56 protein-coding genes and 1 tRNA gene (1 of these 57 only partly in view) are annotated in these 55,104 nt (G+C 65.0%); 31 read left to right on the top strand and 26 right to left on the bottom strand.

Annotated elements, in window-relative coordinates; genetic code table 11:
* Positions 1-524: the 5' portion of a ribonuclease PH gene (gene rph / locus A3M7_RS0109780; RefSeq protein WP_027543758.1), read on the bottom strand. 190 nt of this gene lie to the left of the window's left edge; the window shows 524 of its 714 coding nt (coding positions 1-524); it begins with the start codon at positions 522-524; its stop codon lies off the left edge, out of view.
* Positions 525-692: 168 nt separating this feature from the next.
* Here rph and hrcA point away from each other — a divergent pair, with 168 nt between their 5' ends.
* On the top strand, positions 693-1,781 hold the full coding sequence (gene hrcA, locus A3M7_RS0109775; RefSeq protein WP_027543757.1) for a heat-inducible transcriptional repressor HrcA: 1,089 nt from the start codon (positions 693-695) through the stop codon (positions 1,779-1,781).
* A gap of 96 nt (positions 1,782-1,877) precedes the next feature.
* Complete coding sequence (grpE, locus tag A3M7_RS0109770; protein ID WP_027543756.1) at positions 1,878-2,495, top strand: nucleotide exchange factor GrpE; 618 nt, start codon at positions 1,878-1,880, stop codon at positions 2,493-2,495.
* Between the two features lie 100 nt (positions 2,496-2,595).
* On the opposite strand, the gene pncA is transcribed toward grpE, so the two are convergent.
* Entirely contained in the window at positions 2,596-3,318 is a 723-nt protein-coding gene (pncA, locus tag A3M7_RS0109765; protein ID WP_027543755.1) for a bifunctional nicotinamidase/pyrazinamidase, read from the bottom strand.
* 190 nt (positions 3,319-3,508) lie between these two features.
* The gene (locus A3M7_RS0109760; protein ID WP_027543754.1) at positions 3,509-4,450 is read right to left on the bottom strand and encodes a hypothetical protein; all 942 of its coding nucleotides are present in this window, start codon (positions 4,448-4,450) and stop codon (positions 3,509-3,511) included.
* Positions 4,451-4,847: 397 nt separating this feature from the next.
* Here A3M7_RS0109760 and dnaK point away from each other — a divergent pair, with 397 nt between their 5' ends.
* From dnaK to A3M7_RS0109720, 8 genes are all read left to right on the top strand, one after another.
* Entirely contained in the window at positions 4,848-6,749 is a 1,902-nt protein-coding gene (gene dnaK / locus A3M7_RS0109755) for a molecular chaperone DnaK (RefSeq protein WP_011083506.1), read from the top strand.
* A gap of 245 nt (positions 6,750-6,994) precedes the next feature.
* Positions 6,995-8,128: a molecular chaperone DnaJ gene (gene dnaJ, locus A3M7_RS0109750; protein ID WP_027543753.1), complete on the top strand. Its 1,134-nt coding sequence runs from the start codon at positions 6,995-6,997 to the stop codon at positions 8,126-8,128.
* Between the two features lie 88 nt (positions 8,129-8,216).
* Positions 8,217-8,816, top strand: a complete 600-nt coding sequence (locus tag A3M7_RS0109745) for a class I SAM-dependent methyltransferase (RefSeq protein ID WP_007598495.1) — start codon at positions 8,217-8,219, stop codon at positions 8,814-8,816.
* A gap of 57 nt (positions 8,817-8,873) precedes the next feature.
* Positions 8,874-9,452 carry an NADPH-dependent FMN reductase gene (locus tag A3M7_RS0109740; protein WP_027543752.1) on the top strand — a complete coding sequence of 193 codons (579 nt, stop codon included), beginning with the start codon at positions 8,874-8,876 and terminating at the stop codon, positions 9,450-9,452.
* A gap of 6 nt (positions 9,453-9,458) precedes the next feature.
* Positions 9,459-10,172 carry an orotidine-5'-phosphate decarboxylase gene (pyrF, locus tag A3M7_RS0109735; RefSeq protein WP_027543751.1) on the top strand — a complete coding sequence of 238 codons (714 nt, stop codon included), beginning with the start codon at positions 9,459-9,461 and terminating at the stop codon, positions 10,170-10,172.
* 120 nt (positions 10,173-10,292) lie between these two features.
* Positions 10,293-10,604, top strand: a complete 312-nt coding sequence (locus A3M7_RS0109730; protein ID WP_027543750.1) for a DUF1330 domain-containing protein — start codon at positions 10,293-10,295, stop codon at positions 10,602-10,604.
* A gap of 344 nt (positions 10,605-10,948) precedes the next feature.
* On the top strand, positions 10,949-11,764 hold the full coding sequence (gene dapB, locus A3M7_RS0109725; RefSeq protein WP_027543749.1) for a 4-hydroxy-tetrahydrodipicolinate reductase: 816 nt from the start codon (positions 10,949-10,951) through the stop codon (positions 11,762-11,764).
* A 23-nt stretch (positions 11,765-11,787) separates the two neighbouring features.
* Positions 11,788-12,411 carry a 2,3-bisphosphoglycerate-dependent phosphoglycerate mutase gene (locus tag A3M7_RS0109720; RefSeq protein ID WP_027543748.1) on the top strand — a complete coding sequence of 208 codons (624 nt, stop codon included), beginning with the start codon at positions 11,788-11,790 and terminating at the stop codon, positions 12,409-12,411.
* Positions 12,412-12,654: 243 nt separating this feature from the next.
* On the opposite strand, the gene A3M7_RS0109715 is transcribed toward A3M7_RS0109720, so the two are convergent.
* Together A3M7_RS0109715 and A3M7_RS0109710 are read right to left on the bottom strand one after the other, a co-directional pair.
* Positions 12,655-13,551: a bifunctional helix-turn-helix domain-containing protein/methylated-DNA--[protein]-cysteine S-methyltransferase gene (locus A3M7_RS0109715; RefSeq protein ID WP_027543747.1), complete on the bottom strand. Its 897-nt coding sequence runs from the start codon at positions 13,549-13,551 to the stop codon at positions 12,655-12,657.
* Positions 13,552-13,606: 55 nt separating this feature from the next.
* Positions 13,607-14,140, bottom strand: coding sequence for a DUF2244 domain-containing protein (locus A3M7_RS0109710; protein WP_027543746.1), 534 nt, complete (start codon positions 14,138-14,140; stop codon positions 13,607-13,609).
* 22 nt (positions 14,141-14,162) lie between these two features.
* Here A3M7_RS0109710 and nth point away from each other — a divergent pair, with 22 nt between their 5' ends.
* Positions 14,163-14,915, top strand: coding sequence for an endonuclease III (gene nth, locus A3M7_RS0109705; protein WP_027543745.1), 753 nt, complete (start codon positions 14,163-14,165; stop codon positions 14,913-14,915).
* Positions 14,916-14,948: 33 nt separating this feature from the next.
* Here nth and A3M7_RS0109700 read toward each other — a convergent pair whose 3' ends face one another.
* Together A3M7_RS0109700 and A3M7_RS0109695 are read right to left on the bottom strand one after the other, a co-directional pair.
* Positions 14,949-15,689, bottom strand: coding sequence for a sulfate transporter family protein (locus A3M7_RS0109700; RefSeq protein WP_027543744.1), 741 nt, complete (start codon positions 15,687-15,689; stop codon positions 14,949-14,951).
* A 96-nt stretch (positions 15,690-15,785) separates the two neighbouring features.
* Positions 15,786-16,718: a LysR family transcriptional regulator gene (locus A3M7_RS0109695; RefSeq protein WP_027543743.1), complete on the bottom strand. Its 933-nt coding sequence runs from the start codon at positions 16,716-16,718 to the stop codon at positions 15,786-15,788.
* 106 nt (positions 16,719-16,824) lie between these two features.
* On the opposite strand from A3M7_RS0109695, the gene A3M7_RS0109690 reads away from it, so the two are divergent.
* Positions 16,825-18,000 carry a CoA transferase gene (locus tag A3M7_RS0109690; RefSeq protein ID WP_027543742.1) on the top strand — a complete coding sequence of 392 codons (1,176 nt, stop codon included), beginning with the start codon at positions 16,825-16,827 and terminating at the stop codon, positions 17,998-18,000.
* Complete coding sequence (locus tag A3M7_RS0109685) at positions 17,997-18,944, top strand: hydroxymethylglutaryl-CoA lyase (protein WP_027543741.1); 948 nt, start codon at positions 17,997-17,999, stop codon at positions 18,942-18,944. Before A3M7_RS0109690 ends, A3M7_RS0109685 begins: the two co-directional genes overlap by 4 nt.
* Before the next feature lie 197 nt (positions 18,945-19,141).
* Here the strand turns inward: A3M7_RS0109685 and nikR are convergent, their stop codons facing one another.
* Both nikR and A3M7_RS0109675 read right to left on the bottom strand, forming a co-directional pair.
* Positions 19,142-19,588 carry a nickel-responsive transcriptional regulator NikR gene (gene nikR, locus A3M7_RS0109680; protein ID WP_027543740.1) on the bottom strand — a complete coding sequence of 149 codons (447 nt, stop codon included), beginning with the start codon at positions 19,586-19,588 and terminating at the stop codon, positions 19,142-19,144.
* Positions 19,589-19,729: 141 nt separating this feature from the next.
* A complete protein-coding gene (locus A3M7_RS0109675; protein ID WP_027543739.1) occupies positions 19,730-22,195 on the bottom strand; it encodes a heavy metal translocating P-type ATPase in 2,466 nt (821 codons plus the stop codon).
* Between the two features lie 59 nt (positions 22,196-22,254).
* On the opposite strand from A3M7_RS0109675, the gene A3M7_RS0109670 reads away from it, so the two are divergent.
* Positions 22,255-22,530 (top strand): metal-sensitive transcriptional regulator, encoded by a 276-nt coding sequence (locus tag A3M7_RS0109670; protein ID WP_007598521.1) that lies wholly within the window; start codon positions 22,255-22,257, stop codon positions 22,528-22,530.
* Positions 22,531-22,715: 185 nt separating this feature from the next.
* Here the strand turns inward: A3M7_RS0109670 and A3M7_RS0109665 are convergent, their stop codons facing one another.
* Complete coding sequence (locus A3M7_RS0109665) at positions 22,716-23,693, bottom strand: YiiX/YebB-like N1pC/P60 family cysteine hydrolase (protein WP_027543738.1); 978 nt, start codon at positions 23,691-23,693, stop codon at positions 22,716-22,718.
* 193 nt (positions 23,694-23,886) lie between these two features.
* On the opposite strand from A3M7_RS0109665, the gene A3M7_RS0109660 reads away from it, so the two are divergent.
* Positions 23,887-25,275: an NAD(P)/FAD-dependent oxidoreductase gene (locus A3M7_RS0109660; RefSeq protein WP_027543737.1), complete on the top strand. Its 1,389-nt coding sequence runs from the start codon at positions 23,887-23,889 to the stop codon at positions 25,273-25,275.
* Between the two features lie 215 nt (positions 25,276-25,490).
* On the opposite strand, the gene A3M7_RS0109655 is transcribed toward A3M7_RS0109660, so the two are convergent.
* The 4 genes from A3M7_RS0109655 to pheS are packed head-to-tail and all read right to left on the bottom strand — an operon-like array spanning position 25,491 to position 30,210.
* On the bottom strand, positions 25,491-26,261 hold the full coding sequence (locus A3M7_RS0109655) for a sulfite exporter TauE/SafE family protein (protein WP_027543736.1): 771 nt from the start codon (positions 26,259-26,261) through the stop codon (positions 25,491-25,493).
* Positions 26,262-26,316: 55 nt separating this feature from the next.
* Complete coding sequence (gene pheT / locus A3M7_RS0109650; protein WP_027543735.1) at positions 26,317-28,725, bottom strand: phenylalanine--tRNA ligase subunit beta; 2,409 nt, start codon at positions 28,723-28,725, stop codon at positions 26,317-26,319.
* Positions 28,726-28,735: 10 nt separating this feature from the next.
* Positions 28,736-29,125 carry an ASCH domain-containing protein gene (locus A3M7_RS0109645; protein WP_027543734.1) on the bottom strand — a complete coding sequence of 130 codons (390 nt, stop codon included), beginning with the start codon at positions 29,123-29,125 and terminating at the stop codon, positions 28,736-28,738.
* A 2-nt stretch (positions 29,126-29,127) separates the two neighbouring features.
* Positions 29,128-30,210, bottom strand: a complete 1,083-nt coding sequence (gene pheS / locus A3M7_RS0109640) for a phenylalanine--tRNA ligase subunit alpha (RefSeq protein ID WP_027543733.1) — start codon at positions 30,208-30,210, stop codon at positions 29,128-29,130.
* Between the two features lie 152 nt (positions 30,211-30,362).
* On the opposite strand from pheS, the gene A3M7_RS0109635 reads away from it, so the two are divergent.
* Entirely contained in the window at positions 30,363-30,776 is a 414-nt protein-coding gene (locus A3M7_RS0109635; protein WP_027543732.1) for a hypothetical protein, read from the top strand.
* A gap of 32 nt (positions 30,777-30,808) precedes the next feature.
* Here A3M7_RS0109635 and rplT read toward each other — a convergent pair whose 3' ends face one another.
* Together rplT and rpmI are read right to left on the bottom strand one after the other, a co-directional pair.
* Positions 30,809-31,168, bottom strand: coding sequence for a 50S ribosomal protein L20 (gene rplT, locus A3M7_RS0109630; protein ID WP_011083533.1), 360 nt, complete (start codon positions 31,166-31,168; stop codon positions 30,809-30,811).
* An 80-nt stretch (positions 31,169-31,248) separates the two neighbouring features.
* A complete protein-coding gene (rpmI, locus tag A3M7_RS0109625; protein ID WP_008539890.1) occupies positions 31,249-31,449 on the bottom strand; it encodes a 50S ribosomal protein L35 in 201 nt (66 codons plus the stop codon).
* A gap of 274 nt (positions 31,450-31,723) precedes the next feature.
* Between rpmI and A3M7_RS0109620 the strand changes: the two genes are divergently transcribed.
* Positions 31,724-32,119, top strand: a complete 396-nt coding sequence (locus A3M7_RS0109620; RefSeq protein ID WP_027543731.1) for a hypothetical protein — start codon at positions 31,724-31,726, stop codon at positions 32,117-32,119.
* A gap of 62 nt (positions 32,120-32,181) precedes the next feature.
* On the opposite strand, the gene infC is transcribed toward A3M7_RS0109620, so the two are convergent.
* Positions 32,182-32,721: a translation initiation factor IF-3 gene (infC, locus tag A3M7_RS0109615; RefSeq protein ID WP_084301986.1), complete on the bottom strand. Its 540-nt coding sequence runs from the start codon at positions 32,719-32,721 to the stop codon at positions 32,182-32,184.
* Positions 32,722-32,970: 249 nt separating this feature from the next.
* Between infC and A3M7_RS0109610 the strand changes: the two genes are divergently transcribed.
* Together A3M7_RS0109610 and A3M7_RS0109605 are read left to right on the top strand one after the other, a co-directional pair.
* Entirely contained in the window at positions 32,971-33,795 is an 825-nt protein-coding gene (locus A3M7_RS0109610) for a carboxylesterase (RefSeq protein ID WP_027543729.1), read from the top strand.
* Between the two features lie 206 nt (positions 33,796-34,001).
* On the top strand, positions 34,002-34,454 hold the full coding sequence (locus A3M7_RS0109605; protein WP_049823312.1) for a nuclear transport factor 2 family protein: 453 nt from the start codon (positions 34,002-34,004) through the stop codon (positions 34,452-34,454).
* A 133-nt stretch (positions 34,455-34,587) separates the two neighbouring features.
* Here the strand turns inward: A3M7_RS0109605 and A3M7_RS0109600 are convergent, their stop codons facing one another.
* The 3 genes from A3M7_RS0109600 to A3M7_RS0109590 form a co-directional block, all read right to left on the bottom strand.
* Positions 34,588-35,385, bottom strand: coding sequence for an acyl-CoA thioesterase domain-containing protein (locus A3M7_RS0109600; RefSeq protein ID WP_027543727.1), 798 nt, complete (start codon positions 35,383-35,385; stop codon positions 34,588-34,590).
* A gap of 183 nt (positions 35,386-35,568) precedes the next feature.
* The gene (gene queG, locus A3M7_RS0109595; RefSeq protein WP_027543726.1) at positions 35,569-36,747 is read right to left on the bottom strand and encodes a tRNA epoxyqueuosine(34) reductase QueG; all 1,179 of its coding nucleotides are present in this window, start codon (positions 36,745-36,747) and stop codon (positions 35,569-35,571) included.
* A complete protein-coding gene (locus tag A3M7_RS0109590) occupies positions 36,696-37,388 on the bottom strand; it encodes a glutathione S-transferase family protein (protein WP_027543725.1) in 693 nt (230 codons plus the stop codon). Before A3M7_RS0109590 ends, queG begins: the two co-directional genes overlap by 52 nt.
* 170 nt (positions 37,389-37,558) lie before the next feature.
* Here A3M7_RS0109590 and A3M7_RS0109585 point away from each other — a divergent pair, with 170 nt between their 5' ends.
* Positions 37,559-38,365, top strand: a complete 807-nt coding sequence (locus A3M7_RS0109585) for an undecaprenyl-diphosphate phosphatase (protein WP_027543724.1) — start codon at positions 37,559-37,561, stop codon at positions 38,363-38,365.
* Positions 38,366-38,677: 312 nt separating this feature from the next.
* Here A3M7_RS0109585 and A3M7_RS0109580 read toward each other — a convergent pair whose 3' ends face one another.
* Positions 38,678-39,643, bottom strand: coding sequence for a complex I NDUFA9 subunit family protein (locus A3M7_RS0109580; protein ID WP_027543723.1), 966 nt, complete (start codon positions 39,641-39,643; stop codon positions 38,678-38,680).
* Positions 39,644-39,783: 140 nt separating this feature from the next.
* On the opposite strand from A3M7_RS0109580, the gene A3M7_RS0109575 reads away from it, so the two are divergent.
* Positions 39,784-39,870: transfer RNA gene (locus A3M7_RS0109575), tRNA-Leu, on the top strand.
* A 90-nt stretch (positions 39,871-39,960) separates the two neighbouring features.
* On the opposite strand, the gene A3M7_RS0109570 is transcribed toward A3M7_RS0109575, so the two are convergent.
* A complete protein-coding gene (locus A3M7_RS0109570; protein ID WP_027543722.1) occupies positions 39,961-41,232 on the bottom strand; it encodes an MFS transporter in 1,272 nt (423 codons plus the stop codon).
* 345 nt (positions 41,233-41,577) lie between these two features.
* Here A3M7_RS0109570 and A3M7_RS0109565 point away from each other — a divergent pair, with 345 nt between their 5' ends.
* The 7 genes from A3M7_RS0109565 (at position 41,578) to ptsN (ending at position 48,206) form a co-directional block, all read left to right on the top strand.
* Positions 41,578-42,192: a ribonuclease D gene (locus tag A3M7_RS0109565; RefSeq protein WP_027543721.1), complete on the top strand. Its 615-nt coding sequence runs from the start codon at positions 41,578-41,580 to the stop codon at positions 42,190-42,192.
* Positions 42,193-42,336: 144 nt separating this feature from the next.
* On the top strand, positions 42,337-43,071 hold the full coding sequence (gene lptC / locus A3M7_RS0109560) for an LPS export ABC transporter periplasmic protein LptC (RefSeq protein ID WP_027543720.1): 735 nt from the start codon (positions 42,337-42,339) through the stop codon (positions 43,069-43,071).
* A 5-nt stretch (positions 43,072-43,076) separates the two neighbouring features.
* Positions 43,077-43,814, top strand: coding sequence for an LptA/OstA family protein (locus A3M7_RS0109555; protein WP_049823318.1), 738 nt, complete (start codon positions 43,077-43,079; stop codon positions 43,812-43,814).
* Between the two features lie 213 nt (positions 43,815-44,027).
* The gene (gene lptB / locus A3M7_RS0109550; protein WP_027543718.1) at positions 44,028-45,050 is read left to right on the top strand and encodes an LPS export ABC transporter ATP-binding protein; all 1,023 of its coding nucleotides are present in this window, start codon (positions 44,028-44,030) and stop codon (positions 45,048-45,050) included.
* A gap of 91 nt (positions 45,051-45,141) precedes the next feature.
* Positions 45,142-46,755, top strand: a complete 1,614-nt coding sequence (gene rpoN / locus A3M7_RS0109545) for an RNA polymerase factor sigma-54 (RefSeq protein ID WP_027543717.1) — start codon at positions 45,142-45,144, stop codon at positions 46,753-46,755.
* Between the two features lie 156 nt (positions 46,756-46,911).
* On the top strand, positions 46,912-47,523 hold the full coding sequence (hpf, locus tag A3M7_RS0109540; RefSeq protein WP_027543716.1) for a ribosome hibernation-promoting factor, HPF/YfiA family: 612 nt from the start codon (positions 46,912-46,914) through the stop codon (positions 47,521-47,523).
* Positions 47,524-47,744: 221 nt separating this feature from the next.
* A complete protein-coding gene (gene ptsN / locus A3M7_RS0109535; RefSeq protein ID WP_011083550.1) occupies positions 47,745-48,206 on the top strand; it encodes a PTS IIA-like nitrogen regulatory protein PtsN in 462 nt (153 codons plus the stop codon).
* Between the two features lie 384 nt (positions 48,207-48,590).
* On the opposite strand, the gene A3M7_RS0109530 is transcribed toward ptsN, so the two are convergent.
* Positions 48,591-49,229, bottom strand: a complete 639-nt coding sequence (locus A3M7_RS0109530) for a TetR/AcrR family transcriptional regulator (RefSeq protein WP_049823311.1) — start codon at positions 49,227-49,229, stop codon at positions 48,591-48,593.
* A 279-nt stretch (positions 49,230-49,508) separates the two neighbouring features.
* Between A3M7_RS0109530 and A3M7_RS0109525 the strand changes: the two genes are divergently transcribed.
* From A3M7_RS0109525 to A3M7_RS0109515, 3 genes are read left to right on the top strand one after another with little or no spacing between them, the layout of a single operon-like run.
* Entirely contained in the window at positions 49,509-50,312 is an 804-nt protein-coding gene (locus A3M7_RS0109525) for an SDR family NAD(P)-dependent oxidoreductase (RefSeq protein ID WP_027543714.1), read from the top strand.
* Between the two features lie 36 nt (positions 50,313-50,348).
* Entirely contained in the window at positions 50,349-51,479 is a 1,131-nt protein-coding gene (locus A3M7_RS0109520; RefSeq protein ID WP_027543713.1) for a DUF5938 domain-containing protein, read from the top strand.
* Positions 51,480-51,535: 56 nt separating this feature from the next.
* Positions 51,536-53,074, top strand: a complete 1,539-nt coding sequence (locus A3M7_RS0109515) for a long-chain fatty acid--CoA ligase (RefSeq protein ID WP_027543712.1) — start codon at positions 51,536-51,538, stop codon at positions 53,072-53,074.
* Between the two features lie 223 nt (positions 53,075-53,297).
* Here the strand turns inward: A3M7_RS0109515 and A3M7_RS48405 are convergent, their stop codons facing one another.
* From A3M7_RS48405 to A3M7_RS43935, 3 genes are all read right to left on the bottom strand, one after another.
* Positions 53,298-53,471 (bottom strand): hypothetical protein, encoded by a 174-nt coding sequence (locus A3M7_RS48405; protein ID WP_156936851.1) that lies wholly within the window; start codon positions 53,469-53,471, stop codon positions 53,298-53,300.
* 308 nt (positions 53,472-53,779) lie between these two features.
* Positions 53,780-54,598, bottom strand: coding sequence for a hypothetical protein (locus A3M7_RS43940; RefSeq protein ID WP_049823310.1), 819 nt, complete (start codon positions 54,596-54,598; stop codon positions 53,780-53,782).
* Between the two features lie 325 nt (positions 54,599-54,923).
* On the bottom strand, positions 54,924-55,104 hold a 181-nt coding region (locus A3M7_RS43935), incomplete at its 5' end, for a transposase (RefSeq protein WP_371090135.1).

Genomic DNA, 55,104 nt, shown 5'->3' with positions numbered 1-55,104 from the left:
AGGTCGAGCACGGGGTTGCCGTTGTAGATGCCGCAGGAGATCGCGGCGACGTTGTCGCGCAGCACGTTGGCCTTGACCATGTTGCGCGCCTTCATCCAGTTGACGCAATCGGCGAGCGCGACCCAGGCGCCGGTGATCGAGGCCGTGCGCGTGCCGCCGTCGGCCTGGAGCACGTCGCAATCGACCGTGATCTGGCGCTCGCCGAGCGCTTCGAGATTGATGATGGTGCGAAGCGAGCGGCCGATCAGGCGCTGGATCTCGACGGTGCGGCCGCTCTGCTTTCCGGCGGAGGCCTCGCGGCGGGTGCGTTCCGAGGTCGCGCGCGGCAGCATGCCGTATTCGGCGGTGACCCAGCCGCGGCCCTGGCCCTTCAGCCACGGCGGCAGGCGGTCCTCCAGCGTGGCGGTGACCAGCACATGGGTGTCGCCGAATTTCACCAGGCAGGAGCCTTCCGCATATTTGACCACGCCGCGCTCCAGCGTCACGGGGCGCAATTCGTCGGGCGCACGGCGGCTTGGCCGCATGGGAAATCCTCCAAAACTCTCGGAAAAGGGCTATTCGCGGTGCTTGTAGGTGGGGTGAGGGTGGGCGGCAAGGCTTTTTCACCCCCGGTTTTCCACCCCGCAAACGCCACGCTTGTCAGAACCCTTCGGGATAGACAAATTATAAGCGTCTGAGAGGAGTTACCGTCCGTGGCCCATCACGATCCGATCCATCTGATCGCGCCGCGCGCAGGCCTCGCCCAGCTCAACGAGCGTTCCCGCGACATCTTTCGTCAGATTGTCGAAAGCTATCTCGCGACCGGCGAGCCGGTGGGCTCGCGGAACATCTCACGCCTGATCGCGATGCCGCTGTCGCCGGCCTCGGTCCGCAACGTCATGGCCGACCTGGAACAGCTCGGCCTGATCTATGCCCCTCATACGTCCGCCGGCCGTTTGCCGACGGAACTCGGCCTGCGCTTCTTCGTCGACGCCCTGATGCAGGTTGGCGACCTCAATGACGCCGAGCGGCAGTCGATCCAGAGCCAGCTCACGTCCGTCGGTCAGGCGCAGTCGGTCGAGGCGGCGCTGGACCAGGCGCTGACCCGGCTGTCGGGCCTGACCCGCGCCGCCGCCGTGGTGCTGACGCCGAAATCCAATGCGCGGCTGAAACACATCGAATTCGTCCGGCTGGAACCGGAAAAGGCGCTGGTGATCCTGGTCGGCGAGGATGGCCAGGTCGAAAACCGCGTGCTGACGCTGCCGCCCGGAGTTCCCTCTTCGGCGATCACCGAGGCCGGCAATTTCCTCAATGCGCGGATTCGCGGCCGGACCCTGGCCGAGGCGCGGCTCGAGCTCGAGACCGCGCTGGCGGAAGCCCGTGCCGAGCTCGATCAGCTGACCCAGAAGGTGATTTCCGCCGGTATCGCCAGCTGGTCCGGCGGCGAGAACGAGGACCGCCAGCTCATCGTCCGCGGCCACGCCAATTTGCTGGAAGACTTGCACGCGCTGGAGGATCTGGAGCGGGTGCGCCTCTTGTTCGACGATCTCGAGACCAAGCGCGGCGTGATCGACCTGCTCGGCCGGGCCGAGACCGCCGAGGGTGTGCGCATCTTTATCGGTTCGGAGAACAAACTGTTTTCCCTGTCGGGTTCCTCCACCATCATCTCGCCCTATCGGGATGCCGCCGGCCACATCGTCGGCGTTCTGGGCGTGATCGGGCCGACACGGCTGAATTATGCCCGCGTGATCCCGACCGTGGACTACGCCGCGCGCATCGTCAGCCGCCTTCTGGGGGGCTGACCGGCGTTTGAGCCGATCACGGGCGCTTGATTTTCGTGAGCTTAGGCACGATATCCGGGCCAACAATCCCTTGAGACGAGTTCGAGAAGAGAGCCGATGACCGATCGAGACCGGCAGCCCGACGACACGACCCCGCCAACCGGCGAGCCCGTGGTGTCAAAACCCTACATCATGCCCGACGATCCGGAGCCCGGCTCGGTCGAGCTGTTGCAGCAGGAAGCCGCCGAGGCGCGCGACCGCATGCTGCGGACGCTGGCCGAGATGGAAAATCTGCGCAAGCGCACCACCAAGGAAGTCGCCGACGCCCGCCTCTACGGCATTACCGGCTTCGCCCGCGACGTGCTCGACATCGCCGACAATCTCCAGCGTGCGCTCGACGCGGTTCCGGCCGAGGCCCGTGCCGCGGCCGATCCCGGCCTGACCTCGCTGATCGAGGGCGTCGAGCTCACCGAGCGCTCGCTGCTCAACGCGCTGGAAAAGCATGGCGTGAAGAAATTCGATCCGCAGGGCCAGAAGTTCGACCCGAACTTCCAGCAGGCGATGTACGAGGTGCCGGATGCGTCGGTGCCTGCGGGCACCGTCGTGCAGGTCATGCAGGCCGGCTACACCATCGGCGAGCGCGTGCTGCGTCCGGCTCTCGTCGGTGTCGCCAAGGGCGGCGCGAAGGCTGCGCCCGCGGCGAACAACAACGAGTCGAGCGGCGCGGCGAACTGAGTTTGGGCGTCATTCCGGGGCGGCTCGAAGAGCCGAACCCGGAATCTCGAGATTCCGGGTTCGATGCTTCGCATCGCCCCGGAATGACAGCGCGAAACGCTTACGCGCCGACCGCGATATCCGCAGACTGAATCCGCTTCACGCCGGCCTTGGCCATGTCGGCCCAGGCTTTTGCCAGCGAGCCCTGCGTGTCGATGCCGCGGCAGGCGTCTTCCACGACATAGACCTCAAAGCCCGCCTTGCGCGCGTCGAGCGCGGTCCAGGCGACGCAGAAATCCGTCGCAAGGCCGGCGACGAAGACGCGCTTGATCTTGCGGGCCTTCAAATAGCCGGCGAGGCCGGTCGACGTCTTGCCGTCGGCTTCGAGGAAGGCCGAATAGCTGTCGACGTCCTTGTGAAAACCCTTGCGGATGATGAGCTCGGCATGCGGGATCGCGAGGTCCTTCGACAGCGAGGCGCCGTCGGTGCCCTGCACGCAATGGTCGGGCCACAGCACCTGCTTGCCGTAGGGAAGGTCGACGGTCTCGAACGGCTTCTTGCCGGAGTGCACTGATGCAAACGAAATGTGGCCGGGCGTGTGCCAGTCCTGGGTCATCACCACGTTCGCAAACGCTTTCGCCATCTTGTTGATGACGGGAACGACCTGCTCGCCTTCCTTCACCGCGAGGCTGCCGCCGGGCAGGAAGCAGTTTTGCACGTCGATCACCAGCAGCGCGGAGGCATCGTCCGGTTTGATCGATGCGGCCGCAAAGAGCGCGGTTGGAGCAAGGGCTACGAGAGCGCTTGTCCCAAGCGCCGCGAGGATTTGTCGTCGATCAAGCATCGTTCGCCTCCCTCCAGGATGATCCAATGGAGGCAAGCCTAGTTCCGTTCGTATACGAACAGAAGCCCGAAAATGCAGCCGGCTCTGGTGAGCGCTTGGGCGTGTCGCCCCAATCTCACTGTCGTCCCGGCCCCCCGCGCGCAATTGCGCGCTAGGCCGGGACGACACCGAGGTTGTTGGACGAGCGTTCTTACCCCTTCGGCTGGATGCCGTCCCGCACGGCGCGGAAGCGGGTGAAGGCGGCGGACCACTGGTCGCGCGGGGCGCTGGCGATGATGCGCAGCGAGGCGCCGCCGCTGGAGAAGCGGATCCACTGCACCACGGTCACCGGGGTCTTGTCCTTGCCGCTGACGCCGTCGATCCGGGTCTCGAAACCCTGCTGGCCGTTGATGCGGATCGGTTCGGACATGGTGACGCGCGACTCGCGCACGCCGGGGATCTGAAGCGCCGCCTCCTGGGCGAAGCGGGCGCGGTCCTCGGCGGCTTGCGGGGTGGCGCCGATCAGGCCGAGGATCATGAACGGCTTCGATTCAAAGCCCGTGCTCTCGTCGCCGTCGGCCAGGATGATGCTGGAGCCCGGCGCCAGCGTGCGGATGCCCTTGAAGTCGGCGAGGTCGGTGATCTTGAACGGCATCAGCGCGATCTGCTCTTCGGCCGAGACCTGCTTGCGGGTGACGGCGCTCGCAAACATCTGCCGCACCGCCTCGTCGGTGTAGATCTTGGTCGCGTTCTCCGGGATCTGCACCGCGACATAGCCGGAGAAGCCGGCGCCCGGCACGATCATCGAATAGCGCTTCACCGCCGTCTCGCCGGCCTTGCCGCTCTCGGTGGTGAAATAGGCAAGGCCCGCGGGGGTCTCGATCTTGTCCTGCTTGACGCCGCCAGTGCCGGCCGGGTTGGAATTGAAGGCGCTCGCGACCTCGCCATAGGCGGCCGGCGGCAGCTCGGTGATCAGCACCTTGACGGTGCCGTCCTCGCTCTCGAAGCCCGGAAAGGTCTTGGCCGTGTTGAGGCCGATCAGCGGCACCATGCCGAGGCGCAAGCCGGGCGGGAAAACGGCGTCGGCGGCCACGGCCGGAAGCGCGGAGGCAATGAGGAGGGTGAGCGCGGCGAGGGGGCGGGTCAGCTTCATGGGCACTCTGATTGGTCCATATTGAGGCCGTTCGATGGTCGGCCACCGGGCCGCTTTGTCGCGCTCAGCAGCCTGGGTGCGGCGCTCCGGCCGGTCCGCCTTTTAGCGGGTTTGGCCTTGCCGCAACAGGGCGGGACCGATCACGGTGGCGGGGTGCCGGCCAAGGACCGGACCTGTTAATAATTCCTCACCCGCAAGGGCGATCCAGCCCGGATATGTTCTTCCAAAACCCAATGTTTTCACGGCCGAAACTTGCGTTCGGTCCTTGCGGGCCCCTCCCCCCCTCCTATATGAGCCTCAATCATCGCAATATCGCGGATGTTTGATCTTAGGGGGTTTCGGTTCGGGTGCCTTCTGGGCCCAGCCAGCCTGCCGCAAAAACAAGGATATCAGGACCATGGGAAAGGTCATTGGGATCGACCTCGGCACCACGAATTCGTGCGTCGCCGTAATGGATGGCAAGAACGCCAAAGTCATCGAGAATTCCGAAGGCATGCGCACGACGCCTTCGATCGTCGCCGTCACGGATGATGGCGAGCGCCTCGTCGGCCAGCCGGCCAAGCGCCAGGCCGTCACCAATCCCGAGCGCACCTTCTTCGCAGTGAAGCGCCTCATCGGCCGCCGCTACGACGACCCGATGGTCGAGAAGGACAAGAAGCTCGTTCCGTACAAGATCGTGAAGGCTTCCAACGGCGACGCCTGGGTCGAGGCCGACGGCCAGACCTACTCGCCCTCGCAGGTCTCGGCGTTCATCTTGCAGAAGATGAAGGAGACCGCGGAAGCCCATCTCGGCCAGAAGGTCGACCAGGCCGTCATCACCGTTCCCGCCTACTTCAACGACGCCCAGCGCCAGGCGACCAAGGACGCCGGCAAGATCGCGGGCCTTGAAGTGCTGCGCATCATCAACGAGCCGACCGCGGCCGCGCTCGCCTATGGTCTGGACAAGACCAAGACCGGCACGATCGCCGTGTACGATCTCGGCGGCGGCACGTTCGATATCTCTATTCTCGAAATCGGCGACGGCGTGTTCGAGGTGAAGTCGACCAACGGCGACACCTTCCTCGGCGGCGAAGACTTCGACATGCGCCTGGTCGGCTATCTCGCCGACGAGTTCCAGAAGGAGCAGGGCATCAACCTGCGCAACGACAAACTCGCGTTGCAGCGCCTGAAGGAAGCCGCTGAAAAGGCCAAGATCGAGCTGTCGTCGACGACGCAGACCGAGATCAACCTGCCCTTCATCACCGCGGACCAGACCGGCCCGAAGCATCTGACGATGAAGCTCACCCGCGCCAAGTTCGAGGCGCTGGTCGACGATCTCATCCAGAAGACCGTCGAGCCCTGCCGCAAGGCGCTGAAGGACGCCGGCGTCACCGCCGGTGAGATCGGCGAAGTCGTTCTGGTCGGCGGCATGTCGCGCATGCCGAAGGTCCAGGAAGTCGTGAAGCAGCTGTTCGGCAAGGAGCCGCACAAGGGCGTCAACCCGGACGAAGTCGTGGCGATCGGCGCCGCGATCCAGGCCGGCGTGCTCCAGGGCGACGTCAAGGACGTGCTGCTGCTCGACGTGACCCCGCTGTCGCTGGGCATCGAGACGCTGGGCGGCGTGTTCACCCGTATCATCGACCGCAACACCACGATCCCGACCAAGAAGAGCCAGGTGTTCTCGACCGCCGAGGACAACCAGAACGCGGTCACCATCCGCGTCTTCCAGGGCGAGCGTGAAATGGCGGCCGACAACAAGATGCTCGGCCAGTTCGACCTGATGGGCATTCCGCCGGCCCCGCGCGGCATGCCGCAGATCGAGGTGACCTTCGACATCGACGCCAACGGCATCGTCAACGTCTCGGCCAAGGACAAGGCCACCGGCAAGGAGCAGCAGATCCGCATCCAGGCCTCCGGCGGTCTGTCGGAAGCCGACATCGAGAAGATGGTCAAGGACGCCGAGGCCAATGCCGAAGCGGACAAGAAGCGCCGCGAGGCCGTGACCGCCAAGAACGAGGCGGACGGACTGGTGCATTCGACCGAGAAGGCGCTGGCCGAGCACGGTTCGAAGGTCGCCGAGACCGAGCGCCGCGCCATCGAGGATGCCGTCAGCGACCTCAAGGAAGCGCTGAAGGGCGACGATGCCGAGGCGATCAAGGCCAAGACCCAGACGCTGGCCCAGGCTTCGATGAAGCTCGGCGAGGCCATGTACAAGCAGCAGGCCGAGGCCGACGCCAAGAAGGACGCGGCCAAGGACGACGTCGTCGACGCGGAGTTCACCGAAGTCGACGACGACAAGAACAACAAGAAGTCCGCCTGAGCCCCAAGAGGGTGATGATGCGGACGGCTTGGACCCCACACACCTCTCCAGCCTCCCCCTTCGCGGGGGAGGCTTCCGTGTCGAGGTCGACGGGCGACGCTCCCGTTACGATCGATCAATTTCCAGCCGTTATTCTCAACACTGCCATGCTGCCCTCTGCCGCGAAGCGGAGGGGCGCCTATATCGTTGCGTGGCAACGTTGCTTCGCCCCGGTTTGAATCGCGATTGGATAGACCGAGTTGAACATGTCCACGTCCACCAAGCGCTGCTACTACGAGACCCTCGAAGTCGAACGTGACGCCGACGAATCCAAGTTGAAGTCGTCGTTCCGCAAGCTCGCGATGAAGTTCCACCCCGACCGCAATCCCGGGGACGACACCAGCGAGGTCAAGTTCAAGGAAATCAACGAGGCCTACGAGGTCCTGAAGGACAGGGACAAGCGCGCGGCCTATGACCGTTTCGGCCATGCGGCCTTCGAGCAGGGCGGTCCTGGCGGCGGTGCTGGTTTCGGCGCCGGCTTCGCCTCCTCCTTCTCCGATATTTTCGAGGACCTGTTCGGCATGGCCGGACAGCGCGGCCGCGGCGGCCGCGAGCGCGGCGCCGACCTGCGCTACAACATGGAAATCACGCTCGAGGAGGCCTTTGGCGGCAAGACCGCGCAGATCGAGATCCCGGTCTCGGTCACCTGCGAGGCCTGCTCGGGCATCGGCGCCAAGGCCGGCACCAAGCCGAAGACCTGTTCGACCTGCGGCGGCGCCGGCCGCATGCGGCAGTCGCAGGGCTTCTTCACGCTGGAACGGACCTGTCCGGGCTGCCAGGGCCGCGGCCAGATGATCGAGGACGCCTGCCCGTCCTGCTCGGGCCAGGGCCGTGTGACCCGCGAGCGGACGCTGTCAGTCAACATTCCCCAGGGCGTCGAGGACGGCACGCGGATCAGGCTCGCCGGCGAAGGCGAGGCCGGTGTCCGGGGCGGCCCGGCCGGCGACCTCTACATCTTCCTGTCGCTGGCCCAGCACCAGTTCTTCCAGCGCGACGGCGCCGATCTGCATTGCCGGGTACCGATTTCGATGGTGACGGCCGCCCTTGGCGGTGAATTCGAGGTGCCGACCATCGAGAAGGGCAAGGCCAAGGTGAAAGTGCCCGCCGGGACCCAGTCCAACCGTCGATTCCGCATTGCATCAAAAGGCATGCCGATACTGCGCTCGCGCCAGACCGGCGACATGTACGTTCAGGTCGTGGTCGAAACCCCGCAGAATCTCACCAAAAAGCAGCAGGAATTGTTGGCCGAGTTCGAAAAGCTCTCCTCCGGCAACACCCAGCCGGAATCCGAGGGCTTCTTCGCCAAGGTCAAGGATTTCTTCGGTAATCGGGCGAATTGACTCGTCTTGACCGTATCGCCTTCGGCCTATACGTCTTTATGACCATTTTCTGACACGCCGCGGTCACGCGGTCCCGTCCGGTCCAGACATGCCATTGCCATCGTCCGCGCGTGCGTTGAAGAAGCCCCGTCTCGATGACGAGGTGCGCTTTCTCAGATCGTGGATCGAAAAGCCCCTCCACATGGGCGCAGTGATGCCGTCGGGCAAGCTGCTGGCCCGGACCATGGCTCATTACGTCGACGTCAACTCGGATGCACCTGTGGTCGAGCTCGGCCCCGGTACTGGCGCCATCACCTCGGCCCTGGTCGAACGTGGCGTCGACCAGAAGCGTCTCGTCCTCGTCGAGTACAATCCCGGCTTCTGCGCGCTGCTGCGCGACCGTTATCCGCAGGCCAAGGTCGTGCAGGGCGATGCCTATCGCCTGCGCGACACGCTCTGGAACGTACTGAGCGCGCCGGCATCCGCGGTCGTCTCCGGACTGCCGCTCGTCACCAAGCCGATGCTGACGCGGCTGCGGCTCATTCGCGATGCTTTCACGGCGCTCGCGCCCGGCGCGCCCTTCGTCCAGTTCACCTATGCGGTGGTGCCGCCGATCCCGAAATCGCTGCCCGGCGTGTCCACAGAGGCCTCGGAACGGATCTGGATGAACCTTCCGCCGGCCCGCGTCTGGGTGTATCGCAAGGATTAATTCCGCCGGCATTCGTCTTTGCGCGGCGGGCTCGTTTCGCCGAACGCATTGGATCGGATGTCCGCACCCAAAATCCTGGTCATTCCCGGCTCGCTGCGCACCGGCTCGCACAATGCGAAGCTGGCCGCGGTCGCCGCCTATGAATTCGCCCAGGCCGGCGTCGACGTCACCCGCATCTCGCTCGCCGATTTTCCGCTGCCGATCTACGACGGCGATCTCCAGGCCAAATCAGGCGTGCCCAAGCACGCCATCAACCTCAAGCGCATGATCGGCGCGCATCATGGCGTGCTGATCGTTTCGCCCGAATACAATGCCTCGGTGCCGCCGCTGCTGAAGAACGCGATCGACTGGGTCAGCCGCGTGCACGAGCTGCACGAGGCGCGCGGCGAGGTGTTCCGCAACCGCCCCTTCGCGCTCGCCGGCGCCTCGCAGAGCCGGCTCGGCACGGCCCGCGCGCTGCAGGCGTTGCGGCTGATCCTGACTTCCTGCCACGCCAATGTGATTGCCAGCCAGCTCACGCTCGCCTTTGCCGGAGAGGCCTATGACGATATGGACAGGCTCAAGAACGAGGGCGATATCGCCGCGTTGAAGGAGCTGGTGGCGCAGTTGATCGACGTTTCCCAACGCATGATGTGAGGTGACATGACGCCAGCCGAGATCGCCCCGAAAGACCGCCTGATCGTTGCGCTCGATCTGCCGAGCGTTGATGCCGCGGAGGCGATGATCGCAAGGCTCGGCGACAGCGTCACGTTCTACAAGATCGGCTATCGCCTCGCTTATGCCGGCGGTCTGCCGCTCGTTGCCAGGCTCGCCGACAAGGGCAAGAAGGTCTTTCTCGACCTCAAGCTGCACGACATTGGCAACACCGTGGCGCAAGGCGTCGAGAGCATCACCAGGCTGGGCGCGACCTTCCTCACGGTGCACGCTTATCCGCAGACCATGAAGGGCGCCGTCGAAGGCCGCGGCAGCTCGAACCTGAAGATCCTCGCCGTCACTGTGCTGACCTCCTACAACGACGACGATCTGCACGCGGCAGGTTTCCGGCTCGGCGTCTCCGAGCTCGTCGAAGCGCGCGCGCAGCAGGCGCAGGTGCTTGGTATCGACGGGCTGGTGTCGTCGCCCGAGGAAGTGGGCGCCTTGCGCAAGATCGTCGGCCACCAGATGAGCCTCGTCACGCCCGGCATCCGGCCGGCGGGCTCGGCAAGTGGCGATCAGAAACGCATCATGACGCCGGGCCGTGCGATCACCGCGGGCGCCGATCATCTCGTCGTCGGGCGCCCGGTGGTGGAAGCCGCCGACCCCAAGGCGATCGCAGATGTCATCCAGGCCGAGATCGCACAGGCGCTGGGAGCATGATCCGGACCCGAAGGGCCGCGTTAGCGCAAAGTCCGCAGCGGTTTTCCATCGCGACAAACGCGAAACGCGTTTGCGCGGAGATCATGCTCAAATAGAGACGACAACACAGGGAGAAGAACAATGGCAAAAGGCTACTGGATCGGGCGCGTCGATGTGAACAGTGACGAGGACTACAAGCCTTATGTCGTCGCCAACGGTGCGATCTTCAAGAAATGGGGTGGCCGCTTCGTCGTCCGCGGCGGCAAGTTCACCACCGTCGAAGGCGCCAGCCGCACCCGCAACGTCGTGATCGAATTCCCGGACTACGAGACCGCGATCGCCTGCTACAACTCGCCGGAATACCAGGCCAACATCAAGGTGCGCCAGCCGCACTCGGTCGCCGACCTCATCATCATCGCGGGCTATGACGGCCCGCAGCCGTCGGACGGCTGAGGCACGATCTCGTCTTATCCTCCCTAGGAGGGGCAAGGGAATCGCATTGAAGCCCGTTGCTCTGCGGCCCATCCTTCGAGACGCCCGCCTTTGGCGGGCGCTCAGGATGAGGACGGAAGGCGCAGCAGCAATCTTCGACCGGCAAAGATGCCGCTTAGCCTCATCCTGAGGAGACCGCGGAGCGGTCGTCTCGAAGGACGAGGCGCGCGCTCAAGCCCTGCCAAAAGTCATATGCGATTACCCTGCCTTGGGGGAGGGTGGGAGCCGCCTCTTTGGCTGGTGGCTCCCCCTCGGTTGCCGGAACTGCATCCCCCCGCTACAACGGCCCCGAAGAGGATCACATCATGTCCGACATGCGCTTGATTGTTGCTGGAGCCGGCGGCCGGATGGGCCGGGCGCTGACGCGGGCGATTGCCGAGAGCAAGGGTGCTGTGCTGGCCGGCGCGCTGGAGGCGCCGGGCTCCGAGCTGCTCGGCAAGGATGCCGGCGTGCTCGCGGGCCTGCCGGCCAACGGCATCAAGATCTCGGCCGATCTCTGGGCGATGTCGAAGGAGGCCGACGGCATCCTCGATTTCACCGTGCCGGCCGCGACCATCGCCAACGTCGCGATCGCCGCCGAGCGCGGCATCGTGCATGTCATCGGCACCACCGGGCTTTCGAGTTCCGACAACGCCGTGATCAAGAGCGTCACCAATCGCGCGGTCGTGGTGCAATCAGGCAATATGAGCCTCGGCGTCAACCTGCTTGCCGCGGTGGTCAAGCGCGTCGCCAAGGCGCTCGATGAAACCTTCGACATCGAGATCGTCGAAACCCACCACCGCATGAAGATCGATGCGCCCTCGGGCACCGCGCTGATGCTGGGGCAGGCCGCGGCGGCCGGCCGCGGCATCTCGCTCGACGATCACGCGGCGCGCGGCCGCGACGGCATCACCGGCGCGCGCCGGCCCGGCGACATCGGCTTCGCCTCCTTGCGCGGCGGCACCGCGGCCGGCGACCACAGCGTCAGCTTCCTCGGCCCGTTCGAGCGCCTGACGCTGTCGCACCAGGCCGAGGACCGCATCCTGTTCGCGCACGGCGCGCTGAAGGCGGCGCTGTGGGCGCATGGCAAGAAGCCGGGGCACTACTCCATGGCCGACGTGCTCGGCCTCGCCGACATCTGAACGAAAATAACGGAAAGTCATCAATGAGCGAACGTCTTCTCGTGCTCGTCCGCCACGGCCAGAGCGAATGGAATCTGAAGAACCTGTTCACGGGGTGGAAGGATCCTGATCTCACCGAGCTCGGCGTCGCCGAGGCCAGGGAAGCCGGCCGCAAGCTGAAGGCGCAGGGACTCGTGTTCGACGTCGCCTACACCTCGGTGCTGACGCGCGCGCAGCACACGCTCGATCTCATCCTCGGCGAGCTCGGTCAGGAGGGGCTGCCCACGGAGAAGAACCTCGCGCTGAACGAGCGCGACTATGGCGATCTCTCCGGCCTCAACAAGGACGACGCCCGCAAGAAATGGGGCGAGGACCAGGTGCTGATCTGGCGCCGCTCCTACGACGTCCCGCCGCCCGGCGGCGAAAGCCTGAAGGACACGCTGGCGCGCGCGCTGCCCTATTACGTGCAGGAGATTTTGCCCAGCGTACTCAACGGCAAGCGCACGCTGGTCGCCGCCCACGGCAACTCGCTGCGCGCATTGATCATGGTGCTGGAAAAGCTGTCGCCCGAAGGCATCCTGAAGCGCGAGCTCGCGACAGGCGTGCCGATCATCTACCGGCTCAATGCGGATTCGACGGTGGCCTCGAAGCTGGATCTGGCGGGCTGAGAACGATCGCGTGAGGGGCGGCGAAGCCGCGCCAAATATTCAGTGTCGTCCCGGCCTAGTGCGCAATTGCGCACGGGGGGCCGGGACCCATAACCACAGGGAGTGGTTTGGCGAAGGCTTGTAGTTGTCGTGTCTTCGCGTGGGACTGACACCGTCTGCCGTCGATAAATCACGCGGTATGGGTCCCGGCCCCCGTGCGCAATTGCGCACTAGGCCGGGACGACATTGAGGGGGCGGCAAGACCTACTGCACCCCCAGCTTTCCCGCCTCCCAGCCCAGCATCGCCTGCTTGCGGGTGATGCCCCAGTGATAGCCGGTGAGCGTGCCGCTCTTGCCGAGCGCGCGGTGGCAGGGCACGACGAAGGAGACCGGGTTCTTGCCGACGGCCGCGCCGACGGCGCGCGAGGCCTTCGGGCTGTTGATGTTGCAGGCGATGTCGGAATAGGACACCGCGCGTCCCATCGGGATCTTCAGCAGCGTTTCCCAGACCCGCACCTCGAAATCGGTGCCGATCATCACCACGCGCAGCGGCTGGTCCGGCCGCCACAGCTTCGTGTCGAAGATGCGCTGGGCGAGCGGGGCGGTGCCTTCGTGATCCTCGACGTAAGTTGCATTCCGCCAGCGCCGCATCATATCGGCAAGCGCTGCTTTTTCCTCGCCGGGATCGGCGAAGGCAAGTCCCGACAATCCGCGATCGGTCGCGATCACGATGGCCGTGCCGAACGGCGAGGGATGAAAGCCGTAGCGCAGGGTGAGGCCCGCGCCGCCATTCTTCCATTCACCGGGCGACATCGCCTCGTGGGTGACGAAGAGATCGTGCAGCCGGCCCGGCCCCGACAGGCCGGAGTCGAGCGCGGCGTCGAGCACGCTCGCGGAATCCCTGAGCAGGCCCTTGGCGTGGTCGAGCGTCAGCGCCTGCATGAAAGCCTTCGGCGTGATCGAGGCCCAGCGGCGGAACAGATGGTGCAGCTCATCGGGCGTGACGCCGGCCGCATCCGCCATCGCCTCGATGGTCGGCTGCGCGCGCCAGTTCTCCGAGATGAAGGCGATCGCCCGGCGCACCGAGTCATAGTCGCGTAGCGCGGCATTCTGGTGGCCCGGCTTGGTCAGGCGCTGATCATGTATGGCGAGTGTCATCATGACCGGAAATGTAGGAGAGGGGGCAGCTCGAAACCACCCGATTTCCGACGAGACGTCAGCGAATGGGGTTGAAGGTCGGTCCGCGCTTGGCGGCGTTCAGCGCTTCAACCAAGCCATTGTAAAAGCTTGCTTTTTCTTCAGGTCCCAAGAAGCCGGCGAGCTGGAGCCGGCGGCCGCGCGAGATCAGGTAGAGGTGTTCGAGGCCAAAATCCTCGTCGACCTCCAGGTCGAGCCGGACCCAGAGCGGATTGAACGTCCATTCGGCGACCTGGCCGCGATGGCTGACGCGCCGCACCCGCAGTTCCGAGGGCGTGACCACGATCTCCTCGCAGGCGCGCGCGGCGCGGAAATTGACCTTGAAGGCCCACCAGATCACCAGCACGTCGAGGCCGAAGAAGCCGAGCACCGGCCACGCGCCCATCATCAGGAAGACGAGGCCGGTGACGAAGCTGACGACGCTCAGGAACAGCATCACGGCGAGGAAGCCGGTGCGGTTCAGCGAGCGGTGCGGCGTCAGCAGCGCCGAGAAGATTTGAGCTTCGCTCTGATCTTCGGAGCCCCTGCGCTCAATTTCGTTGCCTGTGCTCATCGTCCCTCAGTATATCCCGATCATGGCGAAAATCACCCGCAAGCCGGTCCCGCGCAAAGCAGCCGTGCCGAAGAAAAAAGCAAGGGCGGCCGTGGCGAGGCCGAAGGCCCCTGCGAAGAAATCGCTCAAGGCCGTCAAACCCTGGACGCCGGCGGAGATCCACGAGGTCTTCAGCCGTTTCCGCAAGGCCAACCCGGAGCCGAAGGGGGAGCTCGAGCACGTCAATCCGTTCACGCTGCTGGTCGCCGTGGTGCTGTCGGCGCAGGCCACCGACGCCGGCGTCAACAAGGCGACGCGCGCATTGTTCGAGGTCGCCGACACGCCGCAGAAGATGCTCGACCTCGGCGAGGAATCCTTACGCGAGTACATCAAGACCATCGGCCTCTATCGCACCAAGGCCAGGAACGTGATCGCGCTGTCGGCAAAGGTGCTCAGCGAATTCGGCGGCGAGGTGCCGCGCACGCGCGCGGAAATCGAGTCGCTGCCCGGTGCCGGGCGCAAGACCGCCAACGTGGTGCTCAACATGGCCTTTGGCGAGCACACCATGGCGGTGGACACGCATGTCTTCCGTGTCGGCAACCGCACCGGGCTCGCGCCCGGCAAGACGCCGCTGGACGTCGAGCTCGGTCTCGAAAAGGTGATCCCGGCCGAGTTCATGCTGCATGCCCATCATTGGCTGATCCTGCACGGCCGCTATACTTGCCTCGCGCGCAAGCCGCGCTGCGAGGTGTGCCTGATCAACGATCTCTGCCGGTGGCCGGAGAAGACGGTCTGAGGCAAATGCGGAGTGCCGGTGACCTGAGCTGGGTCACCGCATCTGCCGCGCCGGCTCGATCAGCTCGGGCCGCGGGCCTGACAGCCGCTTGTGCATGTGGACCATGAAGGCCATGCCGAAGATCGGCGTCGCCAGGTTGACGATCGGAATCGAGACGAAGGCCGCGATGATCAGGCCGGCGGCGAAGATGGTGGCGGCATTGTCGCGTCGCATCGCCTTGGCTTCCTCCGGCGAACGGAAGCGCATCGCAGCGAGCTCGAAATATTCGCGTCCCAGCAGCCAGGCCGTGGCGAGGAAGAAGATCAGGAAACCGGCGCCGGCCAGCAACACGAAGGGCAGCGCGATCAGATAGACCAGGATGGTCAGCAACGCGGTCTTGACGCCCTCGTAGATCGCCTGGCTGAAAGGCAGCGCCACGCCCGGCCGTTCGGCGGGATAGTGTTCGCGCTCGACATGGTCGGCGACGTCGTCGACGAACAGGCTCGCCACCACCGACGTGATCGCCGGCATCAGGAACACCGCTCCGAACACGACGCCCAGGCCCGCCGCGATCGAGACGATCCAGGCCAGGACCTCGAGCGACGTGTGCCAGCCGGGACCGAGCAGGCCCTCGAGCCAGACTTCGCCATAGGTCGCAAACCAGCTGAGCAGCCGCTGCAAGCCGATCGCCAGCACGGTGATCAGCACGAGCGCAAGCCCGATCGATCGCCACAGGATCGAGCGCATCGGCGGCGAGATCATTTGCGACAGCGCCTTCACGGCGGCATCCAGCATGGGGGACCCTCTCACGAAACCACCCGCGAGAGGTAGACATGCCGGATCGCTTCGGCAAGTCCTCGCAATGACGGCCGAGCTAGGATTGGTCGTGCCTCACCCCGCCAGCTCCGCCTGCCAGCCGCCGCTGCGCACCTGCTCGGCGATCAATGCGAGCATCAGGCGGCGCATCTCTTCCATGGCGTAGGTCATCGGGCGGTTGCGCAGGCGACAGAGATAGAGCGTGCGGGTCAGCTTCGGCTCGATCACCTTGCGTGCGACCAGCCGGCCGGCCGCGAGCTCCTCGCGCGCGAACAGCTTTGTCGCGATGGTGCAGCCGAGCCCTTCCACCAGCGCGCCGGTCATGCCGGTGATCGAGTTGGCGTGCAGGATGGCGCCGCCTTCCAGCCGCTTGAGCAGGACCGGATCGTCCAGCAGCGCGCGCGAGGACAGGCCGAGACCGTAGCGAAGCAGGATCAGCGGCAAGCGGTTCAGCTCCTCGAACCGGATCGGCGCCTTGCCCTTGCCGACCAGTTTCGGAATGCCGACCAGGAACATCTCCTCTTCGAGCACGGCCTCCGTGATCAGCTCCTTCTCCGAGGGCGGATTGTAGACCAGCGCGAGGTCGACGTTGGAGACCATCAGGTGCATCAACGTCGCGCCGGACAGGCTCTCGGTCAGCGACAATTTGAGCTTGGGATATTTGGTCAGCACCGTGCGCATCAGCTCGACGCCGATCGCCTTGACGCCGGAATTCGCCATGCCGATCGAGATCTCGCCGGCGATGACGCGGGCGCCCTCGCGCACCTCGGTCTCGGCCTCTGCCATCGCGCGCAGGATGATGCGCGCGTGCTCATAGAGCCGCTCGCCGGCCGCCGTCGGTTCCATGCCGCGCGACTTGCGCTCGAACAGCGGCGTTGCGAACTCGGTCTCCAGGTTCGAGATATGATGGCTGAGCGCGGACTGCGCGACGTTCACCTGGTCAGCCGCGCGCGACAGGTTCCGCTGCTCGTAGACGGCGATGAAATAGCGGAGCTGGCGCGAATCCATGGGCGATCGAGCGTTCTAGAAATGCGAAAGCAATCTTCGACAGATTATATTTTTCAGAAGGCTTGTGAAGGCCTAGTCTCCCGGGTGGACGAACAGGGAGTGACGCATGACTGAGGCCGGATTGCCGCTCGAAGGCGTGCGGGTCGTCGAGATGACCCACATGGTCATGGGCCCGACCTGCGGCATGATCCTCGCGCAGCTCGGCGCCGAGGTGATCAAGGTCGAGCCGCCCTCCGGCGACAAGACCCGTTCTCTCGGCGGCATGGGGACGGCGTTCTTTCCGCTGTTCAACCGCGGCAAGCGCAGCGTCGTGCTGGACTTCGAGAAGCCCGAGGATCGCGACACCATGCACCGTCTGCTCACGACGGCCGACGTGTTCCTGGAAAATTTTCGCGATGGCCAGCTGGAGAAGCAGGGGTTAGGTGCCGAGGAATTACGCCGCCGGCATCCGCATCTGATCATCGCCGGCCACAAGGGCTTTCTGTCAGGTCCCTATGAGCATCGCCCCGCGCTCGACGAGGTCGTGCAGATGATGTCGGGGCTCGCTGCCATGACCGGCACCAGGGAGAAGCCGCAGCGTGTCGGCTCCTCCGCCAACGACATCATGGGCGGCATGTTCGGCGTGATCGCGATCCTGGCCGCGCTCTACCAGAAGCGCGGGGGAAAACGCGACGGTGCCGACATCCGCATCGGGCTGTTCGAGAACTGCCTGTTCCTGGTCGCCCAGCACATGGTCGAATACGAGATGACTGGCAACAAGCCGCGCTCGATGCCCGAGCGCGAGCACGCCTGGCCGATCTACGACATTTTTGATGCCGCCGACGGCGAGCGCATTTTCATCGGCGTCGTGACCGAGGGGCACTGGCAGAGCTTCTGCCGCGAGTTCGGCCTGGCCGAGCTTCTCGAAGATCCTGCCTTGCGCACCACGACCGACCGTATCCTGGCGCGGCCGCAGATCATTCCGCGCGTCGCCGGGATCATCCGGCAGCAGAACGTGGCCGAGCTGTCGCAAAAGCTCGATGCGCTCAACATCTGCTTCTCGCCGATCAACCGGCCCGAGGATCTCCTGACCGATCCTCATGTGCTGCGACCCGGCGGCCTCGTCACCAACATCACTGCCGATGGCAAGCCGTTCCATGTGCCGGCTCTGCCGGTCGAGTGGAACGGCAGCCATCTCGGCGAGGGCCTGAAGGTCGCGCCGCTCGGCGCCGACACGTCGGCCGTTCGTGCCGAGATCGACAAGGATGACACCACGTCAAAAGCCGCTGGGAGGCCTGCATGAGCCGGATCGAGACGATTTACCCCTCGGATCGCGTCAGCCTGCGCGAGGTCGGCCTGCGCGACGGGCTCCAGCTCGTGAAGAAATTTCCATCGACCGAGGCCAAGCAGCGCTGGGTGCGCGAGGAATATGCCGCCGGCGTCAGGCATTTCGAGGTCGGCTCGTTCCTGCCGGCCAAGACCTTCCCGCAATTCGTCGATGTTCGCGATGTCATCGGGGCGGTTGCCAGCCTGCCGGGCGCTCACGGCATCGCGCTCGCGCTCAACGAGCGCGGCGTCAATGAAGCGCTGGAATCCGGCGTCGGCGAAATCGCGTCGGTGGTCTCGGCCACGGAAGAGCACAGCCAGGCCAACGCCCATCGCTCGCGCGAATCCGCGATCGCCAATGTCAGGCGGCTCTGCGAGATGCGCAACGCCAGCTCCCACAAGCCGCTCGTGAATGCCGCGATCTCGATGGCGCTGGGCTGCTCGATCGCCGGCGCGGTTGATCCGGCCGAGGTCTTGCGGCTGGTCGACAAATGCCTCGAGGTCGGCGTCGATTTCGTCGCGATCGCCGACACCGTCGGCTATGCCGGCCCGAAGCAGGTCGCCGAATTGTCGCGCGCCGCGGTGAAGCTCGCAGGGCAAAAGCCGATCTGCATCCATCTCCACGACACCCGCGGCATGGGGATCGCCAACGCCGCGGCGGCGCTGGACGAAGGCGTCCGCATCCTCGACGGATCGCTCGGCGGCCTCGGCGGCTGCCCCTTCGCGCCCGGCGCGACCGGCAATGTCGTGTTCGAGGATCTCGTATTCCTGTGCGAGAGCAAGGGTTTTGCGACGGGGATCGACCTGGACAAGCTGATCGCGGTGCGCAGGATCCTGCGCGAGGAGATGCCGAACGAAGCGCTGTATGGCGGCGTCGCGCGGGCGGGCCTGCCGGGCGGGAGTGCAGCGAAGGCGGCGTGAGGCCACGCGAGAGCTGTTCTTCCCTTCTCCCCTTGTGGGAGAAGGTGGCGCGAAGCGCCGGATGAGGGGTCTCTCCCCACGAGCTCGAAGAGAAGTGGTTGAGGAGATAGACCCCTCACCCGTCTCGCCGCTGCGCGGCGAGCCACCCTCTCCCGCAAGGGGAGAGGGAACGCACCTCGCGTGCGATGATAAATCACCTACTCATGCCGGTGCGCATGCTTCCGCACCTTCGCCTGTTTCCCTTCCCCCGTCGGGATCATCACCACGCGCCCGTAGCGCACGCCGCGTTCGGCGATGATGTGGTCGGCGAAATGCTTGACCTCATCCGCCGCGCCGCGCAGCGCCGTCATCTCCATGCAATTGTTGTCGTCGAGATGGACGTGCAGCGTCGCCAGCGCGAGGTCGTGATGGCCGTGGAATTCCTGCACCAGGCGTTTTGAGAGATCGCGCGCGGCGTGGTCGTAGACATAGACGAGGCCGGCGACGCAGGGGCCGGTCTGCGCGGTATCCTCTGTCGTCTGTTGCAGCCCGGCGCGCGCGAGGTCGCGGATGATCTCGGAGCGGTTCTGGTAGCCGCGCGCCTCCGCGGCGGCGTCGATCTCCGCCAGCAGATCGTCCTCGATCGTGATCGTAATTCGCTGCATCAAATGCTCCTGCGCGCCCCGCCAGTATCCGTTGAACTGTAGCCCGGATGGAGCGAAGCGTAATCCGGGGCAATGTCGGTATACTAGCAAAACCCGGATTTCGCTTTGCTCCATCCGGGCTACGCACTTAACTCCCGCTGCTCACAGCCGGGTCGCCCGAAGCCGCAGCGCATTACCGACCACGCTCACCGAGGACAGCGCCATCGCCGCCGCGGCGATGATCGGCGACAGCAGGACGCCGAAGGTCGGATAGAGGATGCCGGCCGCGATCGGAATGCCGGCGGCATTGTAGATGAAGGCGAAGAACAGGTTCTGGCGGATGTTGCTCATCGTCGCCTGAGATAGTTTTCGCGCTCGCACGATGCCGACGAGGTCGCCTTTCAGCAGGGTGACGCCGGCGCTCTCCATCGCCACGTCGGTGCCGGTGCCCATGGCGATGCCGACTTCCGCGGCCGCCAGCGCCGGGGCGTCGTTGACGCCGTCGCCGGCCATCGCGACGCTGCGGCCGGCCTTTTGCAGCTTCGTCACCACCGCGCTCTTCTGGTCCGGCAGCACCTCGGCCTCGACCTCGGCGATGCCGAGCCGGCGCGCCACCGCTTGCGCCGTGGTGCGGTTGTCACCAGTCAGCATGATCACCTTGATGCCCTCGGCGGCGAGGGCCTTCAGCGCCTCGGGCGTCGAGGCCTTGACCGGATCGGCGATCGCGAACAGGCCGGCGAGCCGGCCATCGACGGCCATGTTGATGACCGTTGCGCCATCGCCACGCAGCCGTTCGGCCTCGGTGTCGAGCGTCCTGGTGTCGATCCCGATCGACGACAGATATCGCGCGTTGCCGAGCACGATGGTCTTGCCGTCGACCTTGCCGGTCGCGCCCTTGCCCGTCGGCGAATCGAATTGCTCGACCTGGCCGAGTGTGAGCTGCTTCTCCTTGGCCGCGCGCATGATGGCGTCGGCCAGCGGATGTTCGCTGGCGCGCTCGACGCTGGCCGCCCAGCGGAGAATGTCGTCGTCCGCAAAGCCGGAAGCCGGCACGATGGCGACCACCTTGGGCTTGCCCTCGGTCAGCGTGCCAGTCTTGTCGACCACCAGCGTGTCGATCTTCTCCATCCGCTCCAGCGATTCCGCGTTCTTGATCAGGACGCCAGCCTGCGCGCCGCGGCCGACGCCGACCATGATCGACATCGGGGTCGCGAGCCCCAGCGCACAGGGGCAGGCGATGATCAGCACGCTGACGGCGGCGACCAGGCCGAAGGCCAGCCGCGGCTCCGGCCCGAACCAGGCCCAGGCCGCGAAGGCGGCGAGGGCGACGACGATGACGGCGGGCACGAACCAGCCGGCGACCTGGTCGGCCAGGCGTTGGATCGGCGCGCGCGAGCGCTGCGCATCGGCGACCATCTGCACGATCTGCGACAGCAGCGTGTCCCGCCCGACCTTGTCGGCACGCATGATGAAGCTGCCGGACTGGTTGAGCGTGCCGGCGATGACCTTTGCGCCGGTTTCCTTGGTGACCGGCATGGATTCGCCCGTCACGAGCGACTCGTCGAGCGAGGAACGCCCCTCCAGGATGACGCCGTCGACCGGCACCTTCTCGCCGGGGCGAACGCGCAAATGCTCGCCGGCGTGGAGGGCATCGATCTCGACCTCGTGCTCGCTGCCATCAGGCTCCACGCGCCGCGCGGTCTTCGGCGCGAGCTGCAACAGCGCCTTGATCGCACCCGACGTCGCATCGCGGGCGCGCAGCTCCAGCACCTGGCCGAGCAGCACCAGCACGGTGATGACCGCGGCTGCCTCGAAATAGACGGCCACCGCGCCCTCATGGCCGCGGAAGGTGTCCGGGAATATCTGCGGCGCGACCGTGCCGATGACGCTGTAGACGTAAGCGACGCCGGTGCCCATCGCGATCAGCGTGAACATGTTGAGGTTGCGCGTCACCAGCGACTGCCAGCCGCGCACGAAGAACGGCCAGCCGGCCCACAGCACCACGGGCGTGGCGAAGACGAGCTGGATCCAGTTCGACAGCGTCGCATCGATCCAATTATGCGGGCCCGCGAGGTGGCCGCCCATCTCCAGCACCACCGGCGGCAGCGCCAGCGCGCCGCCGATCCAGAACCGCCGTGTCATGTCGGCGAGCTCGGGATTGGGGCCGGTCTCCAGGCTCGCCACTTCCGGCTCCAGCGCCATGCCGCAGATCGGGCAGCTGCCGGGTCCGACCTGGCGGATCTGCGGGTGCATCGGACAGGTGTAGATCGTGCCCGCGGGCATCTCCGGCTCGCTCGCCTTCTCCTTGGCGAGGTATTTTGCGGGATCGGCGGCGAACTTGGTGCGGCATCCGGCCGAGCAGAAATGGAACGTCTCGCCGTGATGCTCGAACCGGTGCTTTGAGGTCGCGGGGTCGACCGTCATGCCGCAGACGGGGTCGCGGACCTTCGCCGCCGCTGCGCCATGGTCATGGTCGTGATGATGCGTGTGGCTGGCATGATCGCCGTGTCCGCCGCAGCATGAGGCTGCCGCAGGCTTGTCGTTCGGCGGTGTCGCTGGCTTGCTCGAACAGCCGCATCCGGTGTGACCGTCCGCGTCGTGATGATGGCTGTGTTCGGCGTCGTTCATTCCCATGCTCCGGCCTTCTCGGTCTTGCAACCCATACCCGGTAGGGGTATATAGACGCCATGCGCAAAGACATCAAGGCATCTGTCGGAAAACGTCTCGGCCGGATCGAGGGCCAGGTTCGCGGCCTGTCGAAAATGGTAGAGGAAGACCGCTACTGCATCGACATCGTGACGCAGATCTCGGCGGTGCGCGCCGCGCTGCGCCGGGTCGAGGAGGAGGTCCTGAAGGACCACGTCGCCCATTGCGTCGAGCACGCGATTGCGAGCGGCGACAAGGCGGATCAGCGCGAGAAGATCGCGGAGTTGATGGCGGTGATTGGAAGGGCGGAGCGGTAGGATTTCCTGATGTCGTCCCGGCGAAGGCCGGGACCCATTACCGCAGGGAGTGGTTTGGCGAAGGCTCGTCGTTCGGTACGGCTACCGCCCAAAATCGATGGATTCCGCGGTATGGGTCCCGGCCTTCGCCGGGACGACACCGAATATGTTGGACGGCGGTCGCGTTACATTTTTCCCGATTGGAGTTAAGCCGCGACCTCGCACGCGTCTCCGCGGCGCGCGCGGTACACCGCGAGTTCGTTGAGCAGCACAAAATGCTCGGAGAAGGTGGCGTCCATCTCGGCGGCCGCCTCGCGCATCACTTGCGCAGCCGGAATCTCAGCCGGCGCCTCTTCGTCAGCCGCTTCAGGAACGAGCGGCGGCGCACTGATCGTTTCTGGAAACACACTGAATGTGCCCGCTACCTCCTCGAGCGGCTTTTGCTTGTCGGCCCAGTGCAGGGTGGTGTAGTCGAACCCGTGCACGATGGTGGGTTTGACGACTTCGAAATAGGGCGAGATGTCGAAGTCGCGGGGCATGTAGAGCGAGGAATCGCGGATGTGCAGGATCTCGCGCCGGGCCGCGCGGCTGCCGGCCTTGGTGATCTTGGGCAGGATCGGATAGCGCACGGCGTCGAACGCCTGCGCGATCAGCGCCGAGCAGATGATCTTGGTCGGATCGCCCGAGCCGATCGCGATCATGCGGCGCCGCCAGCGCTGCGGTATCGGCAGCGGAAACAGGAAGCGCATCAGGTCGACGATGTTCTTGGTGTCGTAGCCGAAGCCGATGCGGTTGATCGCATAGCGGCAGACCGTGGTGCGGTCCTCATGGGACAGCCCGACCGGGCGGCAGACGCGGGTGTGATAGGGGAAGTATTTCGACAGGGGCGCCGAGGTGACGCCTTCGCCGATATTGGCCTCGATCAGCACATGCGGCTCGCCATTGGGCTCTTCCGCACCCTCGATCGGGCCGACATAGAGCGCGGCATGCGACCAGGTCGACTGCGTCAGGTATTTGATGATGCCGGAGATGCGGTTGTTGCCCTCGACCAGCAGCACGTCGCCGGGCTCGATGACGCCGCGCAGGTGCTCGGGGTCGCTCGGCGTGAACGGCTCATAGCCCGGCACCTCCTTCGAGAGGTACGCGGCAATCAGCTTGCCGACTGAATCTAGGACCGTCCCCATGTCGAACTCCCCCACGGCCTTTTTCGGCCGCCTTTTTTTCCCTTCTCTATCATGGTCGAAACGTGTTGCAATTCGGTTCATCACTCTGTGAGATCAAGCACCATTGATTCACCATGATGGTTGCCGTGCAACATGAGATACGGCAAGGTTCGCTGGCTGTTCCCGTTTGCCGCAAGTCTCCGGAAACCATGACATGACAATCACGCGCCGCGGTTTCCTTTCGGCGTCGGCGGCCTTTGCGGCGATGCCGGTCCTGCGCGCAACCGCCGCACCCCTGCCGCGCGAGGCTGACATCGTCGTGATCGGCGCGGGGGCAGCCGGAATTGCCGCAGCGCGGCGCATCATGGCGGCCAATCGCAAGGTCGTGGTGGTCGAGGCGGCATCGCAAATCGGTGGCCGCTGCATCACGGATACGACGACCTTCGACGCGCCGTTCGACCGCGGCGCGCGCTGGATGCACAATCCCGAGACCAATCCGATGATCCGGCTGGCGCGCAGCGCCGGGCTCGACGTGCTGCCGGCGCCGTCGGGCCAGAAGATGCGCATCGGTCGCCGCAACGCGCGCGCCGGCGAGACCGAGGAATTCCTGGCCGCGCTGGTGCGCGCCAACCGCGCTATCGACGAGGCCGCGCGCGGCAAGCTCGATACCTCCTGCGCCTCGGTGCTGCCGAAGGATCTCGGCGACTGGGCGGGCGCGGCCGAGTTCATGCTGGGCGCGAGCTTTGCCGGCAAGGACCTGAAGGAGCTGTCGGCGATCGACAAGGCGCGCGCACAGGACCGCAACGCCGCGATCGCCTGCCGCCAGGGTCTGGGTACGCTCATCACCAAGCTCGGCGAGCAGGCGCCGGTCGCGCTGTCGACGCCGGCGAGCCGCATCAGCTGGAGCAATCGCGACGTCAGCGTGGAGACGCAAGGGGGCAAGATCGCCGCCCGCGCCGCCATCATCACGGTCTCGACCAACGTACTCATCGCCGGCGCGATCAAGTTCGCGCCCGATATTCCCAAGCGCACGCTGGACGCGGCGTCGAAGCTCACCCTCGGCAGCTACGATCACATCGTGCTGCAACTGCCGGGCAATCCGCTCGGGCTCGCGCGCGACGACATCCTCATCGAGCAGAGCAATTCGACGCGCACGGCGCTGATGTTCGCCAATATCGGCGGCTCCTCGCTGTGCTCGATCGATGTCGGCGGCTCGTTCGGCCGCGATCTGTCGGAGCAGGGCGAGAAGGCGATGGCGGCCTTCGCGAAGGAATGGATCGCAAAACTGTTCGGCAGCGAAGCCGCGGCCATTGTGCAGAAGACCAGCGCGACGCGCTGGAATGCCTCGCCCTTCGTGATGGGTGCGATGTCGGCGTCCTCGCCCGGCGGTCAGCTCTCGCGAAAAATCCTGACCGAGCCGATCGGCAATCTGTTCCTCGCCGGCGAAGCCACCCACGAGACGCTGTGGGGCACCGTCGACGGCGCCTGGGACAGCGGCGAGCGCGCCGCTGACGCCGCGCTGCGCAAGATCGGCGCGCTCAAGGACGAGCCGGCCGATGTGCCGACGCAGTCGACCAAGAAGCGGCGGGCGCCGCGGCAGTAGGGCGACCAAGCGGCAACACATTCGCCATCGCGCGGCGCCATAGCCTCAAACTCCACTCGTCGTCCCGGCCTAGTGCGCAATTGCGCACGGGGGCCGGGACCCATAACCCCAGGGACTAGTTTGGCGAAGATAGTCGTTTGGTATTCTCACCTACGGCGATCGATAGATCACGCGGTATGGGTCCCGGCCTTCGCCGGGACGACTCGCGGAGAAGGCTATCGCAACACGCCATCCAGCGCCGGAAGCCCGAAAATCACCGCCATCGCAATCAGCGCGTAGCAGATGCCGCGAAACATTTTTTCGCTGGCGCGGCCGAACAGCGAGGCGCCGAATGCGACGCCGATGGCATAGACCGGACCGACGATGAGCGAGAGCACCAGCGATTCGCGGCTGATCAGGCCTGTCGTCGCGTAGCTGACCATCGAGAAGAAGTCCGACGCGCCGAAGAACAGCAGGATGTTGGCGCGCGCGACGATCGACGCGATCGGGCGGCCGAGCCAGTAGCCGACGATCGGCGGCCCGCCAGTCTGCGCCAGCCCGCTGCAGAAGCCGGAGAGGCCGCCGATGCCGACCGAGAGCCAGGCGTGGTCCTTGCCGCGATAGCGCCAGCCCGACAGCAGCAGGAGCAACAGCGCGGCGACGAAGCAGGAGATGATCCAGCGCGTGGTGACGGGTTCGAGCACGCTGAGGAAATAGGTGCCGATGGGCACGCCGATCAGCGCACCCAGCACGATTACGGCGGTGGCCTTGCGATCGGCCTTGCGCCATGCGTCGGGCAGCAGCGGCACCGCCGCGACGAAATCGATCACGAGCAGCAAGGCGGCAACGAGCCGCGGCGCCGCGAAGCTGCTCGCCAGCGGCATGAAGATCAGCGCCGAGCCGAAGCCGGAAAAGCCGCGCGCGGTACCTGAGACGAAGGCGACGGCGCAGAGCGCCATCGCAATGGTGAGGCTGACGTCCTTCGGGAGGAAGTCGGCGAGACTCATGCTATCTGGTTCTGGAGCATGATGTCGTCCGAAAACCGCTGCACACTTTTCGGCATCATGCTCTCAACGTGCCGCCGGTCTTCTTCGTCACCTCCGCCACGACCTTCGCGGCGACAGCCTCGATCTCCTGGTCGGTCAAGGTCTTCTCGCGCGGCTGGATCGTCACCGCGATCGCGATCGACTTCTTGCCGTCATCGATGCCCTTGCCCTCGTAGACGTCGAACACGTTGACGCCGGTGATCAGCTTCTTGTCGACGCTGAGCGCGGCGCGCACGATGTCGCCGGCCTTCACGGTGCGGTCGACGATGAAGGCGAAGTCACGTGACACCGGCTGGAAGGCCGACAGCTCGATCACGGGCTTGGCGCGGGTCGGCTTCTTCTTGGCCTCGGGGATGCGGTCGAGGATCACCTCGAACACCGTCAGCGGACCGTCGGCGCCGAGCGCTTCCAGCGCGCGCGGATGCATCTCGCCGAAATAGCCGAGCACGTTCTGCGGGCCGATCTGGATCGTGCCGGAACGGCCCGGATGCAGCCAGCCGGGACCGCCGGCCACGATCTGAAGCGCCTGCATCGGCGCGCCGCTCGCGGCCAGCACCGCCAACGCATCGGCCTTGGCGTCGAACAGGTCAGCCTGCGCGGAGCCCGACCAGTGCCGTCCGAGACCCTCGGACGAGGCAAAGCCGCGGCGCACGCCGCTCGCCGCCATGAACTGATCCTGCGGGCGATCGCCCTTGAACACCTGGCCGACCTCGAACAGCGCGACATCGCCGAAGCCGCGATCGGCATTGGCCTGCGCCGCCGCGATCAGGCCCGCCAGCAGGGTCGGACGCATGTCGGAGAGATCAGAGGCGATCGGGTTGGCCACTTCCAGTTCGCGCTGGCCGCCGCCGAACAGTTTTGCCGCAGACTTTGTGATGAACGACCACGTCACCGCTTCGATGATGCCACGGCTCGCGAGCGCGCGCCGCGCCCGGCGGGTGCGGAGCTGGAGCGGCGTCAGCACCGGTTTGCGCGCGTCCTCGCCGCGCTCGAACGGCGTCATCGGCACCTTGTCGACGCCGAAGATGCGGACGATCTCCTCGACGATGTCGGCCTTGCCGTGCACGTCGGAGCGCCACGACGGCACCGCGACCTTCACCACCGGGCCGGGGCCCGCCATCATGAAGCCGAGATGGGTCAGGATGCGCTTCATCTCCGGTTGCGGCACCTCGATGCCGGACAGGCGCTTGACCTCGGTCACCGGGAAATCGATCACGCGGTCATCGCCAAAGGCCTTGCCGACCACGACGTTCTCGGACGGCGTGCCGCCGCACATCTCCATCACCAGCCTGGTTGCGAGCTCCAGCCCCGGCACCATGAAGGCCGGATCGACGCCACGCTCGAAGCGGTAGCGTGCATCGGAATTGATGCCGAGCTTGCGGCCGGTCTGGGCGATGTTGATCTCGTTCCATAGCGCCGATTCGATCAGCACGTCGGTGGTGTTCTCGTCGCAGCCGGAGGCCTCGCCGCCCATGATGCCGGCGAGCGATTCGACGCCGTGCTCATCCGCGATCACGCACGTCGCGGAATCGAGATTGTAGGTGCGGCCGTCGAGCGCGAGCAGCGTCTCGCCGTCGCGGGCGCGGCGCACCACGAGATTGCCCTTGACCTTTTTGGCGTCGAACACGTGCAGCGGTCGCGCGCGGTCGTAGGTCATGAAATTGGTGATGTCGACCAGCGCGTTGATGGGACGCAAGCCGATCGCGGTCAGTCGCTTCTGCAGCCATTCCGGCGACGGGCCGTTCTTGACGCCGCGCACGAGGCGAAGCGCAAAGCCCGGACACAGCGTCGCGTCCTCGACCGTGACCTTCACCGGGCAGGGGAATTCGCCCTTGATAGCCTTGATGGTCGGGTCCTTGAACTTGCCCATGTCGGCGGCGGCGAGGTCGCGCGCGATGCCGTGCACGCCGGTGCAGTCCTGCCGGTTCGGGGTCAGGTTGATCTCGACGACGGGATCGCCGAGCGCGGCCCATTCGGCGTAAGCAGCGCCGATCGGCGCATCCGCCGGCAATTCCATGATGCCGTCATGGTCGTTGGAGATCTGCAACTCGGCCGCCGAGCACAGCATGCCGCGGCTCTCGACGCCGCGGATGGTGCCGACGCCCAGCGTGATGTCCTTGCCGGGAATGTAGGTGCCGGGGGCTGAGAACACGCTGACGAGGCCCGCGCGCGCATTCGGCGCGCCGCACACGACCTGCACGGGCGCGCCGCCATCACCGGTGTCGACCATGCAGACGCGCAGGCGATCCGCATTCGGATGCTGCTCGGCCGAGATCACCTTCGCAATGGTGAACGGCTTCAGCGCCTTCGCCTTGTCCTCGATGTTCTCGACCTCGAGCCCGATCATGGTGAGCTTCTCGGCGAGCCGCTCCAGCGGCTCGTCGGTGTCGAGATGGTCCTTTAGCCAGGAGAGCGTGAATTTCATGGTGCCGTTCCTAGAAAACCTCGATCAGGCGAAAGCGTTCGCACATGAGCATCATGTCTTCGCGAAATTTGCCTTGCCGACCGAAATAGTTGCGATGCGCGTTGCGCCAGTAGTCGAGACCGCGATCACCTTCGCCTTCGTCGAAGGCAAAGGCCGCATCGACCTCGCCGAAGCGGCGATAGCTCACCTCGGTCGATTCGATGATGCAGCGTGGCTCTCCGCGTCCGTCGAGCACGATCCAGCGTTCGCCCGGCGTCGAGGTGTTGGGCTCGTCCTCGGTGCTGCATGTCGCGGTCTTGACGCCCCGGATCACGAGATCGAGCAACTCGTCGGCCAGAGCCGGTCCGTCGCCGAAGGCGAACGACCGCAGGCCGCGATATTGCTCCGGGACGGCGCTCAGGTTCACGTGCTCAATCCCCCCGCGAGCGTCGGGACTTCCAGCGGCTTGAAGCCGTAGTGGGACAGCCAGCGGACGTCGCTGTCGAACAGCTGGCGCAGGTCGGCGATGCCGTATTTCAGCATGGCGATGCGGTCGATGCCCATGCCCCAGGCAAAGCCCTGGTACTCGTCGGGATCGATGCCGCAAGCGCGCAGCACGTTCGGATGCACCATGCCGCAGCCGAGAATCTCGAGCCAGTCCTCACCCTCGCCGAAGCGGATCTCGCCCTTGTCGCGACGGCACTGGATATCGACTTCCAGCGACGGCTCGGTGAACGGGAAGAACGACGGGCGGAAGCGCATGTTGATGTGGTCGACCTCGAAGAACGCCTTGCAGAACTCGTGCAGGATCCATTTGAGGTGGCCGAGATGCGAGTGCTTGTCGATGACGAGCCCTTCGACCTGGTGGAATTGCGGCGTGTGGGTCGCGTCCGAATCGATGCGATAGGTGCGGCCCGGGCAGATCACGCGGATCGGCGGCTTCTGGCTCAGCATGGTGCGCACCTGCACCGGCGAGGTGTGGGTCCGCAGCAGCATGCGCGAGCCGTCCTCCTTCGGATGGAAGAAGAAGGTGTCGTGCATCTCGCGCGCGGGATGGCCTTCCGGGAAGTTCAGCTTGGTGAAGTTGTAATCGTCGGTCTCGATATCGGGGCCTTCGGCGACCGAGAAGCCCATGTCGGCGAAGATCGTGGTCAGCTCGTCCCAGACCTGGCTCAGCGGATGGATGCGGCCGGCCTCGGCCTGCGGGTCACGCAGCGGCAGCGTCACGTCGATGGTTTCGGACGCGAGCCGCGTATCGAGCGCCGCCGACTTCAAAACGTCGCGCCGCGTGCCGAGCGCCTCGGTGACCTTGTCCTTGGCCTGATTGATCGCCGCGCCCTGCGTCTTGCGCTCGTCGGGCGACATCTTGCCGAGCGTGGCGAGCAGCGCCGAGATCGAGCCCTTCTTGCCGAGGGCTGCGACGCGCACCGCTTCGAGGGCGGCTTCGTCGCCGGCGGCGGCGATCTGGTCGAGGATGGATGTTTCAAGCGTTGCGAGGTCGGACACAGTCAAATCCTTGCTGCCAAATTCGGCTGGGTTGTCGCCGCCCGAAGGGCGTAACGTCAAGCAAAAAGCCGGTCATTTCGCGCTCTCGACCAGCTGGGTTGAACCTCGCACGGGGCCCCGGCACCAAGGGAGGATACGAGGAGACTTTTGCGATGCTTTCGAAATGCTGCCTGGCCGTCCTGGCCGTCGCTCTATCGGTCGCCGGCACCCCGGCGCGCGCCATGGTCTGCATGGAGAAATCCATGACGCTGGACGAGGTCGTCGACACCATCAGTGCGCAGAAGGGCTGCGAAAGCGCGATGAAGGTGTTTCAGGATTGCCAACTGACCGCGAGCGGCGATGTCCAGCTCGGCGCCGCCGTCGAAAAGAAATGCGAGGCGGACTTCAAGCCCGGCCTCAGTGTCGTGCAGACGCAGGCGTACAAAAGCGAGATGCACGCGTGCGACGTCAAGTACCGGAACAAGTCCGGCACAATGTATCTCTCGTTTACGGCATTCTGCCGGGCGGAGGTCGCCCAGCGTTACTCGCAACGCGCGCTGACGGCTGCGGGCCAGAAGGCCCGCTAGCGTTGGCCTTGTCAGGCTGACAGCGCAGCCTTTTAGGCGGCCAGCGCTGCCTTGGCCTTCTCGGCGATCGCCTGGAACGACGCGGGCTCGTTGATCGCGAGATCCGACAGCACCTTGCGGTCCACGGTGATACCCGACTTGGCGAGACCGTCGATAAATCGGCTGTAGGTCAGGCCGAACGGACGCACAGCGGCGTTGAGGCGCTGGATCCAGAGTGCGCGGAACGTCCGCTTCTTGCGCTTGCGGTCGCGGAAGGCGTACTGCTGGGCCTTCTCGACGGCCGGCTTGGCGGCGCGGATGGTGTTCTTGCGGCGGCCGTAGAAACCCTTGGCGGCCTTGTAGACTTTCTTGTGCTTGGCGTGGGCGGTCACACCGCGTTTGACGCGAGACATGACAAAATTCCTTCAGAGATGACTTGGTTTTCGGATCGCCGCGCGAGGCGCGGCTGAGGTGGCAGTGATCGTGGACGCGATCAGGCGTTCGGCAAGAAGTACTTCTTGACGTTGTCGCCGTCGGTCTTGAACAGCACGCGGGTGCCGCGAAGCTGACGGATCTGCTTCTTCGTCCGCTTGATCATGCCGTGACGCTTGCCGCGCTGGGCGTGCATCACTTTGCCGGTGGCAGTCACCTTGAAGCGCTTTTTGGCGCCCGATTTGGTCTTCAGCTTGGGCATTTGGCTCTCCTAATGGCCACGGAAATCCGCCCGCGAAGGCGGCTGGCCGTCAAAAATGCTCGTTAGAGCGTTGATTGTGCTCAGGTTTCTACGAACAAGCGCGAAACCCGCACGGACACCGCCACGGCAGCCCTTAATCAGCCGGGCGATGAAGGCTGGGCTTATGCCAGAGCGGCAGCCAATTGGCAACGATGAACCGCCAAAACCCGCCCGCCGACTATCCGGAGTTGCCACCCTCATCGTCCAGGCCGTGTCGCCTGGAGGAAGGACCAAAATGGCCCATTTCCCGCAATTTGTCCCGCAACTTGCCCACCCGCGCCGCCTGGCGCTGCTTGCCGTGCTCGCCGCCGCCGCGCTGCCGTCCACCGCCGATGCCCGCGCCGGCCGCTATGACGGCATCTGGAACGTCACCTTCGCCACCAGCCGCGGCAATTGCAGCTCAGGCTACCGCGTCCCCTTCACCGTGACCGGCAGCCGCGTCTCGTCCGCCGGCGGCGGCCGGGTCTCGGGCAGGGTCAAGCGCTCCGGCACTGTGGCGGTCAATGTCTCGGTCGGCGCGTCCCATGCCAGCGGCGGCGGCCGGCTTGCCGGCGTGAACGGCTCCGGCTCGTGGAGCGGCATCATTTTCGGCGACCGCTGCAGCGGCACCTGGCAGGCGACGCGGAGCTGACACACAAACGGCCCGCCGGAGAACCGGACGGGCCGTTAACTCTCAATTCCAAATAACCGGCGTCAGCGCGGCGCCAGCACCATGACCACCTGGCGGCCTTCGAACCGCGCGTCCTGCTCGACCTTGGCGAGCTCGGCGACGTCGGTCTTGATCTTGTCCAGAAGCTTGGTGCCGATCTCCTGGTGCGCCATTTCGCGGCCGCGATAGCGCAGCGTGATCTTGACCTTGTCGCCCTCTTCGAAGAACCGCTGCATCGCGCGCATCTTCACGTCGTAATCATGATCGTCGATCATCGGGCGGAGCTTGATCTCCTTGATCTCGACGGTCTTCTGCCGCTTGCGGGCTTCGGCGGCTTTCTTCTGAGCGGAATACTTGTACTTCCCGTAGTCCATGATCTTGCAGACGGGAGGGCTGGTATTCGGCGAAATCTCGACCAGATCCATGCCAGCTTCCTGGGCCATCTTGATGGCGATGACGGTCTCGACCGTGCCTTTATTGTCACCGGTCTGATCGATCAGCTGGATCTGCGCATTGCGAATATCATCATTGATGCGCGGCCCGTCTTTGCTGGCAGCGGGCGGAGCTTTATTAGGACGGCGAATGGGTGGTTCTCCAAAGTTGTGAAAGAAGCGGCTATCTTGAAGGAAGATGCGTTTGCCGGCAAGCAAGTCGCGTACGCGAAGCGAAAAACCGTTAAATGCGAGGCATTTTGGTCACGCCTGGCGGCACGCTGACCGACATAGACACCTTGCCCCTGTTCCGCAAGCGTCCCAAAGGGCCAATACCGATGTCCGGCGGTGCCACGGAACGCGCCCAGACAGCTCAAACCGCACAGCCAGAGTAAACGTTCCATGACCGATGCAATTCCCGATACCGTGCTCGATTTCATCGATGTGGGCGAGGGCGCGTCCGCGCGCAGGATCGCGGTACGCTGCCGCGCCGGAAAGGGCCCCGGCCTCGTTTGGCTCGGCGGGTTCAAATCGGACATGCAGGGCAGCAAGGCGCTGGCGCTGGACGCCTGGGCCAGCGACCACGGCCGCGCCGCGGTCCGGTTCGACTATTCCGGCCACGGCGAATCTGGCGGTGATTTCGCCGACGGAACCATCGGGCGCTGGCTGGAGGAGAGCGTCGCGGTGTTCGAGCGGTTCTGCGACGGCCCGCAGATCCTGATCGGCTCCTCCATGGGCGGCTGGATGGCGCTGCTGCTCGCGCGCGAGATCAGGAAGCGCCAGGAGGATCAGCAAGCGAACCAGCAGGAGAACCAGCAAGCCAAGGCGTCGCTCGCCGGCCTCGTGCTGATCGCGCCGGCGCCCGACTTCACCGAGGAGCTGATGTGGAAGAATTTTCCGGCTGCGGTGAAGAAGGAGATCGAGACCAAGGGCGTCTGGCTGCGGCCATCCGAGTATGGCGACGGCTCGCCCTATCCGATCACGCGCAATCTGATCGAGGAGGGCCGCAACCATCTCGTGCTCGGCAGCGCCATCGATCTCGGCTGCCCTGTTCGCATCCTGCAAGGCGCGCAGGACCCGGATGTGCCCTGGCAGCACGCCTTCGCGCTGACGCACCGCCTGCCGGCCGACGACGTCGTGCTGACCATGATCCAGGACGGCGACCACCGCCTCTCGCGCCCGCAAGACATCGCGCGCATTCTTGCCGCGGTGGCCGAGATCGGGTGAGGTGTTTTTTCCTTCTCCCCTTGTGGGAGAAGGTGGCGCGAAGCGCCGGATGAGGGGTTGTCTCCGCGAGCTCTAATCGAGATGGGTACTCTCGGAGACAGACCCCTCACCCGTCTCAATCGCGCGAAGCGCGATTGATCCACCCTCTCCCACAAGGGGAGAGGGAAAGAAGAACACTGGGAGGCATTGTGACAACCACCACAGCCATGCTGCGCGCCTTCTGCGATGCCGTCGAGCAGCGCAACGGCCGCGCGTTCGCCGACCTCTTCACCGAGGACGGCGTCTATCACGACGTCTTCTACGGCGCCTTCGTCGGCCGCGAGAAGATCGCCGCGATGATCGACGACTGGTTCTATCGCACGGCGACCGATTTCCGCTGGGACATGCACGATCCCGTCACCAACGACACCACGCTCTACGCGCGCTACGCCTTCAGCTATCGTTCGACCTTGCCGGAGGCGAACGGCGCGCGGGCGATGTTCGAGGGCGTTGCGATCATGACGCTGAAGGACGGCAAGATCGCTGGCTATCACGAGGTCGCCAACACCGCGCCGGCGTTTGTCGATTTGAAATTTGCGCCGGAGCGGATTGCCAAGATCGTCGCCAAGCAGGGCGCGGAGCTGAAGGCGCGGCCGGAGATGACGCGGCATCTGGCGTAGCTCTCTCCCCTCGTCATTCCGGGGCGCGACGAAGTCGCGAGCCCGGAATCCATAACCACGATCGGGAGTATGGATTCCGGGCTCGCGCCAAGTGGCGCGCCCCGGAATGACGAGAGGAGAGAGACGGGCGCCCCTACCGCTTCGACGGGTTCGCCATCGGCTTGCGCTGCGCCAGCGCGGCGACGGTGGCCGTGCCGATCGGGCCCTGTTCGTCGTAGAGCCAGCATTCGCCGATCGCGACACCGTCGGTGGCGTGATGGTTCACCACATCGAAGCCGATCCAGTTCGTCACCGGCAGGCGGTGCAGATAGATCGTCACGTCGCTGTTGATGTAGCCGAGCCCCTTGTCGCCGGCATTCGCGAACGGGCTCGCGAAATCGGCGCCAACAGCAACATGGACGAACGGCGTCATCGGTACGCCGGCAACGAGCTCGCGCACCTCGCTCATCCAGAGCCGGCGCGGTCCGAGCGAGCCCATATGGCCGACGATCGGCCGCGTCGTCCATTTGCCGTGCATGCCGAGCCTGGGATCAGTCGGCTTGGGAATGTCTGATGGCTTCGGCACGTCCCAGTTCGGCGGCGACCAGACATTGCCGTCGGGATTCTGCGTTTTGCGCAGCAGCTGACACGAGGCGCGCGCCATGCTGACGCCGCCGGAGACGAACTCCGCCTCGACCACCCGGATGCGCAGTCCGTCGCGCACCAGCCGCGTCGTCACTTCGATCGGCTTGTCGATCGTCGGCAGCCGAAACATGTCGACGGTGAGCCGCGCCGGCACGAATTCGGGGCCGGAGTGGCGCTCCTCGATGGCGAAGCCGAGCAGGCCGACGATGACGCGTCCGTGCAGCGATTTCGGATCCCACGGACCATTGGCAACTTCCGTCGGACGGAAAGTATCGCCGTCGTGGGTGAAGAAAGGCATGTTTGTCATGGCGCGCGAGCTTGAAGGAACGCGCGGGGAAATCAAGGGTGGGGAGATTGGTGCACCGTGGCCACAAAAACGGTGTCATCGCCCGGCTTGACCGGGCGATCCAGTACTCCGAGGCGGTAGCGATTGAATCGAGAGGCCGCGGCGTACTGGATGCCCCGCCTTCGCGGGGCATGACACCGAGGATTAGGAGACGAGGTCCCACTCCTGACGCACACTTTCGTCGCGCTCTGTGCTCATCGCGGCAGACTTCATCGCATCGAACGCGCTGCCCGACATCAACTGCCCTAGCGCCCACACCGCCGCGCCACGCACAAGCGCGCTCTCATCACCCAGCAATCGCCGCGCCTCCTCCGCGAGCGCCACCTCGCTCGAGTTGCCGATCGCGATCAGCACATTGCGCAAGAAGCGGTCACGGCCGATGCGCTTCACCGGCGACTTCGTGAACAGCGCACGAAACGCCGCATCATCGAGCCGCGCCAATTCGGCAAGGCCCGGTGCACGCAGTTCGTCGCGCGCGGCGAGCCTGGCCTCGCGTCCCGCTTGCGCGAACTTGTTCCAGGGGCAGGCGGCAAGGCAATCGTCGCAGCCATAGATGCGGTTGCCGATCGCCTTGCGAAATTCGCGCGGGACCGGTCCCTTGTTCTCGATGGTGAGATACGAGATGCAGCGGCGTGCATCGAGCTTGTAGGGCGCGGGGAACGCCGCGGTCGGGCAGATGTCGAGACAGGCCCGGCACGAGCCGCAATGATCGATCTCGGCAGCGTCGCGCGGCAAGTCGAGCGTGGTGTAGATCGCGCCGAGAAACAGCCATGAGCCGAACTCGCGCGAGACGAGATTGGTGTGCTTGCCCTGCCAGCCCAGATGCGCGGCCTGCGCCAGCGGCTTCTCCATCACCGCGGCGGTATCGACGAACACCTTCACTTCCGACGGCGCGGTCGCGACCAGCCAGCGCGCCAGCGCCTTCAGGCGCTTCTTGATCAAATCGTGATAGTCGTCGCCCTGCGCATAGACCGAGATCGCAGCGCGTGTGCGCTGCTCGAGGATCGCGAGCGGATCGGCGTCGGGACCGTAGTTGACGCCGAGCATGATCACGCTGCGCACGTCCTGCCACAGCCCGCGCGGATCGACGCGGCGCTCCGGCTGCGCTGCGAGCCAGTCCATGTCGCCATGGCCGCCCGAGGCGATGAATTCGAGGAAGTGCTTTCCGGCAGTCTCGATCGAGCCGGGCTCCGTCACGCCGATGCAGTCGAAGCCGAGCGCCTTTGCCTCGGTCGTCAACTTCGTCTTCAGTTCAGACAGCTCGGCCGAGCTCAGAAATCCAGGTCCACATAGGTCCGCGACGCCGGCACGCCGGCCAGCCATTCGCTCAGCAGCGGGCGGAACGACGGGCGGGATTTCACCCGCGCGTACCACGCCTTTGCTGCGTCGTCCTCGCTCCATGGCACGTCGCCCAGATAGTCGATCGCCGAGAGATGCGCCGCGGCGGCGAGATCCGCGTAGGTGAGCCGGTCGCCGGCGAGGAAGTTACGCGTCTGCGCCAGCCAGCCGATATAGGCCAGATGATAGCGCACATTCGCCTTGGCCGCGCGCATCACGTCGGCCGAAGGCGCACCGCCGCCGCTGTCCTCGCTCATGAAGCGCTTGTAGATCCGCTCGGTGACGAGAGGGTGCGAGACCTCCTCGAAGAACTTCTCGTTGAACCAGGCCATCAGCCGGCGCACCTCGACGCGCTCGCCAAGCGTCTCCGGCATCAGGCGCTTGGGTCCCATCCCGGCGCCATAGGCCTCGTCGACATATTCGGCGATGATCGCCGCGCCCGGTATCGGCGGCTGTTCCTCGTCCACCAGGACCGGCGTGGTGCCGGCGGCATTGAGCAGCAGGAATGCCTCGCGCCGTTCCCAGCTGCGCTCTTCGACCAGTTTCAGGTCGAGCCCGTATTCGCCCACGATCAGACGGATGAAGCGCGAATGCGGACAGAACGGATGATGAAACAGCGTAAACATGAAGCCTTTGACTATTTGATGGTGCTTAAGAATCCATCAATGTTTGTGCGGCGCCACACTAGTCCTTCAAAACCGCGAAGCAAGACCGTGATGATCGTATTTTGCGATTGCAGCATGGGGACGAATAGGCGAGAAGAATCCCGCTTTTCCAGCGGAAATGGACCGTAAATATGTCAGATGCAATACGGGCAGTGATCCTCGGCATCATCGAGGGTGTGACCGAGTTCCTTCCCGTTTCCTCGACCGGCCACCTGCTGCTTGCGGAGCGCTTCTTCCATCTCGGCGAAGGCGCCTTCTGGGATTCGTTTACGGTTCTGATCCAGTTAGGTGCGATCCTCGCGATCGTCGGGCTCTACTTTAGGAAGCTCTGGGACGTCGTGATCGGCTTCTTCACGGGCGACACCTATTCGCGCCGTTTCGTGATCGGCGTGCTGGTGGCGTTCCTGCCGGCTGTCGTGGTCGGCCTCGTCGCCGGCAAGTACATCAAGAGCGTGCTGTTCAATCCGTGGGTCGTGTGCTTCACGCTGATCGTCGGCGGCGCCATCCTGCTCTGGGTCGACAAGCTCGACCTCAAGCCGCGCGAGCACGACGCCACCCGGTTTCCGCTGCTGATGTATCTCTATATCGGCATCGCACAGTGCGTGGCGATGATCCCGGGCGTGTCGCGCTCCGGTGCCAGCATCGTCGCCGCCATGCTGCTTGGTGCGGACAAGCGCGCGGCGGCGGAGTTCTCGTTCTTCCTCGCGATCCCCACCATGATCGGCGCGTTCGCCTACGACTTCTACAAGAACCGCTCCGAGATGACGATGGACCACATGGGCATCGTCGCGATCGGCTTCGTGGTGTCGTTCATCACCGCGATCATCGTGGTGAAGACGTTTTTGACATACGTCACCCGCCACGGCTTCGTGGTGTTCGCCTGGTGGCGCGTCATCGTCGGCACGCTCGGCCTGATCGCGCTGGCATTGGGGCGCTAGGGCGCTGCTGAAGTTTTGAAGCCGGCTCCGGCGAGGCTGCGCTCCCTCTCCCGCAGACGCAGGGGAATCGCATTTGAGAGAGGTTCCTGCGGCCATCCTTCGAGACGCCCGCTTTAGGCGGGCTCCTCGGGATGAGGACGGAATGCGTGGCAGCAGTTTCAACGGCACGGCGCTGCTTAGCCTCATCCTGAGGAGACCGCGGAGCGGTCGTCTCGAAGGACGAGGCGCGCAGTCAGGGGTTGCCAAAAGTCATATGCGATAGCCCTGCCCGCAAGCCGGAGAGGTTAACCGGGCCCGCGGCCTAAGCGGGGCTCAAATGCTCATGCGCTGGAACTGCCCGGCGGCGCGGAAGCGCCAGAGATATTGCGGAGCGATCGCCTCCAGCGAATCCGCCGTGATGCCGAGGCCTTCCAGCGTCAGCCCAGCCGCCTTCGCTGCATCCGACACGACATTGTCGCGCGCGAGCAGCGTGACCTGGTCGGGCGTCAGCTTGAACGCGCCCGGCGCGAATTGCAGGAAGTTGGCCTGGAAGCGGGCAAGTCCGAACGGCAGCGGCACCAGCATCGGCTTGCGAGCGGTGATCTCGAGGATGGCCTCGATGATCTCGCGCATGGTCAGCACCTCCGGCCCGCCGAGCTCGTAGGTCGCGCCCGCCTTGGCCTTGCCGTCGACCGCATCCGCGATCGCGGTGGCGACGTCGCCGACATAGACCGGCTGCATCCGGGTCCTCTCGCCGATCAGCGGCAGCACCGGCGACATCCGGGCCAGCGCCGCAAAGCGGTTGGTGAACTGGTCCTCGGGGCCGAACATCACGGAGGGGCGGAAGATCGTGGCCGAGGGCACTGCGGCCAGGACCGCCGCCTCGCCGGCCGCCTTGGCCTTGGCGTAGCGCGAGGGCGATTCCGCGTCGGCGCCGATCGCCGAGACATGCACCAGGCGGGCCCCCGCGGCGGCCGCCGCCTTGGCGACGGTCTCGGCGCCCTTGGCCTGGACCGCGTCGAAGCTCTGTTTGCCACCCTCGGCGAGGATGCCGACCAGGTTGATCACGACATCCGAATCACGCAGCGCCGCCTCGACCGAGGCCGGGTAGCGCAGATTGGCCTGCACCACATGGACCTGCCCGACCTTGCCGGAGGGCTGGAGGTATCCAGCCAGTTCCGGCCGCCGCACCGCGACCCGGACCCGGTAATCGCGCTTGCACAGCGCCCGGACGACATTCCGGCCCAAAAACCCCGATCCGCCGAAAACCGTGACGAGAGTTTCCAGATTCGATGCCATGGGGATCTATTCCTGAGGGAGAGTGCGCCTGACGAGGCTTGTATCGGGCCGGTTTGCGATGCGCAATCCGCATCCCTACTCATGATTTGACAAGCGCGTCACCGAACCTTAGTAACCGCCTCCGTGCCCCAAACCGGCATGCCCAGGTGGTGGAATTGGTAGACGCGCTGGCTTCAGGTGCCAGTGGCTTAACGGCCGTGAAGGTTCGAGTCCTTTCCTGGGCACCATTTTGCGGCATGTGGCCCCAAAATGGGGCTGCTCCCGATCTGCTTCGCCGTCGCGAAGATCGTTAGCGGGACAAATCCGCAGGCCCGCCCTCAGACCACCCTTCTCCCCGCCCTCTCCGCCACCGCCTTCTGCACAAAGTACATCGCGACCAGCGACACCATCGCGGACGCGACGACGACGTAGCCGATCCGGTCGAAATGGATCAGCGAGCCGTCGGGCGCTTGCGCGATGATCGCGCCGGCGAGCGCCGAACCGAGCCCGCCGGAGAGCTGCTGGAGCGAGGCGCTGATCGCGCTGAACGAGCCGCGCTGGCTGGGGTCGGGGATCGCCGACATCAGCGCCTGCGACGGGATCATGCGCGAGAAGATGCCGACGAACATCAGGACGTTGACGAGGATCGCGGTCGCGAGCGAGACGTGGCCGAGATGGGTGTAGATCAGCACCATGATCACCGACACCACGCTGCCGAAGACAAAGGTCGGGTATTTGCCGAACGCGTCGCTCGCCCGGCCGACCAGCGGTCCCGTGACGATGCTGAACAGGCCGGAGACGAGATAGATCGTCGGCAGATGCAGCATGTCGATGCCGAGATTGTTCACGGTGTAGGCGCTGGAGAACGGCATCAGCATGTACCCGCCCGTCGCCAGCAATGTCGTCACCGCGAAGGCCAGCGTGTAACGCGGCTGTCCGACGGTCGCGATCAGATGGTGGAATGGGTTCCTGTCCTGCTTCAGCCGCAGATGCGCGTCGACCGGCTCCATGGCGAAGGCGATGATGGCGATCGCTGCGATCGACAGGCCGACGATCGCAGCGAAGCAGACGTGCCAGTTCCAGTGATTGGCGAGAAACAGCCCGGCCGGAATGCCGAGCACCTGGCTCGCGGCGAACGCAGTCTGGACGAATCCCATCACGCGGCCGCGCAAGTGCAACGGAAACAGGTCGGTGATGATGGCAAGCACCACCGAGCCGATCACGCCGCCGAACAATCCGGTCACGATCCTGCCGAGCAGCAGCACGTGGTAAGTCTGCGCCATTGCGCAGAGCAGGGTCCCGAGGGTGAAGCCGACATAGAAGAACAGCAAGATGCGCTTGCGATCGAAGCGATCGGCAAAGCCGGCGGCCAGGATGCCCGACAGTCCCGCGCTGAACGCGTAGGCCGACACCGCGATGCCGAATTGGGTGGCCGTGATGTCGAGCGCGGGCATCAGGATGGCGCCGAGCGGCGACATGATGATGAAGTCGAGGATGATCGTGAACTGCGTGAACGCGAGCAGCGCGATGAGGAGGGACTGGTAGCGCGAAAAGCCGCGCGGGCGGTCCTGTTGATCGTCGATAGGCGCAGCGAGCGTCTGTTCGGTCATGACATCCTGTTGGTGGCGAGCGGGCAAGGGCGCGGGGGACCGGCCACAGATGGGGTGGGCCGCGACGATTTTCACGGGGCGCATGACGCAAGTTCTGCCGGACCGTGAAGCTCGCGCCGGGTTGTGGGATCCATGCAACAGCCCGGGGAGCTAGAAACCGTCCAATTCCGTTCGCAACCTTGATCGGGTGCCGCGCACCGGCCGCGAGATGCACGGCGGCGATCCGCCCGGGCCTATGTGGGCATGACCGCGGTTGCGCGGACGGCCCGCAATGGCTACATCGCGGGCCATCCGAATTAGCCTATTGTGTCGACAGACCGATTCGACCCGAGGTTTTGAAACGCCATGACCGTACGCCTGCACCGCGGCGACCTGCCCGACCTGTCCCGCTACACCGGAGCGGTGGCGATCGACACCGAGACCATGGGGCTGAACCCGCACCGCGACCGGCTCTGCGTGGTGCAGCTCTCGCCCGGCGACGGCAGTGCCGACGTCGTGCAGATCCCCAAGGGCCACACCGACGCGCCGAACCTGAAGGCGCTCTTGGCCAATCCCGCCATCACGAAGATCTTCCACTTCGCGCGGTTCGACGTCGCCGTGCTGTACCAGAGCTTCGGCGTCATGACCGGGCCGATCTACTGCACCAAGATCGCCTCCCGCCTGACCCGCACCTATACCGACCGCCACGGCCTCAAGGACCTCGTGCGCGAGGTGCTCAATGTCGACCTCTCCAAGCAGCAGCAATCCAGCGACTGGGGCTCCGACAGCCTGACCGAGCCGCAGCTCGCCTATGCCGCCTCCGACGTGCTGCACCTCCATGCCCTGCGCGAGCGGCTCGACGCCATGCTGGTGCGGGAGGGGCGCACGGCGCTGGCCAAGGCCTGTTTCGACTTCCTGCCGACCCGCGCCTTGCTCGACCTCCAGGGCTGGCAGGAAGAGGACATTTTCGCGCATTCCTGACACCTCAACCGGCGGCTAGGTTGGGCCAATCGCCCCGTTTCGGACACTTTCGTATCGGCCTGTCCGAGGCTGCATATTCAGGCGGCGCCGGGTACAATGGCGCGCACTTGACCGGACAAGGCGAGCGACACCTCAGGAGCCCAGGTGAATTCGGCCCAGAATCCCACCTACGACGCCGCGCTCGCGGCGAAGTTTGCCAGCGCGGCGCGCCATAGCCGTCTGGTCCGGATTCTGCGCGTCGCGGTCCCGGGTGCGGTGCTGTTGTCCCTGGCCGCCATTGTCGGCGTCTCGGTCTTCAATCCATTTCGCATGCTGCTGCCGAAGCTGCCGCTCGATTCCGGAAACATGGTGGTGTCGGGCACCAAGATCACGATGGAATCGCCGCATATGTCCGGCTTCACGCCGGACCAGCGGCCCTACGAGCTCTGGGCCAAGACGGCAACGCAGGACATCACCGACCCCGACCATGTCGACCTCAAGGATCTGCGTGCGAAAGTGCTGATGGAGGACCAGTCGACCCTGTTCCTCGATGCCCGTACCGGCCGCTTCGACAACAAGCAGCAGCAGCTCGACCTGCACAAGGACATCTTTCTTCGCACCTCGACCGGCTATGAGGCGCGGCTGAACTCCGCCTTCGTCGACATGAACAAGGGCACGGTCTCGTCGGACGAACGCGTCGACGTCAAGCTGACCAACGGCACGCTGACGGCGGATCGGCTGCGCATCACGGAAGGCGGCGATCTCATCCGCTTCGAGGGCAACGTGGTGATGCATCTGGACAAGCTGGATGACCCTGCCGTTGCTCAGCCTGCACCGGCCGAGCCGGCGCCGCCGGTGAAGACACGTTCGCCGCAGAACAAGTCCGCCAATTCAAAGTGATTTTCATGATCAGGTTTTTTTCGCGCAACGACAGCAAAAGGTGCGCCGTCATCGGTGCGGCCGCGTTGGCCGTCGGCGTCGCGCTGATTGCAACGGGCGCGGCCATCGCACAGAGCACGATGCAGGGCGTGCCGAACGCGATGCAGGGCTTCTCGCAGAACCGCGATCAGCCGATCCAGATCGAGGCCGCTTCGCTCGAGATGCGCGACAAGAAGAAGGAAGCCACCTTCGCCGGCAACGTGAAGGTCGTGCAGGGCGACACCACCATGACCTCGAAGACGCTGGTGGTGTTCTACGAATCCGGCGGCGACAAGCCCGCCACGCCGCAGCCCGCGGCGGCCAAGGGCGCGAAGTCGGCGCCGATGCAGTCGGCGACGCCGGGCCCGGGCGGCAGCTCCTCGATCAAGCGGCTGGAGGCGCGCGGCAATGTCGTGGTCACCCAGAAGGACCAGGTGGTCACCGGCGACACCGCCGTGTTCGACACCAAGACCAACCTCATCACCATGCTCGGCGGTACGGGCCAGGTGGTCCTGACGCAGTGCAAGAACGTGCTGCGCGGCGACCGTCTGATGGTCGACATGACGACGGGCGTGTCGCGTGTGGAATCCGACAATGGCAGGGTTCAGGCCCTGCTGCCGCAGGGCGGCGGCAATGATTGTGGCCAGGGCGGGCAGGGCGGCAAGCCCGGCGCGGCGTCGCCCCTGCAATTGCCCGGCGCAACTAAACCGAAGCAAACTCAATAGCTTGTGTCGGACGCTCCCGATCCGAGGTTGAAGCTTGCCCGGCGAGACTGTATCTAGCGCGCAGGGCTTTCGAAGCGGGGTCCGCCGCTTATCGGGCGTGTTTCACTGGGCATGAGACATCCCTTCACTCATGTTGCGCCGGCGAATCGTAACGCCGGTGCGGCAGATCGCGCGTAGACCGCGCAAGAAACTGCGCGAGGCTAGAAGGCGGGGATGGTCGATCTTTTCAGCATGTTCCGTCGGCGCCCCGCCAAGCGCGGCCGGCCAGGATTTGCACGTGGGGACATCACCACACTCGGTGACAGCGTCGGCGGGCTGGTGCCCAGCCCGGTGCGGGATGCGCCGCCGATCGCGCGGGACCAGCCGCTGCATGCGCCCGACCAGTTCCAAGGCGATTATCAAGCCGACTTCCCGGCCGACTATCAAGCCGAGCCGCCGCGGGCCCAGGCGGTTCACCCCGTCAGGGCGGCCGGCAGGCCGAACGGCGCCGGCGGGCCGCAGCTTCTGAAGCGGCCGGGCTTCCTGGCTGTGCATAGCGTGGAAAAGGCCTTCGGCAGCCGCCAGGTGGTGCGCGGCGTCAGCATCTATGTGCGCCGGGGCGAGGCGGTCGGCCTGCTCGGCCCGAACGGCGCCGGCAAGACCACCGTGTTCTACATGATCACCGGCCTGATCAAGGCCGATCGCGGCGCGATCGAGCTCGACGGCCACGACGTCACCAAGCTGCCGATGTATCAGCGAGCGCGGCTCGGCATCGGTTATCTGCCGCAGGAAGCCTCGATCTTCCGCGGCCTCACCGTCGAGCAGAACATCCGCGCCGTGCTCGAAGTGGTCGAGCCCTCGCGCAAGAAGCGCGAGCAGCAGCTCGACTCGCTGCTCGACGAATTCAACATCACGCGCCTGCGCAAATCGCCGTCGATCGCATTGTCCGGCGGCGAGCGGCGCCGCGTCGAGATCGCGCGCGCGCTGGCGACGCGTCCGAACTACATGCTGCTCGACGAGCCCTTCGCGGGCATCGATCCGATCGCGGTCGGCGACATCCAGGATCTCGTCCGCCATCTCACCAATCGCGGAATCGGCGTGCTCATCACCGACCACAATGTGCGCGAGACGCTCGGCCTCACCGATCGTGCCTATATCGTCTATGCCGGGGAAATCTTGACCGAGGGCAGCCCGGATGAGATCGTCGCCGATCCGGACGTTCGCCGGCTTTACCTTGGCGAGGAATTCCGCCTCTAGCCTTTTTTTGCGTTACGTCAAGGCGTGTACATCGGGCTCGGACTAGGATAAGCAAAAATCGGACCAACTTTTTGGGATCGGTTCTTGCTTCATGGCGCTCACGCAGAGATTAGAGTTCCGGCAATCGCAGTCGCTGGTTATGACGCCGCAGCTGATGCAGGCGATCAAGCTGCTGCAATTGTCCAATCTCGATCTCACGACCTTCGTGGAAGAGGAACTCGAGCGTAATCCGCTGCTGGAACGGGCCAATGACGAGGCCCCCGGCGGCGAAGCCCCGGCCGAGGCCGGCCAGTTCAGCGATTCCGACGGCGGCCACAATGACGAGCCCGGCGGCGGTCCGGGCGAGGCGTTCGAGCCGGGCCAGGAAGAATGGATGAGCAAGGATCTCGGCACCCGCGCCGAGATCGAGCAGACCCTGGACACGGGCCTGGACAACGTCTTCTCCGAGGAGCCGGCCGAGGCCGCGGCGCGCAACGCCCAGGACGCGGCGCCGACCACCTACACGGAATGGGGCGGCGGCGCCTCCGGCGACGAGGACTACAATCTCGAGGCGTTCGTCGCCGCCGAGGTCACGCTCGGCGACCATCTCGCCGAACAGCTCTCGGTCGCATTCACCGCACCCGCGCAGCGCATGATCGGCCAGTACCTGATCGATCTCGTCGACGAGGCCGGCTATCTGCCGCCGGATCTCGGCCAGGCAGCCGAGCGGCTTGGCGCCTCGCAAGCCGACGTCGAGGACGTCCTGGCCGTGCTGCAAAAATTCGATCCGCCCGGCGTCTGCGCGCGCAATTTGAGCGAATGCCTGGCGATCCAGCTCCGCGAGCTCGACCGCTACGATCCCGCGATGCAGGCGCTGGTCGAGCATCTCGATCTTCTCGCCAAGCGCGACATCGCGGGCTTGCGCAAGGTTTGCGGCGTCGACGACGAGGACATCGCCGACATGATCGGCGAGATCCGCCGTCTCAACCCCAAGCCCGGCATGAAGTTCGGCTCGGCGCGTTTGCAGACCATGGTGCCCGATGTCTATGTCCGCCCGGGTCCTGACGGCGGCTGGCATGTCGAGCTCAACAGCGACACCTTGCCGCGCGTGCTGGTCAACCAGACCTACTATTCCGAGTTGTCGAAGAAGATCGGCAAGGACGGCGACAAGTCCTATTTCACCGACGCGCTCCAGAACGCCACCTGGCTCGTGCGTGCGCTCGACCAGCGCGCCCGCACCATCCTCAAAGTTGCAACCGAGATCGTGCGCCAGCAGGACGGCTTCTTCACCCACGGCGTCGCGCATCTGCGGCCGCTGAATCTGAAGGCCGTCGCCGACGCCATCCAGATGCATGAATCCACGGTGTCGCGCGTCACCGCCAACAAATACATGGCGACCAATCGCGGCACGTTCGAGCTGAAATATTTCTTCACCGCCTCGATCGCCTCGGCCGACGGCGGCGAGGCGCATTCGGCCGAAGCCGTGCGCCACCACATCAAGCAGCTGATCGATTCGGAAGCGCCGGCCGCGATCCTGTCGGATGATACCATCGTGGAACGGTTACGCGCCTCGGGCATTGATATTGCCCGCCGCACGGTCGCGAAGTACCGCGAAGCCATGCGCATTCCATCCTCGGTGCAACGCCGCCGCGACAAGCAGAGCGCTCTTGGTAACGTCCTCTCTACCGCAATGTCCGATCGCTCGCGCAACCCTGAGCCGGCCTGATTGCGCTGGCGCCAAATCGCGCTACTCTCGCCCTCCCATCGAGACCGATCCATGCGTGCGCATGATCCGGACCCGGAAGGCCGCGCTGGCGCAGAATGTGCAGCGGTTTTTTGCATGGATCACGCGCAGACAAGAACCTAACCAAGTGAGGTTCACATGACTCTCCGCATTTCGGGAAAGAGCGTCAGCGTCGGTGACGCCCTGCGCGGCCGCGTCTCCGACCGGACCGAAGAGGTCCTGCGCAAATATTTCGACGGCAATTATTCCGGCCACATCACGCTGAGCAAGGATGGCTTCGGCTTCCGGACCGATTGCGCGCTGCATCTCGATTCGGGAATCACGCTGGAGGCCGATTCGAACGCAGCGGACGCCTATGCCAGCGCCGACCAGGCCCTCGTGATGATCGAGAAGCGGCTCAAGCGCTACAAGAGCCGGCTCAAGGACCGCTCGGCCCGCAAGGCCCATGTCGCCTCCGCCGCGCTCGCCGCCATGGATGCCACGAGCTACGTGCTGGAGGCGCCGGGCGAGGGTGAGGACGAGGATGAGGTGACCGGCTACAGCCCGGTGATCATCGCCGAGGCAACCACCTCCCTGAAGCAGCTCTCGGTCAGCGAAGCCGTCATGGAACTCGACCTCAGCGGGGCACCCTGCCTGGTATTCCAGCATGGATCCAGCGGCCGGGTGAACATCATTTACCGCCGGGCCGACGGCAATGTGGGCTGGATCGACCCGCCCGGAGGCAAGGCAGATGGCAAAGTGGGCGGTTAAGGCCGGATTCGGGCCCCGTACGATCCGCAGGCCTTAACAATGACCGGGGCAAAGCCGCACGCAGGAGTTGGCACCGGGATTGCGTTGGAGTAGAAGCGCCCCACATCAGGACCGGGGCTAAGTCCCCCTCTTGCTTCACCTTCTTGACGCCGGCCCGGCGTGGTTCTCCCCAAGCTGGCCAATTCGGAACCTGACGGTTTAATTCACCTCGGAAACCCTCCATGCCGATTACCGATCTGGTCGCACCCGAGGCGATTCTCCCGGCATTGAAGGTCAACAGCAAGAAGCAGGCCTTGCAGGAACTCGCGGCCAAGGCTGCCGAGCTGACTGGGCAGAACGAGCGCGCCGTGTTCGAAGTGCTGCTGCAACGGGAAAAGCTCGGCACCACCGCGGTCGGCTACGGCGTCGCCATTCCCCACGGCAAGCTGCCCAAGCTGGAAAAGATCTTCGGCCTGTTCGCGCGCCTCGACCGCCCGATCGATTTCGAGTCGATGGACGGCCAGCCGGTCGATCTCGTCTTCCTGCTGCTCGCCCCCGAAGGCGCCGGCGCCGATCATCTCAAGGCGCTCGCCCGCATCGCCCGCCTGCTGCGCGACCAGGACATCGCCAAGAAGCTGCGCGCCTCGCGCGACGCCCAGGCGATCTATTCGGTGCTGGCGCTGCCGCCGGCGACCGCGGCCTGATCATACCTCTCTCGTGCCCCGGACGCAGCGCAGCGCTTCTTCAGCGGTGCGCTGCAGAGCCGGGGCCCACCGCCGAGCGTCATCTGTGTGGCGCTGGGTCCCGGCTCTGCGCCGCCATAGCGCGTCGAAGACGCGCGTGAACGCGCTTATGTGCGCGTTGCAACTTGTCCGGGACACGTGAGTTGGGCGCCGTAGCCTCACATTCCGTCATTGCGAGCGCAGCGAAGCAATCCAGACTGCTTCCGCGGAAAGATTCTGGATTGCTTCGCTGCGCTCGCAATGACGGTGCGGAAACATCATAGCTCAAAATGAAAACAGGCACGTCCTCAGAACGAATCTGCTTCACAAAAGCGATATGAGCTTCGTTGGCGCCGCTCGTTTGCTTCAGCAGACCGTCGGCAGCAGGCGCCGGACTTCGTCGAGCAGTTCGGGAACAGCCGTCTTGTCACCCGCGAGGTGCTTGAGCAGCGCACTCTGGAACAGACCGTCGAACAGCGCATAGAGCGCGGCCGGCGACGACGCCGGCCGCTTGCCGCCGAGCTCGGCATAGCGGGAGGCGATGCGCCAGATCATCGCTTCCAGGCTCTTGTCGATCTCGAGTACATCCTTGCGAAACGCTGCCTCGAACATCGCCTGCGAGCGCAAGTCGTACCAAAGACGGTGCATCCGGGCTTCGTTCTGCAGCGTTGCTGCGAGCTTGGCGAGGAACCCCTCCGTCAGTTCGTCGCGGCTCGTTGCTGTCGCGACGACCTCGTCATATCGCGTCACGCACTTCGCCTTGTAGTGGCGGACGCAGCAGCAGATCAGGTCAAGCTTGTCGCTGAAATAATAGTGGAACACGCCGTGCGTGAATGCCGAGTTCTGCGCGATTTCGCGCAGGCTGGTGCGTGCGAAGCCGAGCTCTCCAAGCGTTTCGAGCGCGGCCTCGGCAAGCTCGACGCGCCGCGCGTTGAACTTCTCGTCGCGCAGCACCTCGGCCGCATCTGCCACACGCCGGGCCGCTCCCGTCACCTGCCGCGCCATCTCGTCCCTTCCTCAGTCCCGTTCTTTCAAGGACTTCTACCGCGTCGACCGCGGAATGCTCCATCCCCTCACAACCACTTCCTTTGACAACTGTCAAATTCGTTCTTGACAAGTGTCAAGATTCGGGCGGAGGTTCGCACCAAGAATTTGGACAGTCGTCAAGACGTCCGACCATGGAGGAACGCTTCGCTGGGTGCCGCCGAAAGGCCTGCGCCCATCGACCTGGTGCGCGCCTGATGGCGCAGCACGAATCGATCACCAGCAACGGAGGAGTGCGTCATGAGTGGGAAGAGCCTTGCAGGCAGGAAAGCCCTGGTCACCGGCGGTGCTAGAGGAATCGGCGCGGCCATCGCGCAAGCGTTGGCGCGAGCCGGCGCCTCGATCATGATCGCCGACATCCTGGAAGAGACCGGCCGCGCCAGCGCAGCCGCTATCGCGAAGGAAGACGTCGCCACGGGCTTCGTCCAGCTCGACGTCACCGACGACGCGCAATGGGAGCGGGCGGTTGCCAAGACCGTCGCAACCCTCGGCGGTTACGACATTCTGATCAACAATGCCGGCATCGAGATCACGTCGCTGATCTCCGAGGTCAAGGCCGAGGACGCGCGGCGGATGTGCGACGTCAATATCGTTGGCACCGTGCTCGGCATGAAGCACGCCTTCCGTGCCATGCGCCCGGGCGGGCCCGCAGGCAAGGGCGGCGCCATCGTCAACATCGCCTCGGTTGCGGCAACGATCGCCTTCCCGAGCATCGCGGTCTACTCCGGCACCAAATCCGCGGTTGACCGCATGACGCGGGTCGGAGCGATGGAAGCCGGCAAGCTTGGTTTCGGCGTGCGCGTCAACTGCATCTATCCGGGCCTGATCCCGACCGACATGGGCATGCAGCTCGCCAACGACATCGTCAAGGTCGGGCTCGCGGCTGACGTCAACGCCGCGGTCGGCTCGGTGGTGGAGCAAACCCCGCTCGGCCGGCTCGCCGAGGTCACGGACATCGGCGATGCCGCGGTGTTCCTGTGCTCGAACGAGGCGCGCTTCATCACCGGCATCGGACTGCCGGTCGATGGCGGCATGGGCATGTAACGACAAAGCCGACAACAAGCATTTCGGAGGAACGCAATGAGCGAGAAGAAGCCCGTCATCGTCTATGGCGCTTCCGGCTATACCGGCCGGCTGGTCTGTGAATACTTGCGCGAATACAACATCCCCTTCATCGCCGCCGGCCGCAGCAACGAGAAGCTCAACGCCGCGATGAAGTCGAATGTAGCGGGCATCGAGACCGCCGACTACGAGGTGGTTAAGGTGCCGCACACCGTGGCTGCGCTGACTGAATTGTTCAACGGCGCCTCGGTGGTGCTCAACACCGTGGGTCCCTTCGCCAAATTCGGCGGCGAAGTGGTGCAGGCTTGCCTCGCTTCCAAGTGTCACTACACCGACACCACCGGCGAGCAGGACTGGCTGATCACGCTCGAGCAGGAGTGGGGCACGAAGTTCGCTAATGCCGGCCTGCTGCTGGCGCCGGGCATCGCGCAGATGTACACCACCGGCGAGATCGCCGCGCAGCTGTGCCTGGAGACGCCTGGCCTCGACACGCTTGATATCGCCGTGTTCTGGGGTGGCAGCCCGACCATCGCATCGACGCAGACCATTTTGGTCAACGCCGCGATGGCCAAGGCCTACTACCTCGAGCAGAACAAGTACGTCGAGCATCAGCCCGATGCCGGCCTCTACAACCTCGCCATCCCCGGCCAGCACGAGCTGGCGCTGGCGCTGCCCTGGGGCGGCACCTCGCACCCGGTATGGTTCAAGCGCGATCCGCGCGTGGCCAACGTGAAGGTGCTGGGCGGCGTGTTCAACCGCGCGCTGATGCTGGGCGTGCCGCAGATCGTCGCCGCCGCGCTGCAGGCGACCAAGGACATGAACCCTGACGACCGCTACGCCGCGTTGGCGCAGACCGCCGCCGGTGTGATGAACACCATGCCGCCGCGCGAGAACCCGCGTGTCAACAAGTCGCTGGATTCGGTGCATGCCTCCGGCCCGTTGGGGCGCGCGCACTGCATCATCTACGGCAACAGCAACTACAAGCAGACCGGCTTGCTGCAGGCCTATGCCGCGGCGCACCTGCTGCAGCAGCCGCCCAAGCGCGTGGGCTTCGCCTCCGGCTGCCAGGCGTTCGGCCATCACGAGCTGCTCGGACAATTGCGCAGCTTCGGGCTCGTCAGCAAGCCTGTTCTGACCGTGCACGATTAGGTCAATCGCGGGTGGCGCGGTCCCCCGCGTCACCCGCTGCCGCTTCGGGAGCGAACATGCGCTTCATCGACTATCTCGACAAGGGTGCCTCGCTCGGCCCCGACGCGCCGTGCCTCACCATGGATGGACGCGACCTCAGCTATCGCGAGGTGCAACAGCTCAGCTATCGCATCGCGCGCGGGCTCGCGCGCTCCGGCATCGCGCCCGGCGAGAAGGTCGCAATCCTCTCCGGCAACGACCCGGTCGCGTTTGCATGCGTGTTCGGCATTTCCCGCGGCGGTGCGGTCTGGTGCCCGATCAACCCGCGCAACGAGGCGGCCGAGAATAAAATCATCCTCGACCAATTCGACTGCAGCCTGCTGCTGTTTCATTCGAGCTTCGCGCCGATGGTCGAGGCGGTGCGGGCAGAGCTGCCGAAGCTGCGCACGCTCGTCTGCCTCGATGCCGAGTTGCCTTTCGCGCCCTCGTTCGACAGCTGGCTCGCCGGCCTCGCCGACGACCACTATCAACGTGCGACGATCGACGATCTCGCGATGATTCCCGGTACCGGCGGCACCACCGGCAAGCCGAAGGGGGTCATGCTGTCGGGCCGCAACATCGAGGCCATGACGGCACTGACGCTGATGGGCTATCCCTTCAAGGGCCGCCCGGTCTATCTTGCGCTCGCGCCGCTGACCCACGCGGCCGGCGTGCTGTGTTTCCCGATCATGGCGCTCGGCGGCCGCATCGTGATCATGCATCACCCCGACATCGCCGAATTCCTCGATCTGATCGAGGGCTACCGCGTCACGCACACCTTCCTGCCGCCGACCGTGATCTACATGCTGCTCGATCATCCGAAGCTCGACTCCGCGAAGCTCTCCTCGCTGCAATGCTTCTGGTACGGCGCGGCGCCGATCTCGGCCGCGCGGCTTGCGGAGGCGCTGCGGCGTATCGGGCCGATGGCGCAGCTGTTCGGTCAGACCGAAGCGCCGATGATGATCTCGATGATGGCACCGGGCGAGCATTACAATGCCGACGGCACGATCGCGATTGAGCGTCTCGCCTCGGCCGGGCGGATCAGCCCGCTGGTGCAGGCCGGCATCATGGATGGTGACGGCAATTTGCTGCCAACTGGCGCTCGCGGCGAGATCGTGGTCCGCGGCTCGCTGGTGATGGAGGGCTATTACAAAAATCCCGAGGCCACGGCGGAGGCCTCCGCGCATGGCTGGCACCACACCGGCGACATCGGCTACCTCGACGACGACGGCTACCTCTACATCGTCGATCGCGCCAAGGACATGATCATCACCGGCGGGTTCAACGTCTACTCGATCGAGGTCGAGAACGCGCTGCGGGCGCATGAGGCGGTGCAGGATTGCGCCGTGATTGGCCTTCCGGACGAGAAATGGGGCGAGCGGATCGTTGCCGTGGTGCAGCCCCGCACCGGCCAGAGCGTCGATGCGACGGCGTTGGCGGCCTTCGTCAAGCAGCGCATCGGCAGCGTCAAGACACCCAAGCAGATCGAAGTCTGGGATGATCTGCCGCGCTCCAAGGTCGGCAAGGTGCTGAAGCCGGACATCCGCGCGCGGCTGGCAGGCCGCTCAGGCGACTGAGCCTTGTACTCATAGACATAACGTCCGCTTTCGAAGTGCCGACTCAACCCCGTCGACTTAACGCAGGCGTTAAATCTCTCCGCTGGGTTTCAAATCCTGGCCTGGGGACGCTATGCCCGCTACGAGGGGCGGACCGGACGTGGGTCGCTAGTTCGGGAATGTTTGCAAATGAACCCGTAGCCGACACAGGGCAAGGCATCCCCCTTAGTCGTCTCTAGGCTACTTAGAACACCGCCCACTTAAACCAATGGAAATGGGTATCCAGGGTGACAGCTAGGTTGCCTAACGAGACGATGATGCCGACAATCGTGGCCACAGTTGGCAGATTGCCAATTTCGTAAGTTTTGGCCGTGCTTCCAGCCGTGGTTTTGACATGCAACAAGGTGGATTCGAGCATTCTGAGATCCTCTCCTGATGGTTGAATTAGTCGCTGGCACATCAGGGGTACCCGGGCGTGCCGTCTCGTTCAATATAGCGGCATTACCCTTGAGGTAGATATAATCTCAAGCTCTCGTGAAGGTTGCTTCATCACGCGCAGGCGTTCGGCGTGATCCTTTACAACCCCTCAGCTCTCAACCTACGCATTGAGCGTGGGGCCCCGGCAAATGTTTGACCCGTAGCGGGCGGCGCAAGCGAGTAGCTTTTGTGAGCGAGCGTGACTCGCTCGCATCACGCTGTGAAGCTTGAACGCTGCTAGCAGCCACTTCAATTCGTCGTGGTCTTGCCGCCCCGCATAGACACGAGCTTTTCCTCACGAAATCGGAGAATGAGCCACGCGGTCTCATCGAAACCGTCTGCGAGCTTTCCCTCGTGAGAATACACGATCTGAGCAGCTTCCGACCTCGACGGCGGTCCCAGCGCCGTGACTACCTCCAAACGCGACATACCTAAATGCAGCTTGCCGTCGAAGACGAGGGGCGCGAACTTTTCCGGGATGATGGCGCAATCGGTCGAGGTCTCGGTGTCTTTCTCGGTGAGCTCTTCAACGATTTCTGTGACGCGATGGTCCGGGCCGCCCATCTCTCCGCTGGACACGACCCATAATCGATGCTGCGCGCGCCGATAACACAGCCAATAGATGCTATCTCCAGCGTCGCCTTGGTGTTGGATGGTCCCTTCGCCCACGGCTTCGCGAACCGCGCCGAGCCGCGTCTCTTCGAAGCGGCCGGCGAATGCGCCTAGCGAAAAGCGGGTCGCCAATCTCTTCACGACTGTCGGCGGCACGCGCTCGAACGCATGTTCGTCGACTGGGGGCGGCGGTGTCTGCGCGGAGCAGTCGTTCGCGGGGATCGCGAAAAGGAGAAGGAGCAAGAAGAGCGTCTTTCGACCATCAACTCCGAATTGCCTTACATTGGAGATTGAGCGCTTCTGCAATAGCTCCTTTCCCTTAGCAAGGATGGCGTCAACATCGAGATCTTTGACGCGGCCAGCCGCTCTGTCCGCCAGTCCTCTATATATTTCTCGCCTCAGCAGGTCGCGCTCAGGCGTCGAGAGTGCGGGCGTCAGTTTCTGAGTGTCGGACACGTCGGCCTATCTCCTGCGATGAAGAAAGGCACAACATATCATAGCTGACGTGTGGAGGAGCCTCCCTCACCCCACCGCCTTCACTTGGCTTTGGCCGGCCCACGTGCTGCATATTCGAGCAACGCCGCGATTGCGGCTGCAGCATTGAGCGGAAGCAGCGGCGATGACGCACTGCATCAGCTAAGGGCCATGTGTGGACGGCTGACTTCCGCTGTTGGCCGATTTTGTTGCAAAAGTCGGCTGTGTGCGATGGATCGTTCGGCATTTTCACTTGGGGCGACGGGGTTTGGTCCCGCGCCCCCGCGCTCTCTACGCAACTTTTACGCTACGCAATACACAGAGCCTGAGCGGGTGGCGGTCGCGCAACCAGCGATGCGAGCCTCCTTAGGTTCTGAGCGGTGGCGGCCAGAACGAACTCGTCCTGAGCGCCTCGTGGACCACGCAGTCGAAGCCGACCGAGCTTCAGGATGCGCTTCAAGTGTGCGAACCGCATCTCGATCTTCTTG

Origin of the sequence: Bradyrhizobium sp. WSM2254 (assembly GCF_000472645.1) — a bacterium.
Classification (GTDB): Bacteria; Pseudomonadota; Alphaproteobacteria; order Rhizobiales; family Xanthobacteraceae; genus Bradyrhizobium; species Bradyrhizobium niftali.
Note: the sequence above shows the minus strand (reverse complement) of the source record. Positions and strands in the feature narration are given on the sequence as shown.

What these genes read in the sequence shown, in the direction of transcription:
- queG (WP_027543726.1), bottom strand. Translation starts at nt 36,747, where the DNA reads ATGGCTGGCCGGCGTGCCGGCGTCGCGGACCTATGTGGACCTGGATTT.
- A3M7_RS0109675 (WP_027543739.1), bottom strand. Translation starts at nt 22,195, where the DNA reads ATGAACGACGCCGAACACAGCCATCATCACGACGCGGACGGTCACACC.
- A3M7_RS0109520 (WP_027543713.1), top strand. Translation starts at nt 50,349, where the DNA reads ATGAGCGAGAAGAAGCCCGTCATCGTCTATGGCGCTTCCGGCTATACC.
- A3M7_RS0109570 (WP_027543722.1), bottom strand. Translation starts at nt 41,232, where the DNA reads ATGACCGAACAGACGCTCGCTGCGCCTATCGACGATCAACAGGACCGC.
- nikR (WP_027543740.1), bottom strand. Translation starts at nt 19,588, where the DNA reads ATGCAGCGAATTACGATCACGATCGAGGACGATCTGCTGGCGGAGATC.
- A3M7_RS0109585 (WP_027543724.1), top strand. Translation starts at nt 37,559, where the DNA reads ATGTCAGATGCAATACGGGCAGTGATCCTCGGCATCATCGAGGGTGTG.
- A3M7_RS0109660 (WP_027543737.1), top strand. Translation starts at nt 23,887, where the DNA reads ATGACAATCACGCGCCGCGGTTTCCTTTCGGCGTCGGCGGCCTTTGCG.
- rpoN (WP_027543717.1), top strand. Translation starts at nt 45,142, where the DNA reads ATGGCGCTCACGCAGAGATTAGAGTTCCGGCAATCGCAGTCGCTGGTT.
- A3M7_RS0109695 (WP_027543743.1), bottom strand. Translation starts at nt 16,718, where the DNA reads ATGGATTCGCGCCAGCTCCGCTATTTCATCGCCGTCTACGAGCAGCGG.
- A3M7_RS0109690 (WP_027543742.1), top strand. Translation starts at nt 16,825, where the DNA reads ATGACTGAGGCCGGATTGCCGCTCGAAGGCGTGCGGGTCGTCGAGATG.
- A3M7_RS0109525 (WP_027543714.1), top strand. Translation starts at nt 49,509, where the DNA reads ATGAGTGGGAAGAGCCTTGCAGGCAGGAAAGCCCTGGTCACCGGCGGT.
- A3M7_RS0109670 (WP_007598521.1), top strand. Translation starts at nt 22,255, where the DNA reads ATGCGCAAAGACATCAAGGCATCTGTCGGAAAACGTCTCGGCCGGATC.
- A3M7_RS0109635 (WP_027543732.1), top strand. Translation starts at nt 30,363, where the DNA reads ATGCTTTCGAAATGCTGCCTGGCCGTCCTGGCCGTCGCTCTATCGGTC.
- A3M7_RS0109610 (WP_027543729.1), top strand. Translation starts at nt 32,971, where the DNA reads ATGACCGATGCAATTCCCGATACCGTGCTCGATTTCATCGATGTGGGC.
- A3M7_RS0109600 (WP_027543727.1), bottom strand. Translation starts at nt 35,385, where the DNA reads ATGACAAACATGCCTTTCTTCACCCACGACGGCGATACTTTCCGTCCG.
- A3M7_RS0109515 (WP_027543712.1), top strand. Translation starts at nt 51,536, where the DNA reads ATGCGCTTCATCGACTATCTCGACAAGGGTGCCTCGCTCGGCCCCGAC.
- A3M7_RS0109590 (WP_027543725.1), bottom strand. Translation starts at nt 37,388, where the DNA reads ATGTTTACGCTGTTTCATCATCCGTTCTGTCCGCATTCGCGCTTCATC.
- A3M7_RS0109580 (WP_027543723.1), bottom strand. Translation starts at nt 39,643, where the DNA reads ATGGCATCGAATCTGGAAACTCTCGTCACGGTTTTCGGCGGATCGGGG.
- dnaK (WP_011083506.1), top strand. Translation starts at nt 4,848, where the DNA reads ATGGGAAAGGTCATTGGGATCGACCTCGGCACCACGAATTCGTGCGTC.
- A3M7_RS0109530 (WP_049823311.1), bottom strand. Translation starts at nt 49,229, where the DNA reads ATGGCGCGGCAGGTGACGGGAGCGGCCCGGCGTGTGGCAGATGCGGCC.
- pyrF (WP_027543751.1), top strand. Translation starts at nt 9,459, where the DNA reads ATGACGCCAGCCGAGATCGCCCCGAAAGACCGCCTGATCGTTGCGCTC.
- A3M7_RS0109605 (WP_049823312.1), top strand. Translation starts at nt 34,002, where the DNA reads ATGCTGCGCGCCTTCTGCGATGCCGTCGAGCAGCGCAACGGCCGCGCG.
- A3M7_RS0109565 (WP_027543721.1), top strand. Translation starts at nt 41,578, where the DNA reads ATGACCGTACGCCTGCACCGCGGCGACCTGCCCGACCTGTCCCGCTAC.
- A3M7_RS48405 (WP_156936851.1), bottom strand. Translation starts at nt 53,471, where the DNA reads ATGCTCGAATCCACCTTGTTGCATGTCAAAACCACGGCTGGAAGCACG.
- rplT (WP_011083533.1), bottom strand. Translation starts at nt 31,168, where the DNA reads ATGTCTCGCGTCAAACGCGGTGTGACCGCCCACGCCAAGCACAAGAAA.
- A3M7_RS0109760 (WP_027543754.1), bottom strand. Translation starts at nt 4,450, where the DNA reads ATGAAGCTGACCCGCCCCCTCGCCGCGCTCACCCTCCTCATTGCCTCC.
- hpf (WP_027543716.1), top strand. Translation starts at nt 46,912, where the DNA reads ATGACTCTCCGCATTTCGGGAAAGAGCGTCAGCGTCGGTGACGCCCTG.
- grpE (WP_027543756.1), top strand. Translation starts at nt 1,878, where the DNA reads ATGACCGATCGAGACCGGCAGCCCGACGACACGACCCCGCCAACCGGC.
- pncA (WP_027543755.1), bottom strand. Translation starts at nt 3,318, where the DNA reads ATGCTTGATCGACGACAAATCCTCGCGGCGCTTGGGACAAGCGCTCTC.
- nth (WP_027543745.1), top strand. Translation starts at nt 14,163, where the DNA reads ATGGCGAAAATCACCCGCAAGCCGGTCCCGCGCAAAGCAGCCGTGCCG.
- ptsN (WP_011083550.1), top strand. Translation starts at nt 47,745, where the DNA reads ATGCCGATTACCGATCTGGTCGCACCCGAGGCGATTCTCCCGGCATTG.
- A3M7_RS0109685 (WP_027543741.1), top strand. Translation starts at nt 17,997, where the DNA reads ATGAGCCGGATCGAGACGATTTACCCCTCGGATCGCGTCAGCCTGCGC.
- dapB (WP_027543749.1), top strand. Translation starts at nt 10,949, where the DNA reads ATGTCCGACATGCGCTTGATTGTTGCTGGAGCCGGCGGCCGGATGGGC.
- rpmI (WP_008539890.1), bottom strand. Translation starts at nt 31,449, where the DNA reads ATGCCCAAGCTGAAGACCAAATCGGGCGCCAAAAAGCGCTTCAAGGTG.
- A3M7_RS0109555 (WP_049823318.1), top strand. Translation starts at nt 43,077, where the DNA reads ATGATCAGGTTTTTTTCGCGCAACGACAGCAAAAGGTGCGCCGTCATC.
- dnaJ (WP_027543753.1), top strand. Translation starts at nt 6,995, where the DNA reads ATGTCCACGTCCACCAAGCGCTGCTACTACGAGACCCTCGAAGTCGAA.
- A3M7_RS0109740 (WP_027543752.1), top strand. Translation starts at nt 8,874, where the DNA reads ATGTCCGCACCCAAAATCCTGGTCATTCCCGGCTCGCTGCGCACCGGC.
- lptB (WP_027543718.1), top strand. Translation starts at nt 44,028, where the DNA reads ATGGTCGATCTTTTCAGCATGTTCCGTCGGCGCCCCGCCAAGCGCGGC.
- pheT (WP_027543735.1), bottom strand. Translation starts at nt 28,725, where the DNA reads ATGAAATTCACGCTCTCCTGGCTAAAGGACCATCTCGACACCGACGAG.
- A3M7_RS0109720 (WP_027543748.1), top strand. Translation starts at nt 11,788, where the DNA reads ATGAGCGAACGTCTTCTCGTGCTCGTCCGCCACGGCCAGAGCGAATGG.
- A3M7_RS0109620 (WP_027543731.1), top strand. Translation starts at nt 31,724, where the DNA reads ATGGCCCATTTCCCGCAATTTGTCCCGCAACTTGCCCACCCGCGCCGC.
- A3M7_RS0109730 (WP_027543750.1), top strand. Translation starts at nt 10,293, where the DNA reads ATGGCAAAAGGCTACTGGATCGGGCGCGTCGATGTGAACAGTGACGAG.
- A3M7_RS0109745 (WP_007598495.1), top strand. Translation starts at nt 8,217, where the DNA reads ATGCCATTGCCATCGTCCGCGCGTGCGTTGAAGAAGCCCCGTCTCGAT.
- A3M7_RS0109710 (WP_027543746.1), bottom strand. Translation starts at nt 14,140, where the DNA reads ATGAGCACAGGCAACGAAATTGAGCGCAGGGGCTCCGAAGATCAGAGC.
- A3M7_RS0109700 (WP_027543744.1), bottom strand. Translation starts at nt 15,689, where the DNA reads ATGCTGGATGCCGCCGTGAAGGCGCTGTCGCAAATGATCTCGCCGCCG.
- A3M7_RS0109655 (WP_027543736.1), bottom strand. Translation starts at nt 26,261, where the DNA reads ATGAGTCTCGCCGACTTCCTCCCGAAGGACGTCAGCCTCACCATTGCG.
- A3M7_RS0109715 (WP_027543747.1), bottom strand. Translation starts at nt 13,551, where the DNA reads ATGATGACACTCGCCATACATGATCAGCGCCTGACCAAGCCGGGCCAC.
- A3M7_RS0109665 (WP_027543738.1), bottom strand. Translation starts at nt 23,693, where the DNA reads ATGGGGACGGTCCTAGATTCAGTCGGCAAGCTGATTGCCGCGTACCTC.